The organism is Planktosalinus lacus (assembly GCF_014640155.1).
Lineage (GTDB): Bacteria > Bacteroidota > Bacteroidia > Flavobacteriales > Flavobacteriaceae > Planktosalinus > Planktosalinus lacus.
Genome location: NZ_BMGK01000003.1, coordinates 1 through 57,671, shown reverse-complemented (window position 1 = coordinate 57,671; position 57,671 = coordinate 1). Strand labels below are relative to the sequence as shown.

Genomic DNA, 57,671 nt, shown 5'->3' with positions numbered 1-57,671 from the left:
GATGTCGCTTCTTATTTTGTCATATTTCTCTCCCTCTAAATCACTGATTGCATCAAGAACACCTTCACGGTAAGCATCAACATTATCTACAAACTGTTGGCCTTCCGGCGTAAGCTTATCACCCACAAAGAATGTTTGATTCAGGTAATCAGGCTTGTCCATGACTTCATAGTTTCTGGTTGACATATCATCGTCTTTCACAGTAGCTTTCAAATCTGTTTTAATAGATTCAATATAAGCATCAAAATCAGCAGAAAGTGCTGTGATTTCATCAGCTTTAGCTTTTAGTGGTACATATTTTTCAGGCTGTTCGGTTGCTTTTTCAGCTAAACCGGCCATATAAGCAGAATTGCGTTGTTCTGCAGACATATTTGCCTCTGTTAATCGTTCATTCATGAGTCCAAAGGCCGATAAGACTTCTTTGGACATATTTAGTGCAAGCATAGCGATAAAAACCAGATACATCAGGTTAATCATCTTCTGTCTTGGGGATAAATTTCCTCCTGCCATTTTCTTTGTTTTATAAGTTAGTTATACAGTTAGAAAAATACTAGTTTCTGTTTGTCATTGCAGAAAGCATACCACCATAGACTCCGTTTAACGAAGAAAGGTTGGTTGCCATAGCTTGCATTTGTTGTTTTAGCTGATCTGCATTTTGAACCACTTCGTCGTTGATTTGAGTTTGACGTGTAGCCGATTCAACCTGCACTTTATAAAGCGAGTTAAGTGACTCCATTTGTGCAGCTGCAAGACTCATTTCCTGACTGTACTTTTTAGTTGCGCCCATTGCTTCAGCTGTTGGCTGCAAATCTTTTGCTGCTCCTTCAAAAGAACGAATGCTTTCACCTAAGCTTGACATTAGGTTTGCATCTAAACGCGCTTCTTTAAGCATTTCATCTAACTTTTTAGACAATAGCCCTTGCGCATCTTCAGCACTTTCTCCTTTTCCTTTTTTACCTGAAGATTGTCCTCCGGCTAATTCAGGATAAACTAAAGACCAGTCTAAATCGTCATCAACCGGCTCAAATGCAGAAATTGCAAAAATGATCGCCTCTGTAATCAGACCGATTGCGAGAAGAATACCTCCGTTTAACGGACCAATTTCCCAGTGAAGAATTTTAAAAAGCGCTCCAATAATTACGATAGAAGCTCCAAGGCCATAGGCCATATTAAATAATTTTTTTGTAGATTTTGATTGTGCCATGATAATTTAAATTTTAAGTTAAGTTTTTAAGTTAGTGTATTTGAAGTTTAAGTTTAATATTATCTACCGTCGCCAAATTGTTGATTTAAAACAACATCGGTTCCCATATAATCCTGAACAGTTCTAAAGCCAATATAGCTTCTTGCTGTGTCAGCATATTCATAGTCTCTGGTACTTACCTGTAAGAAATAAGCAACATCTTTCCATGAACCACCTCTCACAACTTTTCGCATATTATTAGCATCATTCACTGTGGGGTTCATTGTTGACATATATTCATAAGAAGCAGGGTCGTAGGAAGAGTCTACCCATTCTGAAACATTTCCGGCCATATTGTATAAACTGTAATCATTGGGCTCATAAGACTTTGCCTCAACAGTATAAAGTGCCTGGTCTGCTGCATAATCACCTCTTAATGGTTTAAAGTTTGCCATAAAACAGCCTCTGTCGTTTATGGTATATGGTCCACCCCAAGGATAGCTACCTGATGCAATACCACCTCTGGCGGCATATTCCCATTCCCCTTCACTTGGCAAACGGAATTGAGGAACAAAGTTTCTATCGCGTTCTTTTTGGTATGCGTTTTTATAAAGTGTTCTCCAGGCTGCAAATGCTTTTGCCTGCTTCCAACTCACACCCACAACCGGGTAATCACCATATGCCTGATGCCAAAAATAATCATTGTGCATAGGCTCATTATAGGAATAATTAAAGTCCCGAATCCAAACGGTGGTATCAGGATAAATCTCAACATCTTCACGTGTTATATATTCACTCCTTTTATCACCTTGATTTTTGGCAGCAGCCTGAATATCCATCGTGGTATATTGGAATTTAAGGTGCTTAACATCAATCGTTCTTAGACCATTGTATGATTCTTCAATGGGAAGATACATCGTATCCATCACTTCGGTGTAGTATTCATCAGGATAGAGTGCTGTATCCCAAATTAATTCAATCTCTTTGTTAATTTTTCTACCCTCATAAAAATCATCACCAAAGCCCCAGTAGTTATCATACATATACTGTTCATATGGTGTCATTTCTTCTGTGTTTTGATCCATAAAGGCAAAGTCACCAATTCCTCCATCTCCCGGAGCCGCACCTACTTCATCTGCAAGTACTGCAAGTTTTAATCTAACAATGGAATCTCTAACCCAATTTACAAACTGTCTGTATTCTGAATTGGTAATTTCAGTTTCATCCATGTAAAATGAACGCACGGTCACAGTCTTGGTTGGAGCATCTCTAACACCCACGAAGTCGTCATCCGGTTTACCCATTATAAAAGAACCTCCGGGCACTAAAGTCATACCGTAAGGTTTTTCAGGGTGCCACTTTTTTCCTTTGACACCAACCAACTCACCTCTGTCTCCAGAGTTACAGCTAATCAAAAAGGATACAATCGCAGTAAATGCAATAAGCTTCTTCATAAGTATTAGGTTAAATTTTCAGATTTTAAGGGCGTAAACCTATTTATAAATTCTCTAAAAAACAACATTTTTTTTTAAATCCCTTAATTTCTATTTAATATTCATTTTAAATTTCATTTTTACGTCTGGCTTTTAGCCATCTTTCAGGTATTTCCTGATTGCAAGCACTCACATAATCTTGGTAAGCGCAAGGTAATAACGTGTGTCTTTTTAATTTATTATTTCCTTCTGAAATAAATGGTAATTCAATCCACCATCTTTGTGTATTTAGACTCTTTTTAAATACCAAGACGTCATCTTCTATTGGAACCTTATAGGTTTTAAAATCTTCATCTGAAATAAAATCACCATCATCAATTCTGTAATTAACCCCTTCTATAAAATACCAAAGTATTTGAGCAATTAGCATAGATGCTGATGGTGTGTTTTCAAAATCATTGATTTCAAAGATTCCGTAAAAACTCACCTTATTACTAATCCCGGCATATCTTGAAATAGCACAAACTTCTCTTCCATCCAGTCCGTTGGGTGAGTTGTTATTTATATAACTGAGTTCTGCGGTTTTTATTGCAGAAATATCTAAACTTATCATATCTGCATCTCTGGTAAGCGGCTCCACAAGCTGAATGTTATTTACAATTTCACCCAACCTGTAGGCATCAAAATAAAGCTTATCAAGCAGAGCGATTTCATCTGCAGAATTGAAATAGGATTGATAACCAATTGCACTGTAATTAAAAAGGTTGTAGGGTTTATCAACTACCATTTTACCAACATAGGAGCCATTGTTTATAGCTGCTTCAGCATCACCAATATCAAATTTACTGTCAATATTTACGTAGTTGATCATTTTTCCAAAATCGTCATAGGCCCTATATGCCGCATACATTAAATCCTGAGATCCGCCCAGCATTAATGGGATGATTTGCTGTTTAAGTAATTCTTTTACAACCGCTGTTACTGCAAAATAAGTATCTGTTACTGTCTCACCGGGGTATATGTCTCCTAAATCGGCTATCTTGTAGTTCCAATTTCCGGGAAATAGAGCATACAATGATTTTCTAATGGAATCAAAAACAGGATAGGTTCCGTTAAAATCGATGCTGTTTCTGTTTTCTTTAACGCCAAACAGAGCAAACTTACAGCCCTCAAGCTCAGGAAATCCATTTCTACCCGAATGTATCAGTAAATGTTTTCCCAAAACATTTTCAGGCAAAAACTCGCGATGGCCCATAACGGATTTGCCAACCGGGCTGAAAAACTCTTGCATAATCTTTACTTCTTAGAAGTTTTTTTTCGGGTTGATTTTTTAGCAGGTGCTTTTTTATCTACCATAGCTTTTACTTCTTCCAGCGTTAATTTATCAACATCTGTTGTTTTTGGAAGTTCAACTTTGGTTTTTCCCTTAATCACATTAAAACGTCCCCAACGGGCTTTTTCAACTCGTATTCCCTCTGAAGGCCAGTCTCTTAATAACTTTTCTCGTTCCTTTTTAAGTTTATCTTCAATGAGTGTTTCTATATCGTTTTGAGAAAGGTCGTCAAAATTATATTTTTTACTGACATTGATAAACATATTATCCCATTTGATAAAGGGACCAAACCTACCCACCCCCTTTTGCACCGGTTTCTCCTCATAAAAAGCAATAGGTGCATCGGCCTTTTTCTTTTCTTCAATGAGTTCTTTGGCAGTTTCCATGGTAACTTCCAATGGGTCCATTCCTTTTGGAAGTGAAATAAAGGTTTTTCCATAACGCACATAAGGCCCAAACCTTCCGTTATTGACCTCCACTTCCTGTTGATCAAATTCACCCAGCTTTCGCGGAAGCTTAAACAAGTCTAAAGCCTCTTCAAGTGTTATGGTGTTTAGTTGTTGGTCTGGTCTTAGGCTGGCGAATTGTTTTTCTTCATCATCGGGGGCTCCAATTTGTGCCATAGCTCCAAACTTACCTAGGCGCACCAAAATAGTCCTACCTGTATCAGGATGTTCACCTAAAATGCGCTCACCACTTTCACGTTCTGCATTTTTTTCAACATCTTTTACTTTTGGGTGAAAGTCTTTGTAAAAATCCCGAAGGATTTCTGTCCACTTTTCATTTCCTTCAGCGATATCATCAAAATCCTGCTCTACCTTGGCAGTAAAATTATAATCGAGTATGGTTTTAAAATTCTCGACTAAAAAGTCATTTACAATCATACCTATATCTGTGGGCACCAACTTGCCTTTATCTGACCCCACTACTTCGCTCAGTGTCTTTTCAGAAAGTGCTTCTTTTTTTAGTGAAAGCATTTTGTATTTTCTTTCAACACCTTCAATTGTGCCCTTTTCAACATAATTGCGTTGTTGAATCGTTGAAATTGTTGGTGCATAGGTCGAAGGACGACCAATACCCAACTCCTCCAGCTTTTTTACCAAGGATGCTTCTGTATATCGTGCCGGAGCTCTTGTGAATCGCTCTGTGGCTGTGATAAAATTATTTTTAAGGTTTTCTCCTTTCCTCAAATTTGGCAACATTCCTTCTTGTTCTTCATCTTCATTGTCTGTCCCTTCCAAATACACTTTTAAAAATCCGTCGAACTTAATCATTTCGCCATTTGCTGTAAACTCCTGGTCGTGGGTTGAAGCTTCAATTCGCACATTGGTGCGTTCCAGCTCAGCATCACTCATTTGTGAAGCGATGGTGCGTTTCCAGATCAATTCATACAATCTGGATTGGTCTCTGTCAATATCAATGCTGTGTCTTGAAATATCAGTAGGCCTGATTGCTTCGTGAGCTTCCTGAGCACCTTTTGACTTTCCTTTAAAATTTCTAGGTTTGCTGTATTTCTCACCAAAAGAGGCTTTAATTTCTTTTTGAGCAGCACTTTTAGCTTCGTCAGAAAGATTTACACTGTCTGTACGCATATAAGTTATAAGCCCGGCCTCATAGAGTCTTTGGGCAACATTCATAGTTTTAGCAACCGGAAAATAAAGCTTTCGGGAGGCTTCCTGCTGCAATGTGGAAGTTGTAAAAGGTGCAGCGGGTTGTTTTTTTGCGGGCTTTTTGGTTAAATCACTTATTTTAAACCCTGCGCCAATATTTTTCTCGAGAAAAGATTTTGCCTCATCAAGTGTTTCAATATTTTTGGGCAATTTTGCTTTAAATGCTTTTCCTTCATCCCCCACAAACTCTGCATCAACACGAAACGAGGGGGCCGACTTAAAGCCTTGAATTTCTCGCTCGCGCTCCACAATCAACCTAACAGAGACAGATTGCACTCGCCCGGCAGAAAGGCCACCTTTTACTTTTTTCCATAGTACAGGAGAAAGCTCATAGCCCACCAACCTATCTAAAACCCTGCGCGCTTGCTGTGCGTTTACCAGGTTATAATTAATTTTACGTGGATTCTCAATGGCCTTGAGAATGGCAGATTTGGTAATTTCGTGAAAAACGATTCGCTTAATTTTTGATTCGTCAAGTTTTAGCTCTTCGGCGAGATGCCAAGCAATGGCCTCTCCTTCACGGTCTTCATCACTTGCCAGCCAGACAGTATCTGCTTTATCAGCCAGTGCTTTTAAACTTTTTACCAGCGCTTTTTTATCTCTTGGCACAATGTATTTAGGTTTAAAATCGCCTTCTACATCAACTGCAAGTTCTTTGGATGGCAAATCTGCGATATGACCAAAACTGGATTCTACTTTAAAATCCTTTCCGAGAAACTTCTCGATGGTTTTTGCTTTTGCCGGTGACTCTACGATTACAAGATTTTTTGCCATATTTCATACTCCTACGAAGGTTGGAGTCTCGTGATTTTTGATTACAATTAAATTTTAAGCATTCAAAACTAGTACAATTAGCCTTGCCTAAACATTCATTTTTCAGGTATTCTGGAAAATGCAAAAGTATATGATTTTTTTTATAATGAAAGAATATAGGTAGAAACACCTATTTAATAAAGACAAAATACCGATAAATCTTTCTGCCAATTTGTCACAAATCTATTAAAAATTGTATCTTTGCACACTTGTAGATTAGAAGAAAATATGGAGAAAGTAATAGACGAAAAAAAACAAGGCACAAAACTGGTAATGGATACCGTTGCAGGCAACACTAAAAAACTTTTTATTGAAAGTTATGGGTGCCAGATGAATTTTAGCGACAGCGAAATAGTGGCTTCCATTTTATCTGAAAATGGTTACAATACCACCAATCAGCTTGAAGAAGCTGATTTGGTTTTGGTCAACACCTGTTCCATTCGCGACAAAGCAGAACAAACCGTTAGAAAGCGCCTTGAAAAATACAACGCCGTAAAAAAAACCATCAACCCTTCAATGAAAGTAGGTGTGTTGGGCTGTATGGCCGAACGTCTTAAAAATAAATTTCTTGAAGAAGAAAAAATTGTTGACCTCGTTGTGGGTCCCGATGCCTATAAAGATTTACCCAATTTGTTGAGTGAGGTAGAAGAAGGCAGAAATGCCATCAATGTGATCCTTTCAAAAGAAGAAACCTATGGCGACATTTCACCTGTTCGACTGCAAAGCAACGGAGTGACCGCCTTTGTTTCAATCACCAGAGGCTGCGACAATATGTGTACATTTTGTGTAGTGCCTTTCACGAGAGGAAGAGAACGCAGCCGCGATCCACAAAGCATTTTGGAAGAAGTCAACGACCTTGCGGCCAAAGGTTTTAAAGAAATCACTTTACTGGGTCAAAATGTGGACAGCTATTTATGGTATGGCGGCGGACTCAAAAAAGATTTTGATAAAGCCAGTGAAATGCAAAAAGCAACGGCCACCAATTTTGCCGGTTTACTTTCACTGGTTGCTGAAGCCCAGCCAAAAATGCGCATTCGGTTTTCTACTTCAAATCCTCAGGACATGACTATGGATGTGATAGAAACCATGGCCAGGTATCAAAATATTTGCAACTACATTCACCTTCCGGTGCAAAGTGGAAGTACACGTGTTTTAAAAGAGATGAACCGCCAACACACCCGGGAAGAATATATTCAACTTATCGACAACATTAAGAGTATCATACCTGATTGCGGGATTTCTCAAGATATCATTGCCGGTTTCCCTACTGAAACCGAAGAAGACCATCAGGACACTTTAAGCTTAATGGACTATGTGAAGTATGACTTCGGTTTTATGTTTATGTATTCTGAACGTCCCGGAACTTTGGCTGCAAGAAAGCTGGAAGACGATATTCCAGAAGCCATAAAAAAGAGACGTCTGCAGGAAATTGTTGAAATTCAACAAAAGCACAGTGCATACAGAACTCAACAGTTTGTTGGTAAAACCATGGAAGTCTTGATAGAAAAAACATCTAAAAGAGACGACAACCAATGGAGCGGAAGAATTCCACAAAATACTGTAGTGGTATTTCCAAAAGAAAACTACAAAGTAGGCGATTTTGTGATGGTTAAAATTACAGATTGTACTTCTGCCACTTTGATGGGGGAGGCTGTGGGGTACTCGAAGGAATAGTTTGGATTTGTTTCAGGTTTCAGGTTTCAGGTTTCAAGTTTTAGGTTATGGCTACGATAAAAAGGTTTGAAGATTTAGAAATATGGATGGAAGCTAGAAGGTTAGCTGTCATTATTCATAAAATATCTATTGAAACCGATTTGAAAACTGATTTTAAATTTAAAGAACAAATAAAATCATCTTCAGGGTCTGTTATGGACAATATAGCTGAAGGTTTTGAAAGGGACGGAAACTTAGAATTCAGACAGTTTCTTTCGATAGCCAAAGGTTCTGCCGGGGAGGTCAGGTCGCAAGTGTACAGAGTTTTTGACTATGGCCATATTGACGAACAACTGTTCCTTCAATTAAAAAATGATTATGAAAAGCTAAGTGGAAAAATAAAAAACTTTATCTCTTATTTAAATAAAAAGGAATTTAAAGGAATTAAGTTTCAATAAATGATAAAAAGGTGTAAGAGTCAGCTTCAAAAACCTGAAACTTGAAACCTGAAACAAAAAAATGGAAAGTGTACAAGCAATAAAACAACGTTTCGGAATCATTGGCAATAATGAAAAGCTCAACCGTGCCATTGAAAAGGCCATTCAGGTAGCTCCCACAGACATTTCAGTTCTGGTTACAGGTGAGAGTGGTGTGGGAAAAGAAAGTATTCCAAAGATTATACATTCGCTTTCTCACAGAAAGCACGGAAAATACATAGCAGTAAACTGTGGTGCGATACCAGAAGGCACCATTGACAGTGAGCTTTTTGGTCATGAAAAAGGTGCATTTACCGGAGCGACTCAAACACGCAGCGGTTATTTTGAAGTAGCCGATGGCGGCACCATCTTTCTTGATGAGGTGGGCGAACTTCCTCTTCCAACACAAGTGCGGCTTTTGAGGGTCCTTGAAAATGGTGAATTCCTCAAAGTGGGCTCTTCCAAAACACAAAAAACCAATGTGCGCATTGTTGCGGCTACAAACGTCCCGATGGCACAGGCAATCAATGATGGAAAATTCAGAGAAGATTTGTTTTACCGATTGAGTACCGTTGATATTCATTTACCACCATTAAGAGAGCGCGAGGAAGATATTCATCTCTTATTTCGAAAGTTTGCTGCTGATTTCGCTCAAAAATATAAAATGCCCACTATAAGGTTGACAGATGATGCCACCCAGCTTCTTTTAAAATATCGCTGGAGCGGAAACATCAGGCAATTGCGCAACGTGGCTGAACAAATTTCTGTTTTAGAACAAAATCGTGAAATAAACGCCTACTCACTGAAAAATTATCTGCCTGATATGGGCAGGCAGCTTCCTGCAGTGATTGGGAATAAAAAATCTGAAAGCGATTTTGGATCAGAGCGTGAAATACTTTACAAAGTGCTTTTTGATATGCAAAGAGACGTGAACGACCTTAAAAAATTAACGCTTGAACTTTTGAAAAGCGGCAGTACAGAAAATGTTCAAAAAGAACATTCAGGTTTGATTAAAAAAATCTATACTCAACAGGAAGAAGACTCCTTTGAAGAATTAACTGATATAATTGAAGAAAACGATGCTCAAAATGATGTAGAAATCCTTGAGCTCAACGACGCTCCCGCACAGGAACAATCCAAAGACAAATATCATTTTGCTGAAGAAATTCAAGAAGAAGAAACACTTTCTATCAAAGATAAAGAACTGGAGCTTATCAAAAAAGCCTTGGAAAAAAACCAAGGCAAACGAAAAGCTGCTGCCGATGAATTGGGTGTTTCTGAAAGAACACTTTACAGAAAAATCAAGCAATTTGGACTTTAGCGACAAACTCTTTTAAATGAAAAAGATACTATTTACACTCACCCTCATAACTACTTTTTGCAGCATTCAAAGTTGTGGGGTATATTCATTTACGGGCGCTTCTGTAGCTTCAAATATCAGTACATTTCAAGTTAATTTTTTCAGAAATAATGCCCCAATTGTAGAGCCGGGAATAGACAGACAATTCACGCAAAGTCTTCAGGATATCATACTAAACCAAACAAGCCTTGATTTAACCAATCAAAATGGAGATTTGATTTATGAAGGTGAAATTGTTGAATACTATATTGCACCTATTACCGCAACTGCTCAAAACACAGCGGCCCAAAACAGGTTGACGGTTTCAGTAAATGTGCGCTTTTATGACACCAAAAATGAAGGCAACGATTTAGAGCAACGGTTTTCATTTTATTATGACTATGGCGGTTCAGCTCAGCTCACTGGCTCACAAAGAGATGAAGCCATCAATGTAATTTTTGAACGCATCACTCAAGATGTTTTTAATGCCACACTGGCTAAATGGTAAGATTATTTTGAACAAGGAAAAAATCACATACTTACTTCAACACCCTGAAACCATCACTTCAGAAAGTAAAGTTGCTTTAGAGAGCATCCTTGTAGACTTTCCTTTTTTTCAACCCGCCAGGGCTTTGTATTTAAAAGTTTTGAAAGACGAAAACAATTACCAATACAATCCAGAATTAAAAAAAACTGCAGCTTATACTACTGACAGGAGCGTTTTATTTGACTTTATCACCTCTGAAGTTTTCAATGAGTCATCACTCTTTGAACCCGAAGAAAATGAACAACACGAATTAGTGAAAGCTGAAGCCATTCTCAATCCCAACTTGTTTGAAAGAAAACCTGAAAAAACAGCACAGGAGAAAGCTGTTGAGGAGTTACTCGAAATTAATAAACCACTTCCTTTTACAAAAAACGATACACATTCATTCAGTGAGTGGTTGAAACTCACCCAAGCCAAACCCATTGACCGAACGGAGAAAGTTAAAACGGGGGTTAGCACTTCAAAAGCAGATAGCCGTAAGGAAGAAAAATTTAAACTCATTGATAAATTCATTCAGGAAAATCCCAAAATAAAACCCAAAGAAAGTGTTTCTTCAGAGGATTTTTCAAAACCTTATGCTCAGCCAAAAGAGCACTTAATGACAGAAACTTTGGCAAAAGTATACTTGCAACAAAACAATTATAAAAAAGCAATTCAGGCATATAAAATTTTAATTTTGAAAAATCCCGAAAAAAGTGGTTTCTTTGCAGACCAAATTCGGGCAATAGAAAAATTACAACAAAAAAATAAATAACTATTTCAATGAGCACGTTCACAGTTTTTTTAATATTAATCGTTCTTGTAGCGTTTTTATTAGTCGTTGTTATCATGGTTCAAAACCCTAAGGGTGGCGGGCTTTCTTCTTCTTTTGGAGGTGGTGGCACACAACAATTGGGTGGAGTTCAAAAAACCACCGACTTTTTGGATAAAAGCACCTGGACACTAGCAGTGCTGCTTTTAGGTTTGATTTTATTGTCAAATGTATCTATTATGAGCGGAGGTGGATCTCAAGATTCAAGAGCTCTCGATGCAACTGAAAGAACCAGTCCAATTCCTTCAACACCCGTTGAGCAAACTCCAAACGAGTAGAAATAAAACAAAACTTTAGATTCCCGCCTTCCTCCTCCACAGCTATCGCTTGTTTCGGGGGACAGTGTCGCGGGATTTTTTTTGCCGGCTTATGACAAGCTGGCATTTTTTGTTTCAAACTGTCAGTAGTTTAAGCAGTGGCATAATTTCTGCCAATTAGCAGTTGTAAAAACTAATTTAAAATTCAAATTATATGGCATTAAAAATTCAACCTTTATCAGACCGTGTTTTGGTAGAAGCACAAGAAGCTGAAACCAAAACTGCCTCAGGTATTTACATTCCTGATTCTGCAAAAGAAAAACCTCAAAAAGGCAAAGTAGTTGCCGTGGGTTCCGGAAAAAAAGACCACAAAATGACCGTTAAAGTAGGCGACACCGTCCTATACGGAAAATATGCCGGTACCGAATTAAAACTAGACGGTAATGATTACCTTATTATGCGTGAGGATGATATCCTTGCAATTGTTTAAAAAGCTATAAGCTTTAAGCAATAAGCGAAATGAGGGATTTTAAAAAATATGATATTTGGCATTTGAGTCACGAATTTACTTTAGAGGTGTATAAGATTACTAATCTTTTTCCCAAAGAAGAACTATACGGGCTCACAAGTCAAATAAGAAGAGCATCATTATCGATTCCAACCAATATTAGTGAAGGATGTGGAAGAAACAGTGATGCGGAATTCAATCAATTCCTCAACATTGCATTAGGGTCAGCTTTAGAAACAGAGTATCTCCTTATGCTTTCCAAAGATTTAGCATACCTCAAAAATGATGTATTTGTAAAAATGGAAAGTAAAATCAATGAAATTAAAAGTAAAATTTACAACTTAAAACAAAAATTAACCCGCAGTAAGCTTAAAGCATAAAGCCTACTGCATAAAGCAAAATAACTATGGCAAAAGACATAAAATATGATATTGAAGCACGCGATGGCCTAAAGCGTGGTGTAGATGCATTGGCAAATGCAGTAAAAGTAACCCTGGGCCCAAAAGGTAGAAATGTAATCATCAACAAATCATTTGGAGCGCCACAAGTCACCAAAGATGGGGTGACCGTAGCTAAAGAAATTGAACTGGAAGACGCTCTTGAAAACATGGGTGCACAGATGGTTAAAGAAGTGGCCTCAAAAACCAATGACCTTGCCGGTGACGGTACTACCACCGCAACTGTTTTGGCACAAGCCATTGTTAAGGAAGGTTTGAAAAACGTAGCTGCAGGTGCCAACCCGATGGACTTAAAGCGTGGTATTGATAAAGCTGTAGAAGCCATTGTAAAAGATCTTGAGAAGCAAACTACCAAAGTGGGTAACTCTTCAGATATGATCAAACAAGTAGCTTCTATCTCTGCCAACAATGATGATGTCATTGGTGAATTAATAGCAAAAGCATTTGGAAAAGTAGGCAAAGAAGGTGTGATTACTGTGGAAGAAGCCAAAGGAACCGACACCTATGTAGATGTTGTAGAAGGTATGCAATTTGACAGAGGGTACCTGTCACCTTATTTTGTGACTAATTCTGAAAAAATGAACGCAGAATTAGAAAACCCGATGATCCTTATTTGCGACAAGAAAATTTCTTCAATGAAAGACTTGTTACCTGTTTTGGAGCCTGTAGCACAACAAGGAAAATCGTTGCTTATTATCGCTGAAGATGTCGACGGAGAAGCGTTGGCTACCCTGGTAGTAAACAAGTTAAGAGGTTCTCTAAAAATCGCAGCCGTGAAGGCTCCGGGATTTGGGGACAGAAGAAAAGCCATGCTTGAAGATATCGCAGTCTTGACCGGTGGAACTGTTATTTCTGAAGAAAGAGGATTCACTTTGGAAAACGCAACCATCGATATGCTGGGTACTGCTGAGACCATCACCATGGACAAAGACAACACTACGATTGTGAACGGTGCCGGAGATAAAAACGCCATCAAAGCACGTGTGAATGAAATAAAAGCGCAAATAGAATCCACAACCAGTGATTATGACAGAGAGAAACTTCAGGAGCGTTTGGCCAAATTGGCCGGAGGTGTGGCCGTACTTTATGTGGGTGCTGCCAGCGAAGTGGAGATGAAAGAGAAAAAAGACCGTGTGGATGATGCCCTCAACGCAACCAGAGCTGCAGTAGAAGAAGGCATTGTTGCCGGTGGAGGTGTTGCATTGGTAAGAGCCATTTCAGTATTGCAAAAACTAACCACTGAAAACCTTGACGAAACCACAGGTGTGCAGATTGTAGCAAAAGCCATTGAATCGCCCTTACGCACCATCGTTGAAAATGCAGGTGGTGAAGGTTCGGTTGTCATTGCAAAAGTGTTGGAAGGCAAGAAAAACTTCGGTTTTGATGCCAAGACTGACACGTATGTAGATATGCTGAAAGCCGGAATTATCGATCCTAAAAAAGTAACACGCATTGCGTTGGAAAATGCTGCCTCTGTTGCAGGAATGATCTTGACCACTGAATGTTCTTTAACCGATATTAAAGAAGAAAACAGCGGTGGTGGCGGTATGCCTCCCGGAATGGGCGGCGGTATGCCGGGGATGATGTAATCCTGTCCTCCCCCCAGCCCCCTCCAATAGAGGGGGAGTTTAAAATTATAAAGTAAAAACGCCTTTTCAAATGAAAAGGCGTTTTTATTATACAAAATTTGATGAACTTGTTAATGCTCATCAACCACAGCTTCATCACGATATCTGCAACAGTTATGCACACTATTATAGGCTTTTTCAGTGGCCGTTATTTTTTCAGTGTCGTGTCCTACGTCTGCTATCCGTTGGTGAATCGTATCCAGATGGGTTTTTCGCTCGTCATAAATAAGAGCAAGCATATGCGTTTGCACATCCCATACCGCTGATTTCACACCTTTGGTTTTGATGGCGGCTTTTTCGATGCGTTCTTTACACATCATGCATACCCCGTCTACTTCAATAATGGCTTTGGCATTTTTATCTTGTGCCTGAATGCTAAAAGCAAACAAAAAGAACACAGTAGCTACTAATACATTTTTCATTTTTAAATTGTTTTAAGGTTATAAATTTATAATTTCCATCGCAATCCGGCATAATACATACTCCCAAAAATGGGGCCATACACAAAAGTCGTATCAAAATATTCCCCAAAAGGATCATCGGCCGCAACAATGGGATTGGATTGTCGCACATTGGTGATGTTTTCACCGCCTGCATAGATTTCAAATTTTGGGCTAAACACACGGGTGATTTGTACATTCAAGGTGTTTAAATCTGATGTCATTTCATTCAATCGATATGCTTCAGGGTTTGATAGCGTATTTGGAAAACGCTGTTCACTCAGCCAATTGTATGTGGCATCAAATTTCCACTGTGCCCCTTTTTCTGTCAACCCTGTCTCATAAGCAATATTTGCAAAAAAACGATGTTTTGGTGTGAGTGGTTTTTGGAGTTTTCCTTCCAAATAATCGGTTTGTACATCAAAGAGACGGTATGATAGCCTGACATCGAGCCTTTCTGCAGGGCTAACATTCACTTCGGTCTGAAAACTGTTGGCATAACTGCTGCCTTCCAGGTTGTAAAAACGCACTTGCCGGGGGTCTTCCCAATCCACGACTACCTGATTGCGGAAATCGGTTCGGTAAAAGTCAAAGACTATATCAGCATCCCTGTTAAAAAGACGGAATCCCTGCATAAAGGAAACACCGTAATTCCAGGCGTCTTCGGCGTCCAATCCATAAAAATCACCGCCGCTATTCAAAATGGAAATCGACCTCGACGAACCAAAAAGCTGTTGGTTTTCAGCAAAAATACTGGGTGCCCTCACGCCACGACCAAAAGAAGCCTTTAGAGAAGATTTTTCCCAGGGTGTATAGCGCATATGAAAGCGTGGTGTTACAAATGTCCCTATTAAATTATGATGGTCCACGCGAACGCCCGCGGTGAGCAATACATCACTGAGGTTGTCATAGGCATACTCAAAAAAGGCTCCTACTGAATTTTCTGTACGCAAATAGGTATCCGTCAGGACGCTTTCATCATAGCGATCATAAGTAAAACTCAGGCCTGTTTTAAAATTATGCCGGGAATCGCCAATAATCGAGTTGAAATTCAAATTGGAATAGAAACTTTCGTGCTGAATATCATACACATTCATGCCAAAGTAGGAATCTTGCTCATGATGACTGTATGCCCCCTGAAACCCGAAAGACTGATAGGGTATTTCCGGGAATACATAGCCCAGTTTCAACACAGCCTCGGCCCGGGTGGTTTCTATTTCGGCACCCCAGGCATTGGTGGTTAGCTTATCGTTTTCAGGGTTAAACCCCACTTCCCCGGTTTGCTTGCTGTCTGTCAAAAAACGAAGGTTCAAAAAACCCACCCACCCCTTTTCTTCATCGGTATATTGCCAGCGGTTCATCACATTTAATTGTTCTTGCAAGGGGTTGTCCAGAAAGCCGTCGTCATTCATATCGTTTTTGGTGTCCCGCAGGTTACCGTGCAGGTACAAACCTGTAGACCAGTTTTTATTGAGTTTAAAGTTTAAGTGGTTGTTGAGTTCCAGACGCCCATCAGCACCGGCATAGGCATTCAGGAAGAAACGTTCATCGGTTAATGGCTTTTGCAATTCGGCATTGATTTGCCCGGCAATGCTTTCATAACCGTTAATCACACTGCCCGCTCCTTTTGATATCTGTATGCTTTCCACCCAGGTACCGGGAATAAAGCTTAGGCCATACGCCTGTGACGCCCCACGAATGGAGGGAATATTTTCTATGGCAATCAGCGTGTAGGGACTGGTTAACCCCAGCATTTTAATCTGCCGGTTTCCTGTAAGGGCATCGGGAAAATTCACATCGATGGACGGATTGGTTTCAAAACTTTCTGCCAGGTTACAACAGGCTGCTTTGAGTAATTCTGCACTACTTACATTGGTGACGTTCTGCGCCTGTAAATAAGAACGAAAGCTGGTTTGTTTCCGGTTTTGGATGACCACTTCGTCCAGCGTGCCTTCCGGCACTAGCCAATGCTTAATAAAACCCGGTCCTGTCACAGATAAGGTATCTGTTTTATAGCCCACATAGCTCACAATCAGTTTGCTGTATTCTTTTTTGTAAGGCAGTTCAAACGCTCCGTTAAAGTCGGTGATGGTTCCGGTTTCTGTCCCCTCCCAATAGATATTGGCTCCCGAGAGCGGAACGTTTTTATCCGGTTCGGAACCTTCAAATAGGATTCCGGACAGTTTTTCTTGTGCTTGTAAGGTTTGCAGGCCCAGACAGAGTGCTAATAGCCAAAGGTGTTTATAGTACATATTCTAAAAAATTACATGAAAATAAAGTCGCCCGGGGCGAACATGTTTCGATTTTTTTTAGAATCGTCTAAATCAAATAGGTTTGAAAAAGTGCGTGCAGGTCAAAAGGCCTTTCAGGGGGTGTATAATATGCAAACAAACGTTGTTCTTTTGAAAAGATATCAACTTCTACTAAAAAGTTCGCATCAGAAGTAACAAATGAAGGGATCTCCAAAGAAGCATAGGAGCTCTTTCCGGAAAACTCTTTATCGGTTTGGATCTGAAAGTAGGTATCAGCGCAGCAATCGTCTTCCGCCGGGTTGTTTTCACACGAATCATCCGCCTCCACTTCATCGCAGCTCATGATTTCAAAGCCAATGGCAAATGATTTGTCGACCAATACCCCTTCACAAAAGTGCTGCCCATAGGTCAGGCCTGTGGTGCTTAGCAGGAGCAAGAGTGACAGTGCTATGGAGATGGTTTTTTGCATAGATATGTCAAATTTACGAAAATTTGATTAAAGAAGGTTTTTTAAAATGTTTTCAGCCAAAAAAAGCAAGAAAACAAGGTTATACTACTCAAACATAGGGAATTCATTTAGTATTTCCATAAACAATGCTACTTTTATTGCAGTCATAGCAAGGGATGAAGCTATGCTAAGACGTCCATCCTTCGAGTTTCTTTGGAGTTTAGCCCGTATACAGGGACTTTTCTTGAAAGAAACTCGAAGGAAGGACGAAATATGGACGCTTTAACCATACAGCATCCTCCCTTCATCTATGCTGTATCCATACTGTTGGTATTTAGATGAGAGGCTTGAACGGATATCGACCGCTTTACCCCCGCTCTTGTGTCAAGCTCGGGGCACCCTCTGAAGCCCACAACAAAACCCTTAATCCCTGAACTACAAAGCCGCTGCCACCTTAACAAAATTGAGAAAGCCTGTCAAAGCGCTCCGCCATGAACTATAAACTTTTACACCGGCATCACGATCTGTTTCAGGCGGATCGGGATGATAAAAAAAAGGGGGTTCGCTTTGGTTTGACGAGATTAGCTACGTTGAATCTTCGATTTTCCACCTTCCCCCTCCACTGCTGCTATCGCTTGTTTCGGAGGACAATGTCGCGGGGATATGGGTTAACCGATGCGGGCCCGCTTCAGCCTCAGGGCATTGGCAATGACCGAAACCGAGCTAAAACTCATGGCCAGGGCTGCGATCATTGGGGAAAGCAGGATGCCAAAGAAGGGGAATAAGACCCCTGCAGCGATGGGAACACCCAACGTGTTGTAAATTAATGCAAAAAACAAATTTTGCTTGATGTTGCGCATTACTTTTTTGCTTAGCATTTTGGCTTTAACAACGCCCTGAAGGTCTCCCTTTACCAAAGTAATTTTTGCACTTTCTATAGCCACATCGGTTCCCGTGCCCATGGCAATCCCAATATCTGCTTGTGCCAATGCGGGTGCATCATTGATGCCGTCACCGGCCATAGCTACTTTTTTGCCTTCACTTTGAAGGCGTTTTACTTCGTTCAACTTGTCTTCGGGCAGCATCCCGGCTTTAAAGCCTGAAAGGTGTAACTCGCCTGCAACGGCGGCTGCGGTGTTTTCATTGTCACCCGTTAGCATAAATACTTCGACCCCTGCATCCATCAATTCCTGAATGGCTTGGCGGCTGGTTTTTTTGATGGGGTCGGTAATGGTGATATAGCCCGCTACCTGATTTTCCACCGCCAGATAGGAGACCGTTTTTCCTTGTTGCTGCTCGGCTTCTACTTGTTTTTTTACTTCGGGGGTTATGTTGGCTTTTACTTGGTCCATCAGTTTGTCATTCCCCACAGCAATTTGCTTTCCGTTGACTTCGCCGGTGACTCCTTTTCCTGTGACGGAATCAAAATCGCTTGACTTGGTGACTTCCAGCTTCTTTTCTTTCGCGAAAGCTACCGTTGCTTCAGCCAAAGGATGCTCACTGTTAGCATTCACCGAAGCTATGAATTGCAGCACCTCATCCTCTGAAAAAGAGTCTGATACCGAAACCGATTTTTCCACCGAGGGCTTTCCTTCAGTAATCGTCCCGGTTTTATCAATAATCAAGGCATCAATCTTGTCCATTTGTTCCAGTGCCTGCGCATTTTTAATGAGCACTCCGTTTTGTGCCCCTTTCCCTACGCCTACCATCACGGACATGGGTGTTGCCAGTCCCAATGCACAAGGGCAGGCAATGATGAGAACGGCGATGGCATTGATCAACGCATAGGCATAGCTGGGTTCCGGGCCGTAGATGGCCCAAACGATAAAAGTGAGTATAGAAATGAGCACTACAATGGGCACAAAAACCCCGGATATTTTATCAGCCAGTTTTTGAATGGGTGCTTGCGAACGACTGGCTTCATTGACCATTTTGATGATTTGAGCCAGCAAGGTTTCGTTGCCCACTTTTTCAGCGGTCATGGTGAAACTGCGGTTGCCGTTGATGGTTCCCGAGCTCACAGGATCGCCTTCTTTTTTATCCACAGGAATAGGCTCTCCGGTAATCATGGATTCGTCCAGACTGCTGTAACCGCTTTTGATGGTTCCGTCCACCGGCACCTTATCGCCCGGTTTTACGCGTAGCTCATCTCCTTTTTGGATCTTATCTGTGGGAATTTCTTCTTCCTCACCATCCACAATGCGAATGGCTTTATTGGGTGCCAATTTCAACAGTTCCTTGATGGCCGAATTGGTTTTGCTGTGCGCCCTTGCTTCCAGTAACTGCCCCAGCAATACTAGTGTGAGAATAACAGTGGCGGCTTCAAAATACACATGCACGGTTCCCATATGGGTTTTAAATTGATCGGGAAATATATCGGGTAACAGCAAGCCCACCACACTGAACAACCAGGCCACCCCTGCACCAATGGCAATGAGGGTAAACATATTGAGGTTCCAGGTAACGATGGAACGCCAGCCACGTTCAAAAAACATCCAGGTGGCGTAAAATACCACGGGAATGGAAAGTGCCAGTTGCACCCAGTTCCAGTATTTCATCTCCATCCAGTCATACAAAGGATTGCCCGGTAGCATTTCAGACATGGCAATGATAAAAATGGGCAGGGTAAAAACCACCGCTATTTTAAACTTTTTGAGCAGTTTGTTATAGGTCTTTTTTTCTGCGGAGAGGTCGGCTTCTTTGGGCACCAACTCCATCCCGCAAATGGGACAATTTCCGGGTTCGTCTTTCACCACTTCGGGGTGCATGGGGCAGGTATATTGCGTTCCGCCGGATGGCATTTGCATTTCCTCAACAAGGTCCATCCCGCATACGGGGCAATCGCCGGGTTCGTTATAGGTTTTGTCCCCTTCGCAATGCATGGGGCAGTAAAAGGTGCCCGTACCTTTTCCCTTTGGGGTTTCTTTTTCTTGCTTTTGGTTATCTTGTTGATGCTTATCGGCCCCGGGTTTGTGGATTTGGTAATTCCCGCCTCCATCCTTGAGGGCTTTTTGAAACGTTTCAATGGGGATGTGTGAGTCCATTTCAATGGTGGCCTCGGCCTTTTCCAAGTCAACAGTAGCGTGGTTAACGCCGTCTACTTCAGAAAGTGTTTTTTCCACATGAGAACGGCAGCCGTTGCAGGTCATTCCGGTGATGGGATAGGTGTGTTTCATAACGTTGCCTTTTGTTGTTGTTTGGGTTCCCGGCATATGTATGGTGTAGTTTCCTCCGGCTTCTTTCAGGGCATTTTGAAAGGTATCCAGCTCTATATGGGATTCCATTTCAATGACTGCTTCTGCAGTTTCAAGGTTCACAGAGGCTTGGGTCACTCCATCCAGTTCGTTCAGTGTTTTTTCTACGTGGGAACGACAGCCGTTGCAGGTCATTCCATTGATTGTATAGGTATGTTTCATTACATGCTACTTTTAGTTTAACAAAAGTACGGCCAATTTAACAGAAGGGATTCTATTTTTATGGCAAAGACTTTTGATTTTTTGTGGATGGGGATGGGACAGCACGTATCTGCCTAGACCTCCAGAAAAGAGATTTTTAAACAGTATTAAGTATAAAGACATAGGACTGCAAGACTTAGGACGTAAGACGTGATTTGGAAAACAGAAAAGAGATCACTGATAAATCAGCGTTTATTCGTCAAATCAGTGTTATCAGCGTGCTGTTTTTATTTATAAGTATAGGATAGCACGCAGATGACACGGATTGAGCGGTTTTTCACGGACAAATACTTCGAACTCACATTAAAATTAGTTGACTGATATTAAGCCAGGTATTCTTCACAGGCTTGTGCACAATTTCTACAAGCTTTTGCGCATTCCTGGCAGTGTGGATGATCGTGTTGTTCACATTCATCTGCACAGGCGTTGCATACTTTGATACAGTATTGCACAAGGCCGTCCACATCTTTAAATCCTGTAGCGAGAATCTGGTTGAGTGCTGCACAGACTTCTGCACAAACACGGTCTGTTCGAATACAGTTTACCATCATTTTTACATTGTCATCATCGAGGCAGGCATCTGCGCAATAATTACAGTGATTGATGCAATTTCCCAACGCATGTATTAACTTTTCATTTTGCATAATTTTGATTTTTAAAGATTTACATCAAAGTTACGGACTATGAAATGAAAAGACTTATAAAAAAATGGTAAGAAGTTATGATTTTAAGGAATTTTTAAGCAGAATCAATGGCTTTCCGGTTTTTGAGGTGCAACCTGCGGTATTGAGATGGGGTAATACCGGTGTGTTTTTTAAATGCTGTGGAAAGGTACCCTGCGTTACCAAACCCCAGATCATATGCTATTTGGGTGATGCTTAATTCATCATATTCGAGCAGTTCTTTAATACGTTCTATCTTGATGTTCTGCTGAAACGTATTGATACTTTTGCCTTCTATAGCTGTGAACAGATTACTCAGGTGACTGTAATCAATATGCAATTGCTTGCTGAGGATCACAGAAAGATTTTGATTACCAGACCCTTCTCCTTCATAAATATCAGCAATAATGATGGATTTTATACGGTTAACAAGCCGTTCATTTTTATCTTCCAAAAGTTCAAAGCCTACTTTTTTGATTTCGGACTGAAAGGCATTTTGCTGATTTTTTGTTAAAGGCTTTTCCAAGACAACTTCTCCCAGGGAAACTTTGTCGTAAGGGATTTCGAGCCGTTGCAAAATGTTTTGGAGTGTCATAATGCAGCGTGCACAAACAAGGTTTTTTATGTGAAGGGTAGTTTGCAAAATCAATAAAATTAAACCACCTGCAAAGTTTGCAGGTGGTTATTAAAGATATTATTCCATTTCGTGGTGATTCCCTTCTTCACCTTCAGCAGGTTCTGCGAGGTTCATTTCCATTTCGTGGTCATACTTACAACATTCAGGAAGTGTTTTGTAGGCCTCTTCATCACCGGCAACCTGTTCGGTATCATAGCCCGAAGCGGCAATGGCCTTGTGGATTTTCATCTCATCAACAACTTCCTTGTCATAAGAGACGTGGATTTGTTTTCTGTCAACATCCCAGCTTGCCGTAGCGACACCTTCCAGACTGTTTGCTGCTTCTTCTATTGTTCTTTTACACATACTGCAGTTACCGCGGACACCGAAAGTGGTTTCAGACATTGCTATTTCTTTGACTTCTTCAGTCATTTCTGTTGTCTCTTCTTTTTCTTCTGTCTGGTTTTTACAGGATGTCATTCCTATTGCTGCCAAAACAGCGATACTTAATAGTACTTTTTTCATGGTTTTAAAAATTAAAGGGTTATTAATTGTATTCAAATTTAGTTATTATTCTCTTTTATTCGCTTTAAATATTCTTTCATCAAGGCGATTTCTTCTTTTTGCAGTTTAATGATGTCTTCTGCCAGTTTTTTGGTTTCGGGATCTTGTAAATGGGCATTTTCACTTGTCAAAATAGCCGAAGAATGGTGTGGAATCATCGCTTTCATATACTGTACATCCGAAATCCCGGTTTGGTTCCGCATCATATAATATATAGCGCCAAAGCCCACAATCGATACCGCTAAAATTAGTGCGTTCAACTTTTTATTTTTATACATGCCCCACATATACAACAGCATTACCACTGCCATGGGTGCAATCATCAGTAGTGTCATATAGGTGCGCATGGTGCTGAGCATCACGTGGTCTATACTGGCTGCATTTAAGAACATTACGGCATACATAATCACAAAGGAGGTCGCCATCATCAGTGTAAATTTTAAATAACTTTTCATATTTTCTGATTTTTAATTATTGGTTTCATTTACAACAAAAGGAAAACTTATTTTAACTTTTTCCCACTCCAGAGAAAATATACCTTTTGAATTGTCTGTTTTCTGAATTTTGTACTCCAATTCTTCTTTAATTTCATCAGAAAACTCAGGAGCTACTTTAAATCTGACGACATCTTCACTTTCGTTATAATCATCTTTGCCGTGTTGATTCCAGTTTTTATTAAAGATTACTGTCCATTCACCCTGACTTGGAATAATAAAAAACCCATATTTCCCTTTGGATAAAACCTGGCCTGAAATGGTCAAATCTTTTGAAGTTTCAACCCAGGTAGCCATGTGTGCTCCTGCTTGCCAAACTTCATCATATGCCAATAGTCCTCCAAAAATAATTCTATTTCTAACTCTTGGAGACGAGTAATCAATATGTATGTGCGCTCCTCCTATTGTTTCCATTGTTGAGGTTTGCGGACTTTTGGACGCACCAACTTCTGTTTTTACATCGCTGTGGTTGTGTTCTTCAACAGGCTCGTCTTTTTCTTTATTTGACTGACAAGAAATGATGAAAACTGTGAGTACTAAAGCTATTATCTTTTTCATATTTTTTATTTAATTACTTCTATAACTTCTCCACACTTCAACATCATACTTCCAAAATACGGATTTTTAATCTCTTTTGAAAGGCTGAGCCAGTCGGCTCCTTTGTCATTGTCTGCCATGGGGCAATGCTGCACATAAATTACCTCATCATAAGGCCCAGTTTTTTCAATAAACTGAATGAGCCCATCTGAAATCGTTTGAAAATGGGAACGCAATCCTTCAATATTTGTCTCCTTTTTCAACGGTTCCAGCGCTGTTTTCATTTGCTTTTCAAAAGTCATCCAAACATCATGGGCTTTCCCCTCAAACTGTTTCATGTCAATGTTCCCTAAAGTTTCTTCAAGCTCTTTTCCTGATTCCCGGGCATTTTCAAAATCATCTTCGGCCAAATGTTCTTTCAGGGAAAAATAGTTTTTAAATAAGGGTTGCAGTGCTTTTTTGGCTTCGTCAGTAAGGGATACTTTTTCAATTTGTTCCAGGGCATTTTCTGAAATTGTTTCCCCGTGATTGTGCCCGGTATTTGTACTTCCTCCCTGGGGGCTCATCATACTGGGCCTTCCTGAAAGTTGCACGGCCGCATCAATGGTAAACGCACCGTTGACCACTACCTCTTCACCTTCAGACAAACCACTTTTTACGATGTAATTTTCGCCCAAGGCAGATCCCAAATTAACTTCCCTCAAGGCAAATCCTTTACCTTCTTTTACATACACGATGGCACGTTTTCCGGTCCATAAAATTGCCGACTTGGGAAGGACTATTTCGTTTTCAACCGTTTGTCCGGGTGCTGCCTGTACCGTTCCTGAAGCAAACATTTCAGGTTTTAACTTGCCCTCTTTGTTATTGACCTCAACGCGTGCCGTTGCTACCCGGGTTTGTGCATTCAACAAAGGATCTACAAAAGAAATAGTTCCTTCAAAGGTTTCCCCGGGAAGTGAATTGACTGTAAACGTAATCTCACTTCCTTCTTTCACCCAGGCCATTTGGCTTTCATACACATCAAAAAGCACCCATAATTTACTTAAATCGGCTATTTCATACAGGGACATCCCACGCTCCACATAATCGCCCAACTCCACATTCTTCTTGGTAACCACCCCACTTACATCGGCCTGAATGTAGAAGCGATCCAGTGGTTTTTGATTGGCAATAATTTGATCGATCTGTGCATTGCTGATTTTCCAGTTGCGCAACTTCGTTTTTGCCGCTTCAAAAAGTTCGGGTTGTGACGTCCTGATGGCATAGGCCTGCAACAATTCTTGTTGAGCCGTGACCATTTCCGGCGAATAGATTTGTGCCAGGGTTTGTCCGCGGGAAACCTTTTCACCCGTAAAATTGATGCGCAGTTGTTCAATCCTCCCGGGAATGTGTGTGCTTTGAGAGTAAGAATTGCGTTCATCTACCTGCACTTTTCCATTCAATCGGATGGCGCGTACTGCATCACTTTTCCCGACAATCATGGTACTCACATTGGCCAGGCGCATCGCATTTTCACTCATGACAAATACAGCAGGGTCTCCCCCTTCATCCTCTTCCAACGGAATAAGGTCCATCCCGCAAAGCGGACAATCACCGGGTTCCGGTTGCTGGATTTGCGGGTGCATGGAGCAGGTCCAAATGGTATCTTCTGACACATCTTCATGCGCATGCTCATTTTCGGTTTGACCGCTTCCGCCAAAAATCAACCAACCCAGGAGTAATCCCAGTACCAGTATCGCAATCGCTTTTATTCTATTTTTATTTCTTGTTTCCATAATTACTCTGTTTTAGAACGTACGTATTCCAGTTGTGCCTGAGCGATAAAGCCATTTTTTAGGGCTTCAAACTGTTGGGTTTGTAATAATATTTTTTGTTGGTTCATCCTTAAAACCTCTTCAAAGTCGGCTGTATTGTTAGCAAAACCGGAAACATACAAGCTCGTGGCCTGATCAATGCGCTCCAGTTGTTCTTCATAGAGTTTTAAAAGCTTTTCCGTTTGATTCATTTCATAGAGATTCATTTCATAACTGCTTTGCAAATTGTTCCTTTGAGCCGTTTGCCGTGCTTCTACTTCCACTTGCATAAATTCCACTTCCTTTTTTGCTGCTTTGTATTTCTTTCGAAAAATGGGTAGTGTCACGGAAACCATTGGCATAATGGCATCTTGTCCGTTCATTTCCGGATTGGCATCCGTGCGTTTGGAAATAATGGAATAATCGACTCCGAGCCCAAACTTTGGCAATCCGTCCTTTTCAATTGCGGTAATGCGGCTGTTTAAAGCGGTCTTTTCACTGTCCAAAGCTACCAAGGTGGGATGTTCTTCAAAGGGTATGTCATTTTCCGGTTCCTTCATTGAAGCGAGATTCTGTTCCAACTTTAGTGAGTCAGATATCACTACCGGCAATTCCTTCTCCCGGTTTAAAAGCAGGTTGAATTGAACTTCCAGCGGCTTCTTTCTATCTTTCAACAACTCAATTTCTGTGATTGCCGCTTCGCGTTCCATATCTACTTTTACCACATTCACCATAGGGGCATTCCCACTTCTGAAACCACTTAAGGCGAGTTCGCGGTAGCTGTCGAGTATGTTCAGGTTTTCTTCTTTGAGTGCAATGGTTTTTTCCAGCACATACAATTCGGCATAGCGGGTTTTGACATCGACAAACAACAGGCTGCGCTGATTGATATACTGATGAAAACGGGCCTGTGCAGCAGCTGTAGCAGCATCTTCCTGCGCTTTCAGCGTACCGAACCACGGAAACATCTGCGTCAATGAAAAGCGCGCTTCCTGTGCTCCCAGGCGGGTTTCAATCATACGACCAAAAGCACTTACGGTTAAGGTAGGGTCGGGCAGACTCGCTACCTGAGGGGCTTTTTGCAAAGCTGCTTCAAAGCCGGCATAATCTGCTTTCAGCTCCGGATTGTTTTCTGCAGCTTCTTTTAAGTAATCGTCCAGGGATTGTGAATGCACCCCCTGATTTGCGATACCAAGCACCAACAATCCTAAAATTATATATCTATACATTGTTTTCATGTTATTCAATGGTTTCGTTATTTTTAACAACAGTCTCCCTCCAGTAGGCCTGTAACACCGGCACCACAAAAATGGTCATGATCTGGATAACCATACCTCCCACAATGGGAATGGCCATGGGTACCATAATGTCTGAACCTTTTCCTGTGGATGTCAATACCGGTATGAGTGCAATAATGGTCACGGCTGTGGTCATCATCGCCGGCCGCACCCGTTTCAGGCCGGCTTCCATCACAGAATCGCGCACGGCTTTGACTGTTTGCGGATTGTTTTTTTCAAATACCTGATGGATATAGGTTCCCATCAATACCCCATCATCGGTAGCGATTCCAAAGAGAGCGATAAACCCAACCCATACCGCGACACTCAAATTGATGGTGCCCATTTGGAAGAGGTCTCGCATATTCATACCTGCCAGAGAAAAATCCATAAACCAGCCTTGTCCATACAGCCAAATCATGATAAACCCTCCTGCAAAAGCCACAAATACCCCCGAGAAGTGAATGGATGAGGCAATCACCGTTTTGAACTGGAAGTACAGCAACAGGAAAATGATAATCAAACTGATGGGAATCACAATGGCCAAACGTTCTACTGCCCGCACCTGATTTTCATAATTTCCTGAAAACGTGTAACTCACCCCGGAAGGCACTTTCAGTTCGCCGGAATCAATTTTATCAGCGATGTGTTTTTGTGCATCTTCAACCACATTCACTTCAGCAAAATCTTCTTTTTTGTCAAACAACACATAGCCCACAAGGAACGTGTCTTCACTCTTGATCATTTGGGGTCCGCGCACATAGGTGATTTCTGCCAGTTCGCCCAGCGGGATTTGCGCGCCGTTTTTTGTGGGCACTAAAATGCGTTCGACGCTTGCAGGGTCATCGCGCAATTCCCTCGGATACCGCACCCGCACGGGGAATCGCTCCCTTCCTTCCACCGTTGTGGTGATTTCCATACCGCCTACAGCCGTTTCAATAGTGGTTTGTACTTCTTCAATACTCAGGCCATAACGGGCAATTGCCGGACGGTTGATGTCTATCTCCAGATAGGGCTTGCCCACAATCCTGTCAGCAAAAACAGCTTCTGTTTTCACCGAAGGGACTTCTTTCAACAGCGTTTCCAGTTGGGTTCCAAAATCCTGAATGGTTTGCAGGTCGGGCCCGAACACTTTGATTCCCATGGGTGCCCGCATTCCGGTTTGTAGCATCACCAAACGGGTTTCTATAGGTTGCAGTTTAGGTGCTGAGGTCACCCCGGGCAGGCGGGTTGCATTGACAATTTCGTCCCAAATATCATCGGGGCTGTTGATATGTTCCCGCCAGTTTCTGAAATAAGCCCCGTCCTCATCTTCGATTAAATCAGAAGTGGAAAATCCGTTGTTCAAGGCTTCTTCATTGGAAAGGGTGTCACCCGATTTCAAAACAAACCGCTTCTCGTTATCTGTTTTAAAGGTCTGTGGTTTTCCGTTTACATCTAAAGCATATTCCGGTTTGTAATTGATGACATTTTCAAACATCGAAATGGGTGCCGGGTCAAGGGCACTTTCTATGCGTCCCAGTTTACCCACAGCGATTTCCACTTCGGGTATGGCAGTAACAGCCATATCAAGTTTTTGAAGAATCTCTTTGGTAGCTTCCATACCGGCGTGGGGCATGGCCGTGGGCATCAGTAAAAAGCTTCCTTCATCCAGTGAAGGCATAAACTCTTTACCCACTCCCGGGAACGTATGCGTCATACTTGACCAGACAGTAGTTGTGCGGATGTTAACTCCCACTTTATCAAAACCTGAAGCAGCGAAGCCAAACAGTTTCGGGAACCCAAACCAGATCATTGCGCCAAACAAGATTGTGATGAGCGGCAACAATAAAAACTTGCCTTTGTTTTCCAGGCACCAGGTGAGTATATGGCGGTAAAACTTAACCACACTGAAAAGAATCACCAATATCAGCGCCAGTAACACCAATACAAAAATGTAATTGGTCACCAGTGTATTACGGTATCCCAAGGGCAGCCATTCTTCGGTTAAAAATAAAACAGAGACCGCCAGGATCAATCCCAATATAATGCGGGAAGTATATTTTCCTAAAAGCTCCGGTTTTTTGGTTTCGAGAATTTTCAGGATTCCAATAGCTGTCAATGCCAAAGGCAACCAAAAGCTAAAATACAACCACAAGACAATACCCATTACAATCAAAAAGATGTTGGAGAATTGTTTCCACTTTTCCTTTTTTATCTTAAAATTGAACGCATAATAAGAAAGCATTGGTAAAATGACAATCCCCACAATAAAGGATGCCACCAGTGCAAAAGTTTTGGTAAATGCCAGTGGTTTGAAAAGCTTTCCTTCTGCATTTTCCATAAAGAACACGGGCAGAAAACTCACGACAGTTGTTGCCAGGGCGGTTGTTACCGCCGGTGCTACTTCGATCGTGGCTTTATAAATCACGTTGAGTAACTTTTTACCCCGTGCACCCATATTTTCCGGAAACTCGAGATGCCGGACCGTATTTTCAACAAAAACAATCCCCACATCGACCATCACCCCAATGGCAATGGCTATACCGGAAAGCGCCACCACATTGGCATCCACCCCAAAATAGCGCATCACGATAAAGGTCATTAAAACCGCTATGGGCAGCAAACTTGAAATCAGTAACGAGGCCCGCAGGTTGAGCACCAGCACGATGATTACAATAATACTGATGAGAATTTCGTGAGAAAGGGCGTGTTCCAGTGTGGCAATGGTTTCATTGATCAACTGGGTGCGGTCATAGAATGGAACAACGGTCAATTTACTGACCGTGCCGTCAGCCAGGACTTTTTCAGGCATGCCTGAAGCCATGGCCGCTATTTTCTGCTTGGTATTTTCAATCACCTGCAACGGATTGGACCCGTAACGCGCTACAACCACGCCACCCACAACCTCAGCACCTCCTTTATCGAGCACACCACGACGTTCTGCCGGGCCCAGGGCAACGGTTCCTATGTCTTTAATTAAAACCGGTTTGTTATCGGTTTCGGTAACCACGGTATTTTCTATATCTTCAATCGATTTGATATATCCCAAGCCCCGCACCAGGTATTCCACCTTGTTGACTTCAAGTGTTTTGGCACCTGCATCACGGTTTGAGTTATTTACCGCCATCATCACTTTATCGATACCAATGTTGTAGGCCTTGAGGGCATCAGGGTTGACGTCTATTTGATACTCCTGTACAAAACCCCCAATGGAAGCCACTTCCGAAACACCTTCGGCAGCGCTTAAACCGAGTTTCACATAGTAATCCTGCACTTTACGCACTTCGTGAAGGTCCCAGCCACCGGTAACATTGCCGTCCCGGTCGCGGCCTTCGAGGGTGTACCAAAACACCTGACCAAGTGCGGTTGCATCCGGGCCCAACGTGGGTTGAGCGTCATCGGGCAACAAACCGGCAGGCAGCGAACTCAGCTTTTCCAGCACACGGCTGCGCGACCAGTAAAACTCCACCCCTTCTTCAAAGATGATGTAGATACTGGAGAAGCCGAACATAGATGTACTACGAATGGACTTTACTCCTGAGATTCCCAACAAGGAAGACGTAAGCGGATAGGTAATCTGGTCTTCAATATCCTGAGGGGATCTTCCGGGCCATTCTGTAAAAACGATTTGCTGATTTTCGCCAATATCAGGAATGGCATCTACTGCAACGGGGTCGCTGGGAAGAAAGCCTGTATCCCAGTCAAAAGGGGCCGTTACCATCCCCCATCCTATAAAGAACAGCAGCAAGATGACTGTAACCAGCCTGTTGTGTAAAAAGTATTTTATGAGTTTTGAAAACATAAAAAATGATTTTGAATTTTAGTAATTGTTAACCGCAGGGGATTTTAAAAAACCCTACAATATGCTTCGGGAAGAAGTCAAACTAAAATTTAAAATCAGATTAAGAATGTTTCGTTGAGGATATACCGGTCTAAAGTGAGCCGGGGCGGGGAATACTGATCAAAGGGAATGTGCTTTTCTGAAAGCGGTTCAAAAAGGCTTGCGTAAGAATAACTAAACAATAAAGCAAACTGCAGTGTTTGCAGTTCGTGTTTATCAAAAGAAATTTTCAACTCTTCCTGGCCTTCTACGGTCACGGAAATGTCTTCACAGCAACTTGATTTTTTAACATTGTTTTCAGCAGTTTTGGATTCCATTTCCATACTTCGACTCCGCTCAGTAACCATCCCGCATTTTTTGACTTCAGAAAAGATGGCTTTATCGACCAAATGGCCGCCACAGTAATGCATATCCACCGTAAAAGACATGGTGGAAAACAGCACCAAAAGCGCCATAAGCGGACTTACTATTTTCTGAAAAACGGGTTTCATAACACGCAAAGATAAGTAATTTTTCAATACGTCGTATTTTTTAGAAAAAGCTTAACTATTTGATTTTCTGTTTATGATAATAAAAAGCCGGCAGTAACAGCAAGACAAACAGTGGTTGAATCAAAAAGCGTCTCACATAAAAGAGTATGTTGTAATTGCTTTCAGGAGTGGCGTTGGCAACGAGCCAGGCCATCCAGGGAAGTAGGATGATAAAAGCCAACACATACAATATCATTGAAAACTTAATTACATCTCGGTCCCGGAAAGCCACCCAGAGTATCAATAATGAAATGGCAGTGTTGATCAGGAAGCGATAGGATGTATGTAAAAGTAATTTTCCGAATTCCACATCGGGTACTTTTTGGTTTAGGTAATCCTGTTTAAAAAAGGATAGCAAGGGGTCATAAAACAAGTCCGCTTCAAACAGGCGGACCAGCACGAGGAGTCCGAATAAGACCAGTAGTAATGCTATTTTAAACGGTTTTTTCATCCTCAACTATTTTTGCAGGAATTCTTCTCACCCAAAGCACCCATAGCAGGAACACCATTCCATAAATAATGGCGGGAAAAACTACACCGTGTAAAATTTTCTCATACTGCGGATATTCATACAAGGCAATGGCCAAGAGCACAATGCGAAAGAGGTTGGCACAATAAATTAATACCGCTCCCACAAAAATATAAAGCAGGGTGGGTTTCCACTTTTGATGGAAAGCCACGATAAATGCAGCAAACAGCGCCATGACACTCAAGGCATTGCAGCCTTCCACAATGCGGGCCAGGTAACGATCATTAATTAATAACTTCATTGATGCCTCGTTTTCATGCGGAATAATTTCAGCTTTATACCCCACACTTGTGGTTATGATAGAGGTTTGTTTGGCTACTAAATGGGTAACCGGGTCTGGATACCAGGTTTCAGATTTTCCGAAATGTAAATAGGCGTTGTAGAGGAGGCTTAATACCACATAAGTCCCCAAAAAGAGAACGAGAAAGCGGATTACGGATTTGTATTTTAGGAATAATTCTTTCAATAAACCGGATTTAGTGATTACCAAAATAAGCAATTTCACGTCAAAACATGATGCTCAACAACTCCTCTGCGGTGATGTCTTTAAAATACTGTTTCATTTTAAATTGGCTCAATGCTTTTTTAATTGCCTGTTCATCATGTGGCAAGTTCACGAGTGCTTCTTCTATGGGAGTAATGTCTTTTATATGAAAGAAATCGCCGGTGATTTGTGCTTTTTTGATGATTCCTTTTTCCACGTCGAGATGCACTTCAATTACCCCGCCTTCGGTGCGCATTCCCTGTTGGAAATTATATTCGGGTGAGCGGCCAAAATTCCATTCCCAGGTGGCGTATTTTTCATCTCTGATTTTTTGAATTGCTTTCAGGTCTTCTTGAGTGAATTCATATGATTTTGCCCCCGGAAAAGTCTCAAGTATGTGATTCATAATCCTGTCTGTAAAAGCTTCCAGCGAAAGCGGTTCTTTGAGGTGTTCACTTATATTTGTCACCCGCTTGGGAATTGATTTTGTTCCACGCCCTTTGTATTTTAACGGATTGACCTTTAAAGCTCCCGAGACATCTTTCATCTCTGAAGAAAACAATAAAGTGCCGTGGTGCATCACCTTGTTTTTAAACACATGCTCTGCATTGCCTGAAAACTTTTTCCCTTCAATCATCAGGTCGTTGCGGCCTTCAAATTTTGCATCTATTTCCAAGCCTTGAAGCACTTCTAAAATAGGCTTGGTATATCTTCTAAAATCCACCATATCTTCATTGTCACTGGTGCGGGTAAATGTAAAGTTTAAATTCCCTAAATCGTGATAAACGGCACCCCCTCCGGATAAACGACGCACCACCCTGATTTCTTTTTCCCTCACATAATCGAGGTTGATTTCGGCCAAGGTGTTTTGGTGTTTTCCCACAATAATGGCATTGTCATTGCGCCACAACATAAAGCAATCTTCCTCGATGTGTTTAAAAATATACTCATCGGTTGCAATGTTGAAATAAGGATCTGTACCGATATGTTTTATACAAAGCATGGTCTGTTATTTTTTGATGTTAAATGTAGCCTTTTCTGAATTTAGTCAAAAGAAAAATATATGAAACTCTTTAACTTTTATAATCGGCTTGTTTTTTACAAATTAATCTTCTGGATTTCATATCCCTGCAAATAATTTCACTCACAACCTTTTCAGGTGTTGACGTTTTATTTAACAAAAATATAGAAGTGAGGTTGTATTTTCGTTAACTGAAAATAAATACTTTTGCCAAAACATTTTTTATTATGACATTTAACCAATTAAAGCCCGAAGTTTCAAAAATACTAAGTTTTGATAACGCCTCTCCTGATGAAAAACTCACTAACGTTTGTGAGCTTTTGCAGAAAAATATTTCCTATTATGACTGGGTGGGCTTTTATTTTGCCAATGAAGCTGAGAAAACCCTTCATTTAAAAGCTTTTGCCGGGGAGCCTACAGACCACACCGTGATTCCGTTTGGAAAAGGCATTTGCGGTCAGGTCGCTGTTTCCAACAACAACTTTGTGGTGCCTGATGTACAAGCACAGGACAACTACATTGCCTGCAGTATCACTGTCAAATCAGAAATCGTGATACCGTTATTTAAAGATGGCAAAAACATCGGGCAGATAGATATTGACTCCAATACCGCGGATCCTTTTACTGAAGAAGACGAACGCTTTTTGGAATGGGTGAATGAGCAGGTAGCGAAGGTTTTATAGTAATCAGTTGGCAGTTGCAATGGTCAGTTTAAAAAAAAGGGGGTTTCTAAAACCTTACTGATCTCTGCTACTGAGAACTGAACACTAAATTTACATTCCCGTTCTGATGGCATCTACGGGGTTGAGTCTTGATGCTGAAATTGCCGGGATAATTCCTGAAATCAACCCAATAATCCCGGAAACAATAGTACCGATTGCCAGATTTTTGAAAGAAACTACAAATTGAAAATCACCCGTAAACATCGAAGCGAGCACTGAGGCGATCCAAACAAATAACAAGCCTATGAGTCCGCCAATAACAGCCAGTATCACTGCTTCAAATAAAAATTGATACAGTATAAACTTGTTTTTGGCTCCCAGAGATTTTTGGATTCCTATAAGGTTGGTGCGCTCTTTCACAGAGACAAACATGATGTTGGCAATTCCAAACCCACCCACAAGCAGAGAAAACCCACTAATGAGTAATCCCATAAAATTGAGTTGTCCGGTTAAATTGTCAATCATATCTGAAAACCCTTTGAGTTCGTTGATGAAAAAATTCTCGATATCATCAGGTTTTAACCCTCGGGCTGCCCTGATGCGTTGTTTAACCTGAGCGATAAACTCCGCCTGGTCAACATCGCCTTTGGGTTTAATTACAATTTGAGGAAAAGACCCTCTGTTGTTATCACCATAAATGCGTCGCACCACGTTTACCGGAAGATATGCAGCGCCATCTTTTGAATTACCAAACAAACCGGCTCCTTCTTTTTCAATCACGCCAATCACATTGAATTTTCGACCGTACATTCTCACGGTTTTGCCGATGGGTTCAGCTTCACCAAAAAGGCTGTTGGCTATTTCATCGCCCAGCACTAAAACCGGAGCACCGCTTGCAGATTCTGCTTCATTAAAAAAACGTCCTTTTGCTAACTTCAGCGCTTCAATGTCATAATATTCGTGCGTAATCGCGCCAATTTGGACTTTAGAAACTGTTTTGTCTTCATAGCGAATGGCTTCCTGAGGCACATTCATTCCATAGGTGATCGCTTCAGCATCATTGAGGTTTCTGGACAGGTATTGATATTCATCATAACTCACATCCGGAAATTGCTCACGGCGCCAACGCGGAATTGATGTGGGACCAAATGAATAACGCGCCACTACCAGTGTGCTGTTGTCAAGACCGCTAATGGAATCTTCAATTTCCATTTTAAGCGAATCGACTGCCGCTAAGATTGCAATAATTGAAAATATACCAATGGTCACCCCCAGCAACGACAAAAAAGTGCGCAACTTGTTATTTACCAATGCACTGATTGCAAAATTAAAACTTTCTTTTAACAGCCTGAGGTAGATTAGCATAAGGTGCTATTTAAATGATGTTTTTGATTCAACAAGTAGGACGTATTTCGGTTGGAAAAGTTACACTCTTTTTTTAAATAATTAAAAAGTGAGCTTATTCAATCAAATATTGAAAGTTCAGAGGGTAAAGTTTGAACTTTTTCTTTGTAAATACCTACTTTTGCACTTTTAGGGTTTGATATAAAATAATATGAACAGAATTGGCGCAGTTATTTTGTTCTTTATCAAGGCAAAATTTTCAAGCATAGCCATCGCTATGGTTTAAAATTTTAACGCAGGGAAAGGGCAAAAGAACAAGTCAAAATGTATAGGTTATTTCATATCAAACCCATACTAAACACAACACAATGAGCGATTTAAAAAAGGCCCAATCAGCATTAATTTCTGTATTTAGCAAAGAAGGTTTAGCGCCTATAGTTCAAAAGCTACACGAGCTGGGCATCACCTTATATTCTACAGGCGGCACTGAAACATACATCAAAAACCTGGGCATACCCGTTGTGCCCATCGAAGACATCACTTCCTACCCCTCAATTTTGGGTGGCAGAGTAAAAACCTTACATCCCAAAGTATTTGGAGGCATTCTCAACCGGCAACACGTTGCCACGGATGTTTCAGAAATGGAAGCGTATAAAATCCCCCAACTTGACATTGTGCTTGTTGATTTGTACCCGTTTGAAAAAACGGTTGCATCAGGAGCTTCTGAAAGTGATATTATTGAAAAAATTGATATTGGAGGTATTTCACTCATTCGTGCAGCTGCTAAAAATTTCAAAGACACGCTCTGTGTTTCTTCCGTTGATGATTATGAGGCTTTTTTGAGTTTACTCAACGAAAAGCAAGGCGCCACTTCTGTGACTGACCGTAAACATTATGCTGCCAAGGCTTTTCAGGTTTCTTCACATTATGACAGTGCTATTTTCAACTATTTCAACACCACTGAAAACATTCCGGCTCTTAAGTTGAGTTATGGAAATGGGCAGGCATTGCGCTATGGTGAAAATCCGCATCAAAAAGGTTTTTTCTTTGGGGATTTTGATGCTGTTTTTGACAAACTTCACGGCAAGGAATTATCATACAACAACTTGCTGGATGTTGATGCTGCAGTCCAATTGATGGGAGAGTTCAAAGGTGAAAAACCCACCTTTGCCATTTTAAAACACAACAATGCCTGTGGTGTGGCACAGCGGGATAGCATAGCAGAAGCTTATAAAGATGCTTTGGCCGGTGACCCGGTATCAGCCTTCGGAGGAATATTAATCAGCAACACAGCCCTGGACGAAGAAACTGCTGCTGAGATTAACAACTTATTTTGTGAAGTGGTTATTGCCCCTTCATTTTCGCGTGAAGCGGAAGCTGTTTTAAAAGAAAAAAAGAACCGAATTTTACTAGTGCAAAAGGGATTTGAGTTTGGAAATGAGCTGGTGCGAACTTGTTTAAACGGGGTGTTGTTGCAAGAGAAAGATTCCATTACAGATTCGCCTGAATCATTTTCACAGGCTACAGACAATAAACCCACCAACCGAGAGTTAGATGATTTGGTCTTTGCATCTAAAATTTGCAAGCACACCAAATCAAACACCATAGTTCTTGCCAAAAACAAGCAATTGTGTGCATCAGGAACGGGTCAAACCTCACGCGTGGATGCGTTGCGCCAGGCCATTGAAAAAGCAAGGAACTTTGAGTTTGACTTAAAGGGAGCTGTAATGGCGAGCGATGCCTTTTTTCCGTTTCCAGATTGTGTTGAAATTGCAGATCAAGCAGGAATCACTTCAGTAATCCAGCCGGGAGGATCTATTAAAGACACTTTGAGTATTGATTATTGTAATTTGCATAAAATGTCGATGGTATTTACAGGAACCCGACATTTTAAACATTAATTTTTTTACATTTGTTTCATGCATCACAAACAGCGCCACTAATTTATAATTCTTATACTCACGCACTATGGGATTTTTTGACTTCTTAACCGAGGAAATTGCCATTGACCTTGGAACAGCAAACACACTGATTATTCACAATGACAAAGTTGTGGTAGACAGTCCGTCGATCGTTGCCCGAGACCGCATTACCGGAAAAATCATCGCTGTGGGAAAGGAAGCCGCAATGATGCAGGGAAAAACCCATGAAAACATTAAAACAATTCGCCCTCTTAAAGACGGTGTAATTGCCGATTTTGATGCCAGTGAAAAGATGATTAATATGTTTATCAAGGACATTCCGGCATTAAAGAAAAAATGGTTTACCCCTTCGTTGCGCATGGTGATTTGTATTCCCAGTGGAATTACCGAAGTTGAAATGCGTGCTGTTAAGGAAAGTGCAGAGCGTGTAAATGGCAAAGAAGTTTACTTAATTCACGAACCTATGGCCGCCGCAATTGGTATTGGGATTGACATTATGCAACCCAAAGGAAATATGGTGGTTGACATAGGTGGGGGAACTACTGAAATTGCTGTTATTGCACTTGGCGGAATTGTCTGTGACAAATCAGTAAAAATAGCCGGTGATGTCTTTACCAATGATATCGTTTATTTTATGCGCACACAGCACAACCTTTATGTGGGTGAGCGCACAGCTGAAAAAATCAAAATACAGATTGGTGCAGCCACTGAAGACCTTGAGAATCCGCCGGAAGAAATGTCAGTTCAAGGGCGCGACTTATTAACTGGGAAACCCAAACAGGTTCAAACTTCTTATCGTGAAATTGCTAAAGCTCTGGATAAATCAATTTTGAGGATAGAAGATGCTGTTATGGAAACGCTGTCACAAACACCTCCTGAACTGGCTGCAGATATTTACAACACCGGTATCTACCTGGCCGGTGGCGGTTCTATGCTAAGAGGCCTTGACAAACGTTTATCACAAAAAACCGATTTGCCCGTTTATATTGCTGAGGATCCCTTGCGTGCGGTAGTAAGAGGCACCGGTATCTGTTTAAAAAACTTAAACCGTTACAGAAGCATTTTGATTAAATAAAGCACACCAAGTGCCCTTTACAGCTTGTTTTAGAATTTTACCGTTGGTTTTTGTTTCCACATAAATCATAACCTACAGGACTTTTTGATATGCAGCAGATTATTAATTTTTTTATAAGGAATAAAAATTTTCTTTTGTTCATGCTGCTCTTTGTCTTGTCTCTAGCTTTGACTATACAATCGCATTCTTATCACCAAAGTAAATTTGTGCATTCGGCTAACTTTATAACCGGAGGCATTTATACCTTAAAAAGCGACGTGACCGGGTATTTTGGTTTACGAGCTGAAAACAGACTGCTTCTGGAAGAAAACAGTCAGTTGAAAAATCAACTGCAGCTTTATGAAGCGAATCAACTTCAACTTACAGAAACGGATAGTTCTATGGCTGGTTTTGAATTTGTGTATCGTCCTGCAGAAGTAATCAATAACAGTTTTTCAAAAGCCAACAACTACCTCACCTTAAAAGGGGGAAGCAACCAAGGCATCAACCCTTCGATGGGGGTAATCACAGCCAATGGAATTGTGGGCATCACAGACCAGGTGAGCCCTAATTATACCACAGTATTATCACTTCTCAATTCAAAATCGAGCATTAGTGTAGCACTGAAAGAAAGTGGTCATTTTGGCTCACTTATCTGGGATGGTGGCAACCCTTCCACAATGCAACTCATTGATATTTCTCGTCAGGCACCAGTTAAGGTAGGCGATACTATTATCACTGACGGCAGGTCGACGATTTTCCCAAAAGACTTATTGGTGGGCACTGTAAGTGATTTTAAATTTGACAACAGCGGTAATTTTTATATCATAGATGTCAACCTCTTCAATGACATGACCCGCACACGGCAGGTGTATGTTATAGAAAATAGAGAAGCACAAGAAATTCAGGAATTAGAATCAAAAAGCCACGATGAATAACCCCATTATTTTACATACTGTGCGCTTTGTTTTACTGGTATTGGCCCAGGTGTTTGTGTTTAACAACATCAATTTGTTTGGCTATATCAACCCTTCGGTCTATTTATTATTTTTGATTTTATTTCCCGTAAAGGTCAATCGTTCTTTATTTTTATTCTTAGGGTTTTTACTGGGTTTGACAATGGATTTTTTTAACAATACAGGAGGTATTCACGCTGCAGCATGTTTATTGGCTGCCTATGCCCGACCGTTACTTTTAAAATATTCTTTTGGTGTAAGTTATGAATACAATACTATTAAAATTGACCAAACCCCCATGGGTGGTCGCTTAAGTTATATTACCTCAATTGTGGTTATTCATCATTTATTGCTTTATTTCCTGGAGGTTTTTAATTTAAGGCACACGCTTTTTATTTTAAAGTCCACATTCCTTTCCAGTATTTTTACAATACTGATGGTTCTGGTCATTATGATACTATTCAGTAAAAAACAACGATGAGAAAGCTACTAATATACATATTGGTAATTGTGACGGGTGTTGTATTTTCTGCCCGTTTATTGTATTTACAAGTGTTTGACAGCAGTTTAAAGATCAGGTCTGAGCTGAATGCAGTTTCTAAAGTATACAATTTCCCGCAACGGGGGTTTATTTATGACCGCAACGGTGATCTTCTGGTTTCAAATCAACCTTCTTATGATGTCATGGTAATTCCAAATGATGTCAAACAACTTGACACATTGGCTTTTTGTAATCTATTAAGCATCAGTAAAGAAGAACTGGACAACCGACTTCAACGTGCACGGGTTTATTCACCTCGTCTACCATCTGTTGTCTTGCCTCAGTTAACAAAAGAGGAATATGCTCATTTACAAGAAAGCATGTACCGTTTTCCGGGGTTTTACATCCAAAAACGATCGCTGCGTGATTATCAGGTATCACATTCTGCTAATGTACTGGGATTTATTGCAGAGGCCAATCAACGCATTATAGCTCAAAACCCTTATTATCAAATGGGTGATTTGATTGGGATTCAAGGTGTTGAAAAGCAATATGAAGAAGTATTGAGAGGACAAAAAGGGGTGAGTTATATACAAAAAGACCGATTTAACCGGGCATTGGGGCCCTATAAAGATGGGATGTATGACACACTTCCGGTGCATGGAAAAGACATTTGGCTTACTATTGACACAGAATTACAGGCTTATGGTGAATTGTTAATGGAAAATAAACGCGGTGGAATTGTTGCCATCGAACCTAAAACAGGTGAAATTCTGGCTTTGATTACTGCACCAAGTTATGACCCGGCTTTACTGGTGGGTAGACAACGCTCTAAAAACTATACTGAACTTTATTATGACAGTATTGCCAAACCCCTTTATGACCGTGGCCTGCTGGCTGAGTATCCGCCGGGATCCACCTTTAAAATGCTGACCGGGCTTATTGCATTGCAGGAAGGTATTGTGGATGAAGAAGACTCTTTTTACTGTAATCGAGGTTTTAGTTATGGCCGAGGTGCATTTATGGGTTGTCACGTTCATGACAATCCGGTGAATTTACATCTGGCTGTTTATGAATCCTGTAATACTTATTTTGGAAGTGTTTACCGTAGAATTATTGACAAATATGATACACCTCAAGAAGGTGTTGCTATGTGGGGAAAACATGTACGCAGTTTCGGACTTGGTAATTTTTTAGGAAATGATTTGCCTATTGGACGACCCGGTAAAGTACCCACAGCTGACTATTACAATAAAATATACAACTATCCTCAACGAAAATGGTTTAGCTCTGCTGTAATATCTAATGCCATAGGACAGGGTGAAGTAATAACAACACCCATACAACTTGCAACAATGACAGCAGCCATTGCCAACAGGGGATATTATTACACACCCCATGTATTAAAAGCGGTTGAAGGCAATTTTTCAAAAGACAGTATTTATACCACACCCAACATCACCAGTATTGACCCAAAATATTTTGAACCAGTCATAGAGGGTATGTTTGATGTTTACAATAAAGGAACTGCAAAATACCTTCAAGTTCCCGGTATTGAAATCTGTGGTAAAACCGGAACAGCAGAAAACTTTACACGAATTGAGGGCAAACGGGTGCAATTGACAGACCATTCAATTTTTGTTGCATTTGCGCCAAAGGATGATCCAAAAATTGCCATTGCTGTTTTTGTTGAAAATGGTTATTGGGGCGGAAGATATGCCGGAAGAATTGTCGGACTGATGATAGAAAAATATTTACGTGGAGAAATCACCCGAAAAGATATGGAAAACTGGATTCTATCAAACAGTCTTGAAGAAGAATATGCCAAACCCCTGAGCGGAGAACCTTTTAAAATCAATCAATAAATGCAAGGAACAACAGGTATAGGAAAATTTGATTGGACAACCATCTTGCTGTATTTTGCTTTGGTGGTTATTGGTTGGTTTAATATCTATTCGGCTTCACTTCCAGAAACAGCCACTGTGTTTTTTGATTTTCAAAACATTCACAGCAAACAACTGGTATGGATTGGCTTAAGTGTGGTGTTGATCTTATTTATATTGGGAGTAGATTCAAAGTTTTATGAACGCTTTTCAAGTGTTATTTATATACTTGCAATAGTATCATTAGTGGGACTGTTTGTTTTTGGCAGCACCATTGCCGGTCAAAGGGCTTGGTATGCTTTTGGTGGGATGAGCTTACAACCGGCTGAGTTTGTAAAAGCTGCCACTGCATTGGCAATGGCTAAATATCTAAGCGATATGCAGACCAACATCAAAGAGTTTAAAGACCAATTAAAGGCTTTTTTGATACTGTTGATACCCATTGTTTTAATTTTAATGCAACCCGACCCCGGAAGTGCATTGATTTATTTTGCTTTTATTTTTCCGATGTATAGAGAGGGAATGCACGGGGCCTATTTACTGCTTGGGTTTTTTGCAGCATTTTTGTTTGTACTCACCCTGGCATTTGATCCACCACTGGTGATTGCTGCTGTGATTTTAATTGTTTTTACCCTTTTTCTAAAAAACCGTAAAAGGCGCCCTTCAGTATTGAAATATGTGTTAATTAGTTTGGCTTGTATTGGTTTTTCGCTGTCTGTGGATTTTGTTTTTGATAAAGTGTTTAAACAACATCACCGCGATCGTTTTAATATTGTTTTAGGAAAAGAAATAGATATTAAAGGTGTGGGTTACAATACCAATCAGAGTGAAATTGCAATTGGAAGCGGAGGCTGGTTTGGAAAGGGCTGGACACAGGGCACACAAACCAAAGGTAATTTTGTGCCCGAGCAACACACAGATTATATATTTAGTACCGTTGGAGAAGAATGGGGTTTTGCGGGCAGTTTTTTAGTGGTTTTGCTGTTTGTCTTTTTAATCATCAGACTGCTTTACCTTGCAGAAAAACAACATTCTACATTTAACAGGGTGTATGGCTATAGTGTAGCAGCCATCTTGTTTGTTCATTTTTTTGTAAACATTAGTATGGTGATTGGTTTGTTCCCCACTGTGGGAATTCCTTTGCCATTTTTGAGTTATGGTGGATCTGCTCTTTGGGGATTTACCGTGTTGATTTTTATTTTCTTGAGACTTGACAGCCAAAAGCATATTCACGGTTAAATTTATTAAAGAAGGTTAAATAAATTTTAGTTTTCTTTCTTATTGGCTCTTACCTTCTGTTCCCACTGCCAGGCTGAGCGCAAGGCTTCTTCCAAATCGCGTTGAGCTTCCCATCCCAAATCAGAATTGGCTTTGGAAGTATCAGCATAAACGGCTATGACATCTCCGGGACGACGGTCAACCACTTTATAGTTAAGGGGCTTTTTACTTACTTTTTCAAATGCCTGTATTACTTCCAACACTGAGGAACCTTTACCCGTTCCCACGTTGAATACTTCAAAGGCCACCTGGTTTTTCTTTTCCAACAGGCGTTGCAGGGCAACTACATGGGCTTCGGCCAAATCCATCACATGAATGTAATCGCGTATACAAGTGCCATCAGGTGTGGAATAGTCATTACCAAAAACAGAAAGTTGATCTCTTAATCCAATAGCTGTTTGTGTAATAAACGGTACTAAATTTTGAGGAACACCCAGGGGCAACTCTCCTATTTCAGCAGATTCATGTGCTCCAATGGGGTTAAAATATCGCAAGGCAATAGCTTTTATATCTGATACCTGTGTTGTATCAAATATAATTTCCTCACTGATTTGCTTGGTGTTACCATAAGGGGAAGTGGCTTTCTTCACCGGGGCATCTTCGGTTATTGGCAAGCTGTCTGGCTCACCATAAACGGTACAGGACGAACTAAAAATAAAATTGTGAATGTCATACTTGGTACACTCCTGCAGCAAATAAACTAGTGTACTTAGATTGTTTTCATAATATAACAAGGGCTTTTCCACACTTTCACCTACTGCTTTGGAGGCTGCAAAATGAATGATTCCATCTATGTCCCTATGGGTTTTAAAATAGTGGTGTACTTCTTCTTTATCCCGTAAGTCAAGATATTTGAATTGAGGAGTAACCCCTGTAATCGTTGCAATACCCTCCAACACATCAATCGATGAATTGGACATGTTATCAACAATCAACACTTCAAAACCTGCTTGTTGCAAAGCAACGGCCGTGTGTGACCCAATATATCCCAAACCTCCAGTAACTAATATTTTCATATTTATAACCTCGAGTATGCCGAAGTGTCGTTCTTTAATTGTTTAAACTTTATTATAGCTAAAATTTATGAGACTAATATTCACGAAACTTAAGTTTTTCTATTACCTTAAAAATTCTAAAATCTTATTTGTAATAAACTCAATCTGATCATCTTCCAGTTCTGTGTGCATTGGCAGAGCTATAACCTCCTTTACCAACTGATTGGTCACCGGGAAATCGGCTTCGTTATAGCGGCTGTCCTTATAGGCCTTTTGACTGTGCAGTGGTATAGGATAATAGATGCCGTGTGGAACTCCCATTTCTTGTAAATGCTTTGCAAGTGCATCCCGTTTTCCATTGGTGATTTTCAAGGTATATTGGTGAAACACATGACAGTCACACGTATCACAAATACCATTGGTTTTGTTACAGTCTACGTTTGTTACCGTAACCGGGGTTACAATGGCCGGATGGTCTTTCAAAGCTGCAGTATATTTTCTTGCGGCTTCCTGACGGGCTTTGTTGTAAGCATTCAGTTTGGGTAATTTAGCTCTCAACACTGCTGCCTGAATAGAATCCAGACGAGAATTTACACCCACTACATCGTGGTAGTAACGCTCATACATACCGTGGTTAACTATTCCGCGAAGGGTATGTGCCATGTCATCATCATTGGTGAAAATTGCGCCCCCATCTCCATAACAACCTAAATTTTTAGAAGGGAAAAATGAAGTAGCACCCACGTGACCAATTGTTCCGGCTTTCTTTTTACTGCCATTTGCAAAAGTATAATTTGCTCCAATGGCTTGTGCATTGTCTTCAATCACATAAAGATTGTGTTTTTCGGCCACTGCCATGATTGCGTCCATATTAGCACATTGTCCAAATAAATGTACAGGAACAATGGCCTTAGTTTTAGGTGTAATGGCCTTTTCAATAGCTTCGATATCGATGTTGAACGTGTCGGGGTACACATCCACCAGTACCGGTGTTAATTGCAATAAGGCAATCACCTCTACAGTTGCTGCAAATGTAAAATCGGCAGTAATCACTTCATCACCGGGTTGTAACCCTAACCCCATCATTGCTATTTGCAAGGCATCTGTTCCGTTGGCACATGGAATCACATGCTTCACTCCCAGATAGTCTTCCAATTCTTTCTGAAAGTTATGTACCTCAGGACCATTGACAAATGCAGTATTTTCAAGTACTTCAGATATGGATTGATTCACCTGTTCTTTGATGTCTTGATATTGACCTTTGAGGTCAACCATTTGAATTTTCTTCATAAATTGTAAATAAAGGTAGGACAACAAAAATAGGAAATTTCACAGCGAGAAACAATGTAATTCTATAAAGTAGCGTATTTTAGCATTTGAATTTAACTTATGCAGTTTTTGTATTCCACATTGACGACATTTTTTGAAGCCATTTTGCCAGTAAGCACTTTGTTTTCAGGTAAAATGAAACACTTTGTAGAAGGAAGAAAAAACGTATTTCAAACTCTGGAAGCAACACTTTCAGAGACTGATAAAACCATTTGGTTTCACTGTGCTTCTTTAGGAGAATATGAACAAGGGCTTCCTGTAATGGAAGCAGTAAAAAAAGACTATCCCAATCATACATTGCTGGTGACTTTTTTTTCGCCCTCAGGCTACGAGAATAAAAAGAGTACCTCCATTGGTGATGTAACTGTGTATCTACCTTTAGATACAAAAGCCAATGTTATAAAGTTCCTCAACCTGGTTAAACCTGAAATGGTCCTGTTTGTAAAATATGAATTCTGGCCCAACTATTTAATGGAGTTACAAAACCGAAATATACCTACTTATCTAATTTCTGCTCTATTCCGTAAAAAACAAGTCTTTTTTAAACCCTATGGCTTCTGGATGCGAAAAGTGTTAGGTACTTTTACTCATATATTTGTTCAAGATCAAAAATCAAAACAACTTCTAGAATCTATTTCCATTTCACAAGTTACTGTAAGTGGTGACACACGATATGACCGTGTTTCCAAACAAATTGAAGAAAATAATACTCTTGATTTTTTAGAGCAATTTAAAAACAATGCACTTTGTGTTGTTGCAGGAAGTACCTGGCCTGAAGACGAAGCAGTTTTGGAAGATGCCATCAACACTTTTGAGCATGTCAAATTTGTAATTGCCCCACATAACCTGAAAGAAGAACAAATTGAAGCGTTTGAAAAAAAATTGCAACAAAAAAGCCTTAGGTTTTCAAACATGGAAGGTAAAAACCTTTCAGAATATAAAGTTTTTATCCTTGACACTATTGGCCATTTAAAAAAAGCTTACAGCTATGCCGATATCGCTTATGTGGGTGGTGGTATGGGAACTACCGGACTGCATAATATCCTGGAAGCTGCCACCTTTGGTGTGCCTGTGATTATTGGAAAAAATCATGACAACTTCCCTGAAGCCAGAGCTATGCAAAGCCGTGCAGGACTCTTCTCTGTAGCAAACAAAGAGGAGCTACAAGCAATTTTAAATAAACTCATATTCAACAAAGGCTTTCGCGAAAAAACAGGTATGATTTGCGGGCATTTTGTTCAAAATAATACCGGGGCAACAAAAATTATTGTTCAAAACATTAGTTTATAAGAAAGCCAATTGATACTGAAAACTTTCTTTATCGGTATTTTAGTAATACCTTGCACACATAAACACTTAATCTAAAAATGATGAAAAAATTAATTTTAATGATTGCTGTACTGTTTTCAGCAAGTATCGTTTTTGTTTCATGTCGTGAAACAAAAACCGAAACCAAAGAAGTAACAAAAGAAGTTAGGGTTGAAACAAACGAATCAAAAGGTGCTATTGAACGCGCCGGCGAAAAAGTTGATAGCGAAGTGAATGAAGAAATCGATAAAGCTATTGATAAAATAGGTGACGATAATTAATTAAACATGGATAAACTAATGCATTAAAACATGCATTAGTTTATTTTTTTTAACTGACTTTTCAATTCACTCATAGATTCTCTCAATTCTTTTAACAAACTACTTTCTTCGGGTTCATCTACTCCAAATGTGAGTTTGCTATTTACCAGCCACAATTCCTGAACATCTCTATAATCAATTTCGACAGGCAAATAGCCATCGTTGAATGAAATTAGCTTCACTTTTCTTTTGTAGGGTTGATATTGTAATTTCTTTACCAAAACAGAGTCATGTAATACAATTACATAAACGCGCTCATTAATGATTTCTTCGAAAGAAGCTATGGCTTTCCCAATTACCCAGTCACCCGGTTTGATTGAGGGTAACATACTGTCTCCTTCCACTTGAAAACCCCTGTAAGTCGCATTTCTAAACTGTGGCAAAGGCAAGTCAAAAGCAGGTAGCCGTTCATACCATTGTGGATCTTGTAAATTGTGAGGATAGCCTGCCGCAGCCTTTTCATTCACCATAAGTATATTATCAGTATCTTGAGAATTGAGTGTAATCACTTTTGGATGAATGGATGGATTTCTGTTTTCTAGATACTTTTCTTTAGTTTCACCATACAACCACAACGGATTAATTTGAAAATGCTTCATTAAGCCCAATACCACTTGTCCTGAAATTTTTGTTTTTCCTCTTTCAATGTCTGCTGTGGTTGAAGGAATATGAAGTAACTTGGCAAATTTTTGCTGGGTATAGCGAAACTCCTCTCTGATTTGCTTAAAGCGAATGGCTTCAATAGATAATTTAGTGTCCATAGTTTATATAAAAAGAGCTTAAACATACAAAATAATTTGGAATATATCCATATATAAATGGAGATTTATTATTTAAAAATTCTAAGTCCATTTGTTAAAATTTTCAAAATTTATAATAACTTTGTGTATTAATAACCATTAAAACTTTTAAAAAATGAAAAAAATATTTCTAAGTATTTTTGTACTTCTTTTCACTTTAGCAATTACTTCCTGCAGAGACACTGAAAAGAAAACTGAAGACTCCATGGAAGATGCGGTTGAATCTGTGGAAGAAGCTGCAGAAGACACTGAAGAAGCCCTTGAAGATGCTGCTGAAGAAGCAGGAGAAGCAATGGATGATGCTGCAGATTCTGTAGAAGATGCTATTGACGATTCAAGTGAAGAAGTAGAAAAAGCTGCTCAAAGCGCTAAAGAATCAATGAAGGAAGCCGCTCAATAACCAAAGGCTACCTTTTTAGAATGAAACTCCCTAAATGGGAGTTTTTTTATGCCTAATTTTAACATTGTTGATAACATGTTGACATTTTTTGACATATAATATCGTTCAAATGCGTTTTTTATCGTTTATTGGCGTTTAATTCTAACTTAAAAATTACTCTCATGAAAAAATTAATGTTTATTTTAGGCATTCTTGCTATAGCTGCAAGTTGCACCCCCGAATCTATTGGAACAGATGAACAAAACCTTGACAAAGCGAAATATGAAATACCGCCAAACGGATAGGAATAAAGAATTACTAAAAGGTGGCGTAATTTCAATTATTTTGATTTCTACGCCCTTTTTATTTTATATCTATAAGTATGCTCCTGCCGATCAAACAAGTTGGGATACATTTATTGGTACATTAGAAGCAGGCGCTTTTAGCAATGTGCAAAATTATATGCACGCATTATTTACAAAAATCACTTTTGTGATTTTAACCGGCTTATGGTTTTTAACCTCCAACAAATGGTGGCGTTATGCCATTTTAGTTCCTTTTACAATGTTTCTTTTTCAACTTTCCGGTGTGATTAGCTATAAGGTAATGTATATGGACGAATATGATTTTTGGGATGCACTACCTTTTATTTTGCCAATTATTTTCTTTTTAGCTTTTATTTCACATAGATTAAGCAGAAGAAAAACAAGCTCTACTTTAGATGAAGAGGCCAATGAAGAAATTAAAAAAATGTTTAGCGACGAGATATAAACTCCAGCTTTTTATTGCTATGTTTTTTTGGCTTTAGGAATTGACCTTTTTTTATTCTTCTCTTTAAAAAACGGAAGTAAGAGTACCTTTGAACGAACTAATTCCAACTACCATTTTTATCTAATAGTTTCTGCTACCCTAGATACCTCTAATAAAGACAACGGTTAAACATAAGATAAAGTTTTGAAATATAATTATATAAGGCTTATATTATCAAACATCCGTAGAATTTCCAACGGATTAATCTATAAACCTCCTCATTTATGACCCTTTTAAATCGCATAATAATCGCTCTTATCTCTATTGGTCTGTTGGCAGTAGGCTTTTTTGCCTTTGGGGAAAACGGCATTTTGAAGAGTTCCCAGACTAAGATAACCAAAACTTCTCACAAAAAAGTTAAAGGTTTGAATAAAAATGCGACCTCAGCACTGGAAGATTCCACTTTTACTATCAGCCAGAAGAACAGTGAACTGATCGTACGTCTTTATAAGGACGGGATTGCCTCTGCATTTGCCCACGACCATGTGGTGCGTGCCGGTGATGTTTCCGGTAAGGTGGTCTTTAAAAAAGAACGTCCGGAGCTTTTTGAAATGCTGATTAAAGTTCCTTCAGAGTCGCTTGTCGCAGACAGCGAAAAAGACCGGGAAAAATATAACCTCAGCAGCCTTCAGGAAGATGAACGTAAGGAAATTAATAAAACGATGAAAGGCAGCGAACAATTGCACGTGGAAAAGTATCCGATGATCCGGTTCAGCAGTAACAAACTGGAAAAAAAAGGTACTGATAATTATACCCTCACCGGAGATTTCACGCTTCACGGAATCACCAACAAAATTGCATTACCCGTTACTATTACCACTGAAAAAAATGCAGTGAATATTAATGGTGAATTCAGGTTCCTGCAAAGTGATTATGGCATTGAGCCTTATAGTACCGGCTGGGGAGCTGTAAAAAATAAAGATGAGGTGTTACTGTTGTTTGATCTTTATGCTACTAAAAATAAATAGATTTTATTTCTAAATTTAATAAGTATCGGTAAAATGTTTGAAAATAGTTTCAAACTCTTATGATTAAAACCAAAAAAACCTGTTGATCAGAAGGTCAACAGGTTTTAAAGTACTCGAGGCGGGACTTGAACCCAAATAATTAAGAACGTTTCTCAAAAGCCTTAAAAACACCCTCAAACACCTTTATTTATAATGCTTAACAAAGAAACAATGTTTTGCTTATAATTAGAATAAGTTATAATTTATTAGCATAAATAATAAAAATGTGGGGACTATGTGGGGACAACTTTTTTTTTTGCTTATATTTGATTGTTCAAAATTAGTAATATGGCAACGATCAGGTTTTTCACAAAAAGAAATAACAACCCCAGTACAATTTATCTAAGATTTAAGGCTGGGCGTAAATACGACTTCACAAAATCGACTTCACTATTAATTGACCCTAAGTATTGGAATAATAACAAAGGATCAGTTAAACAAATTGCAGAATTTAACGACAAGCAAAAACTGCAGAATGATTTAAATAGCCTTAAAACTAAAATTTTAAATGGCTTTAATGGAGTGTATGAGGCCGGGGGAATAATTAACCCGGAATGGCTTCAAAGTATAATCCAGGGCCATTTTAACCAAAATGACAATAAAGACTTTAATTTATTTGTGGACTATGCAGAATATTTTAAAGACAACCTCAACAATAAAGTATTAAGAAATGGCCGTACCGGAGTTAAGGAAAACACCCTTAAACGATACGTTACCATTATTAATAAAATTAAAGAGTTTGAAGCTCAAACAAAAAAGAGATTAAGACTTATTGATATCGATTTAAAGTTTTACAAAGACTTCAAAGACTTTTTAGTAAATAACCAAAAATTAAACCTCAACACCACCGGCCGGTATATTGTTTATATTAAAACAATTTGTTTAGATGCAAAGGAATACGGCCTTAAAATCAGTCAGGATATAGAAAAAAAGGAGTTTAGAGAAACCAAAGAAGAAACCACGTTTGTAACGTTTACAGAAAACGAAATAAACAAAATATTTGAACACGATTTTTCCAATACACCATATTTAGAAAATGCAAGGGACTGGCTAATTATTGGCATTTGGACTGGTGCACGTGTGAGTGATCTACTAAGCTTCACAAATGAAAATATTGAAAATGGTTTTATAGAATACACCTCAGTAAAAACTGATCAGAAAATAATTATTCCCTTACATCACCAGGTACAAGAAACTTTGGAAAAAAATAACGGCCAATTCCCCCGGAAAATCACCTCACAAAAGTTTAATGATTATATAAAAGCTGTTTGTAGTGAGGTAAAAATAAATACACCGGTAAAAGGGAGTTTGAAAGTAAATGTTACACCAGACAGCAAAACAAAGGTATTTAGGAAACGGCAAGGGGTTTATAAAAAAAGTGAATTAGTGAGTTCGCATATTTGCCGTAGAACATTTGCAACCTTCCATTACGGAAAATTACCTACACCGGTATTAATGGCCATCACTGGACACACTACAGAAAAAATGTTTTTAAAGTATATAGGGAAAACTGCAAAAGACAATGCAGAAACCTTAAACGAATTTTGGAAAGTTCAACAATCCAAAAAAGAGAGAAAACCTCAACTGGACATTATTAAGACCGGCACCAACAACAAATAAAACAAACAACTATGAATGATTTAAAAGCGCCGCTAGGATTTACAAATGCTTACTTTCAATTATTGCCTTACTTCAATACGGAAAATGAAACCTTTGAGTATTTAAACAATTATTGTCTAGTGGCTTTTAGAAGTGTTTTATATAAAAGCTATTATGATTTTAAGGAAAAAAATTTCAATGCCGGGAAATATGAACACCTCTCAGGCGGTGTGCAAAAGCTAGCACGCATTTTAGAAAAAAACAAACCCGTTGAGTCATTAACTCATTTAAATAGCGTTGAGCGGCTTAAAATCATTTTAGGGGAATCTGATGAGGTGTGTTTTATAATCACCGAAAATAATATTTTATCAACTACAGAAATTTATAAACTATTCATTGATAAAATATTTCTCACTTCATTTTCTAAGAATTAACTGGCTTAAATTAGTTCAAAATGAGAAAGGATCACAATTTACCAACAAACCCGGAAATATTAAACCACCTAGAAACAATAAGTGAACACCCGGAAAGGGTAAGGTACTTTGACCGCTTTATTTTAAAAGAAACATTAATTTTTATTGACAAACTAATTGAAAAAAAACTACTTCAAATTAATAACCAACTTTTGGTTTGCAGTGATGAGCATTACCCTAAAGAATATTTAAACGGCAAAGAGTTTGATTTCTGGGCTGAAAATATATATCAATACGGATTTAATTATATTGGTCTTAAAAAGCTAAGAGAGCTAATCTTAAAGGAACTAACCAACCCTTTTGAGGTGAACTCAAAAAACTTTAACGATAAGATTTTTGAAAATTTTGAAAGTGAAACCTTTTTTAAATTTATTGTACAAAAGTGGATGTCAGATAAAAAAAACTCACCTACTAAAATATCATATCTGTTCGCTTTTATGTGGACTAAGAGTGGATTTAAGCCATTCGAAGAAAATTTATTTAAAATTGTCTGCAGTACAAAAAGGGAGTTTGCAGTATATTGGAATAAAAAATATTCTGAAATTATAAATCTAAAGATAAAGGTGGATACTCCAAACCTTAAACACGCCTATAGTATAACAAGTAAACGTTACGAAAGGGAGTTTAAGGGTTTATTAGATGACTTCTTAAAAGAAAATAAAATAGTAGATTAAATAATACTGTTTTACTACTAAAACTATTCTATTCTTATTTACGGTCGGTAATACATTTGTTTAAAATTAAATTTTAGGCAAATGGAACAAGCAACTATTGTAAACGGAACAACGCCCGAAAAATTAACAAGTATGATTTTGGCTGAGGTGAGAAAAGAGTTAAAAGAACTCAAAGAACACTACCAGCCAAAAGAACCGGACGATTTGTTGACCAGGAATGAAACGGCTGAACTGCTTAAAATTAGCCTTGTTTGTTTATGGGATTGGACACGTAAAGGAGTGCTACACCCTTTGAAAATAGGGAACCGCACATACTACAGCCGCAATGAAATTTTAGGGCGGTTACACCAAACAGATAAAGATCAGTAAATAAAAAAGGGAGCCTGGCAGCTCCCTAATTTTGTTCAAAATAGTATAAACGATCAACGTTAAATACGTTGACAAAGATAGTGATAAAATGGCTGAAAATAAAAAATCATACTTTGCTATTATCCCAGCAGACGTTAGATATAATGAAGCTCTTTGTGCAAATGCAAAATTACTGTATGGTGAGATAACAGCATTATGTAATGAAAAAGGTTATTGCTGGGCTAATAATTACTATTTCAGTGAGCTATACAATGTTTCAAAAAGAAGTATTACAGCTTGGATAAGCGAGCTTGAAGCCGCTGAATTTATTAAAATTGAGCTAGACCAGTCATCTGGTAATCAAAGAAAGATTTTTATAAAAGATTATTCTTTAAACTATAGAAAAAAAACTAACAAGGTCAAGAAGAAAACTTCTACACCCTCAAGAAGAAAACTTCTACACCCTCAAGAAGAAAACTTCCAACATAATAATACAGTTAATAATACAATGAATAGAGAGAGTAACGCGCTCGATTTTTTGAAAGTTAATTTTCCTTCACAGTATGAAGCTTTTTTAATGCAAAACCAAAAGGCAATAAAAGACTTTGATAAATTCAAACTTGACTTTAACGATACCGTTGACCAGGAAGAAATTAAATATACCGGTCCCGTGCTTTTTGCACGCTTGCGAAAGTATGCACGCAACTGGCAACAGAACCAGCATAAATACAACAAGCCTGAAGAAAAGGAAGCTATCCCGTTGTATAGAAGAAAAATAAGTTAATAGTAACCTTAATAAAAATAATTATGCCACGGAAACCTGAAAAGATAAAAAGAAGCTGGATACCTGAGAAGAAACCCTTTGATAGACCGGTGAGTTATCAATGGTTTTATAATCAAACAAAATGGCGGAAATTCTCTAAACAATACCGGGAAAAGAATCCTATTTGTGTTCATTGTGAGGATAAAGGAATAGTAACAGCTGTTGACGTTTGTGATCACATTAGAGGACTTGGATTTTTATTAAAGAATAATCTTGATCCTTACTCTGAAGATGAGGTACAAAGCTTGTGTTCAAGGTGTCACAACATAAAAACAGGTGGTGAAAGCGGGAAAACCACACACTTTATAAGAAGGGGGTAAGGGGTAAAATCACTAGCGTTTGCTGATGTCCGTACATCTCTCCTCCTTTTAATTTTTACTCACTGAAAGTTTTTAAGGGGGGGTATAGTTTTAAGTTATTATTTATTGTTTTGTTATAAATTATTTTGATATGCCGAAAGAGGATCAAATACTATTTGAATGCGCCATTAAAAAAAATATTGGTGAATATGTGGAATGTGAAGAAACGCGTGTAAAGTACTTTGAATTTAGCGTTACCGATATACTTACACTAATGAAAGACGATCTTATTATTGATGGTTCTGAAGGCGGTTTAATCACAACCGATTTAAAAACTCAAAATTGTGTATTTGTATTTGAGCCAGTTGAAAACAACCGATACAGATATACCGGCTTTCAGATACCAGGTGCATATATAACAAGCTATCTGTCTTTTAAGGATTTTAAAAGTGAGTATGAGGCCTTTGAAAATGATATTGACAATTTTATAGATTTTAACCCGGAATCATTTACAGTGCCTGAAGACTGTAAAATAATTGAAATACAAAAGCCGCTTTCTATTATTCTTTTAAGCGGATATAGGCAATTTATTTTTTCAAAATCAACGGTGTATAATCATATAAATAGAATTGTAGAAATAGAAAAGCAATTTTATAAATAACTAACCTCTAAAATAAAATGTTATGGCTTCATTTGCAGATATTAGTATAAGATTCAGGGCCGATCTAAAGCAGTTTAGAACGGAAATGGAACACGCCCAATTTCAGGTTAAGAAGTTTGGCAAGAAAATGACTTCAGTGGGTAAGGGGCTTTCTGTTGGTATTACGCTTCCGGTGGTGGCTTTGGGTGCTGCAGCGGTCAAATCTGCTAGTGATGCTGAGGAAACCTCATCAAAATTCAACACTGTTTTTAAGGATATAAGCGCGGCCGCTCAAAACAGCGCGAGTGTTTTACGTGAAAGCTTTGGTTTAAGTAGCCAGGCATCAAAACAATTGCTGGGCGATACCGGTGACCTTTTAACCGGTTTTGGCTTTTCACAAAAAGCCGCCTTGGAGCTTTCTACAGAAGTAAACAAACTAGCCGTTGACCTGGCATCCTTCACAAACTTTAGTGGGGGCGCTGCCGGTGCCAGCGCTGCATTAACAAAAGCATTGCTGGGAGAACGTGAAAGTGTGAAAAGCTTAGGAATTTCTATCCTTGAAGCAGATGTAAAAGCAAAAGTACTGCAAAACACACAAGAAGGCTTAACCTTTGAAACTGAGCGCCAGGCAAAAGCCTTTGCAACGTTACAGCTCGCCCAGGAGCAATCAAAAAATGCTATTGGTGATTATGAACGCACCAGTAAAAGTTTTGCAAACCAGGCGCGGTTATTACGTGCCCGCATTCAAGATGTGAGTGCCCAATTTGGTGAAGTGCTGCTTCCATATTTTTCTGAAGGCATCACTAAAGTTACAGATCTTGTAAAGCGTTTTGGAAACCTTGATCAAAGCACTAAAAAAATAATTGTGGTGGTGGCTGCCTTTGCAGCGGCTTTGGGGCCTGTGTTGATATCAATAGGTTTTCTCGCTACCAATGTCATACCGGGATTGATTTCTGCCTTGACGGCGTTAAAGGTGGCAATGGCCACAAACCCTATTGGGTTGCTTGCTGTGGCGCTGGGCGCTGTAGCCGGGGCAATGATCTTGTTTAGAGAAAATACAGAGAAGGCCGCTAAAGCACAAACCAGCTTAAGGAGTTTAACGGCGCAGGCTTCAAAAAGTATTGCTGAAGAAAAGGCACAACTTGAAAGGTTGTTGTTTGTGGCGCGTGATGAAAAAGTGAGTAAAGAAGAGCGTGTTAAAGCAATTAAAGAGCTTAATAGAATTTCGCCTAAATATTTAGGGTTTCTAAACACTGAAAATATCAATACAGATAAAGCCCGCAAAGCTGTAGAAAAATATACAGCCGCTTTATTAGAGAATGCACGTGCAAAAGCTGCTGAAGAAAAGCTTATTGAAGTGCAACGCAAAATGATTGAAAATGAGTTGGCGCTTTCTTCACGCCGTCAAAAGATAGCAGAAGAAGAACAAAAAAGCACTCAAATAGCTGCGGATAATGCTTCTTCTGCTGCTTTGGCACAAACACAACTGGGTCAGGCAAAACAATTATTGACAGCAGACACTGAAAATCTTAATAAAAAACTTAAAGAAGAAGAACAATTATTGCTGGGCATTATTGCCGGAACTCAAAAGCTGGCAGAAACCACAGTAACACCCACAAATAATGGAGAAGGTGAACGTGGTAATTCACAGCCGGTTTCACAACTAGAACCCTTTGACACCAACGGCATCGCTGCTACAACACAACAACTGCAGGAACAGATAGCAGTTTTTGAAAATATGCGCTCACAGTTTGCTGAAGGCGGCGCTGAGTATGATTATCTCACCCAGCGTATTAATTTTTTAAATGAATCACTAGGAGAATTACAAAATAATGATGCTGGACCATTATTACCTGATACACTTTCAGATACTGAGGCGCTTGAAAGCTTCAATAGAAAGATGGAAGAGACACGCCAGCTGGGTATATCTGTTGGGGAAAGTGTGGCCGGTGCTTTTGAAAACTTTACCGGAAGGTTTGTAGATAGTTTAGGGTTGGCTAAAGATGGTTTTGAAGGTTTTATGGGAAGTTTGATACAAACCGTTTCTAAAATAATATCTGCTCTTTTAGCACAAGCAATTGCACAAGCAATTTCTGGGGCTAATACTTCAGCTGGTTCTACTGGTCCTGGTTATATGTTTACAGCACCCACGTTTATAGCCACGGCAATAGGTGGTATTTTATCCGCTTTTGCAAGCATTCCTAAATTTGCAGACGGCGGAATCGTGAGCGCTCCCACGCTGGGGTTGATAGGTGAATATAGTGGTGCCAGCACAAACCCTGAAGTGATCGCCCCTCTTTCAAAATTAAAATCGATGCTGGGTGATGTTGGTGGTCAAGTATTTATACCTAATACAGTATTACGAGGTGAAGACATTGTAATTAGTTATGAGCGTACAACGACACGTAACAACCGTTTGAGATAATTAATGTATAGCTATTATTAAAGAAAACAACTAAAGTTATGAACGCCCAAAAAAGCTATTTTACTATATTACCGGCGCCAGTTCGGTACAGTGAAAAAATTAAAGCCAGTGAAAAAATCTTTTATAGCGAAATTGCTAGTTTATGCAATGAAAAAGGATATTGCACAACTTCAAATAGTTATTTTGCAGAATTGTACAATGTAAACAAGGCCACAATAAGCCAGTACCTTCACTCCCTTCAAAAAGCGGGTTTTATTATCTGTAAAATTGATAAAGCCAATGGCAATAACCGGAAAATATACCTTTGTGATCTTATAGGACTTAAATAAAAATGACATTGTATTGCTGGCAAGGTTACCGGAAATGATACCCGGAGCCTCAACAATTATTTATAACTCTCTAATCTCTTTTTTAAAAAGTGGTTTAGAGAGTTTCTTTTTTGTCAAATTTTTTTTCCAAAAGCTGAGGTTTTTTAATAATGTGGGGACTATGTGGGGACAACCTTAAATACAAAAACCGCAATCACATACAAATTAAGTGATTACGGTTTATTAAAGTACTCGAGGCGGGACTTGAACCCGCACGGGCAAATGCCCACAGGATTTTAAGTCCGGCGTGTCTACCAATTCCACCACTCGAGCGTGGAAAGAATTCCGCTTGGCAAGCGGAATTCAGGTCGAGCGAAAAACGGGATTCGAACCCGCGACCTCCACCTTGGCAAGGTGGCGCTCTACCAACTGAGCTATTTTCGCATTCATCAATTCCCACGACTTTGTATTTCGAAGCTTTAGCAAAGAAGTAAAGCGGGAATCTCGTCAATCTGTTTTT

56 protein-coding genes and 2 tRNA genes (1 of these 58 running past the window's edge) are annotated in these 57,671 nt (G+C 39.6%); 31 read left to right on the top strand and 27 right to left on the bottom strand.

Annotation, left to right across the window (positions count from 1 at the left end; genetic code table 11):
- The 5 genes from porM to topA form a co-directional block, all read right to left on the bottom strand.
- Nucleotides 1-510 carry the 5' end (the start) of a type IX secretion system motor protein PorM/GldM gene (porM, locus tag IEV69_RS04015; protein ID WP_188439718.1) on the bottom strand. It extends 1,053 nt beyond the left edge of the window, so only the first 510 of its 1,563 coding nucleotides appear in the window; the start codon lies at nucleotides 508-510; its stop codon lies beyond the left edge, outside the window.
- Between the two features lie 40 nt (nucleotides 511-550).
- Entirely contained in the window at nucleotides 551-1,204 is a 654-nt protein-coding gene (gene porL, locus IEV69_RS04010) for a type IX secretion system motor protein PorL/GldL (RefSeq protein WP_188439717.1), read from the bottom strand.
- A gap of 59 nt (nucleotides 1,205-1,263) precedes the next feature.
- On the bottom strand, nucleotides 1,264-2,637 hold the full coding sequence (porK, locus tag IEV69_RS04005) for a T9SS ring complex lipoprotein PorK/GldK (protein WP_188439714.1): 1,374 nt from the start codon (nucleotides 2,635-2,637) through the stop codon (nucleotides 1,264-1,266).
- 106 nt (nucleotides 2,638-2,743) lie between these two features.
- Nucleotides 2,744-3,907, bottom strand: a complete 1,164-nt coding sequence (locus IEV69_RS04000; RefSeq protein WP_229741316.1) for a formimidoylglutamase — start codon at nucleotides 3,905-3,907, stop codon at nucleotides 2,744-2,746.
- 5 nt (nucleotides 3,908-3,912) lie between these two features.
- On the bottom strand, nucleotides 3,913-6,393 hold the full coding sequence (gene topA, locus IEV69_RS03995) for a type I DNA topoisomerase (RefSeq protein WP_188439711.1): 2,481 nt from the start codon (nucleotides 6,391-6,393) through the stop codon (nucleotides 3,913-3,915).
- A 267-nt stretch (nucleotides 6,394-6,660) separates the two neighbouring features.
- On the opposite strand from topA, the gene miaB reads away from it, so the two are divergent.
- From miaB to groL, 9 genes are all read left to right on the top strand, one after another.
- Nucleotides 6,661-8,106 (top strand): tRNA (N6-isopentenyl adenosine(37)-C2)-methylthiotransferase MiaB, encoded by a 1,446-nt coding sequence (gene miaB / locus IEV69_RS03990; protein ID WP_188439709.1) that lies wholly within the window; start codon nucleotides 6,661-6,663, stop codon nucleotides 8,104-8,106.
- Between the two features lie 47 nt (nucleotides 8,107-8,153).
- Nucleotides 8,154-8,543, top strand: coding sequence for a four helix bundle protein (locus IEV69_RS03985; protein ID WP_188439708.1), 390 nt, complete (start codon nucleotides 8,154-8,156; stop codon nucleotides 8,541-8,543).
- Nucleotides 8,544-8,604: 61 nt separating this feature from the next.
- Complete coding sequence (locus IEV69_RS03980; protein ID WP_188439706.1) at nucleotides 8,605-9,882, top strand: sigma-54 interaction domain-containing protein; 1,278 nt, start codon at nucleotides 8,605-8,607, stop codon at nucleotides 9,880-9,882.
- A gap of 16 nt (nucleotides 9,883-9,898) precedes the next feature.
- Nucleotides 9,899-10,408, top strand: coding sequence for an LptE family protein (locus IEV69_RS03975; RefSeq protein ID WP_188439704.1), 510 nt, complete (start codon nucleotides 9,899-9,901; stop codon nucleotides 10,406-10,408).
- Complete coding sequence (locus IEV69_RS03970; RefSeq protein ID WP_229741314.1) at nucleotides 10,386-11,201, top strand: DUF8458 domain-containing protein; 816 nt, start codon at nucleotides 10,386-10,388, stop codon at nucleotides 11,199-11,201. The genes IEV69_RS03975 and IEV69_RS03970 overlap by 23 nt, the downstream gene beginning before the upstream one ends.
- Nucleotides 11,202-11,209: 8 nt before the next feature.
- Nucleotides 11,210-11,536, top strand: coding sequence for a preprotein translocase subunit SecG (gene secG / locus IEV69_RS03965; protein WP_188439702.1), 327 nt, complete (start codon nucleotides 11,210-11,212; stop codon nucleotides 11,534-11,536).
- Between the two features lie 193 nt (nucleotides 11,537-11,729).
- Nucleotides 11,730-12,005, top strand: coding sequence for a co-chaperone GroES (locus IEV69_RS03960; protein WP_188439700.1), 276 nt, complete (start codon nucleotides 11,730-11,732; stop codon nucleotides 12,003-12,005).
- A gap of 29 nt (nucleotides 12,006-12,034) precedes the next feature.
- Nucleotides 12,035-12,403 carry a four helix bundle protein gene (locus IEV69_RS03955; RefSeq protein ID WP_188439698.1) on the top strand — a complete coding sequence of 123 codons (369 nt, stop codon included), beginning with the start codon at nucleotides 12,035-12,037 and terminating at the stop codon, nucleotides 12,401-12,403.
- 26 nt (nucleotides 12,404-12,429) lie between these two features.
- On the top strand, nucleotides 12,430-14,070 hold the full coding sequence (groL, locus tag IEV69_RS03950; protein WP_188439697.1) for a chaperonin GroEL: 1,641 nt from the start codon (nucleotides 12,430-12,432) through the stop codon (nucleotides 14,068-14,070).
- A gap of 110 nt (nucleotides 14,071-14,180) precedes the next feature.
- Here the strand turns inward: groL and IEV69_RS03945 are convergent, their stop codons facing one another.
- From IEV69_RS03945 to lplA, 16 genes are all read right to left on the bottom strand, one after another.
- The gene (locus IEV69_RS03945; protein ID WP_188439695.1) at nucleotides 14,181-14,531 is read right to left on the bottom strand and encodes a heavy-metal-associated domain-containing protein; all 351 of its coding nucleotides are present in this window, start codon (nucleotides 14,529-14,531) and stop codon (nucleotides 14,181-14,183) included.
- A 26-nt stretch (nucleotides 14,532-14,557) separates the two neighbouring features.
- Nucleotides 14,558-16,801, bottom strand: a complete 2,244-nt coding sequence (locus IEV69_RS03940) for a TonB-dependent receptor (RefSeq protein ID WP_188439693.1) — start codon at nucleotides 16,799-16,801, stop codon at nucleotides 14,558-14,560.
- Nucleotides 16,802-16,868: 67 nt separating this feature from the next.
- Nucleotides 16,869-17,270 carry an HYC_CC_PP family protein gene (locus IEV69_RS03935; protein WP_188439691.1) on the bottom strand — a complete coding sequence of 134 codons (402 nt, stop codon included), beginning with the start codon at nucleotides 17,268-17,270 and terminating at the stop codon, nucleotides 16,869-16,871.
- A gap of 647 nt (nucleotides 17,271-17,917) precedes the next feature.
- The gene (locus IEV69_RS03930; RefSeq protein WP_188439689.1) at nucleotides 17,918-20,665 is read right to left on the bottom strand and encodes a heavy metal translocating P-type ATPase; all 2,748 of its coding nucleotides are present in this window, start codon (nucleotides 20,663-20,665) and stop codon (nucleotides 17,918-17,920) included.
- A gap of 362 nt (nucleotides 20,666-21,027) precedes the next feature.
- Entirely contained in the window at nucleotides 21,028-21,348 is a 321-nt protein-coding gene (locus IEV69_RS03925) for a four-helix bundle copper-binding protein (protein WP_188439687.1), read from the bottom strand.
- Between the two features lie 94 nt (nucleotides 21,349-21,442).
- A complete protein-coding gene (locus IEV69_RS03920; protein WP_188439685.1) occupies nucleotides 21,443-21,961 on the bottom strand; it encodes a helix-turn-helix domain-containing protein in 519 nt (172 codons plus the stop codon).
- 99 nt (nucleotides 21,962-22,060) lie between these two features.
- Complete coding sequence (locus tag IEV69_RS03915; RefSeq protein ID WP_188439683.1) at nucleotides 22,061-22,507, bottom strand: heavy-metal-associated domain-containing protein; 447 nt, start codon at nucleotides 22,505-22,507, stop codon at nucleotides 22,061-22,063.
- 38 nt (nucleotides 22,508-22,545) lie between these two features.
- Nucleotides 22,546-23,001 carry a DUF305 domain-containing protein gene (locus IEV69_RS03910; protein WP_188439680.1) on the bottom strand — a complete coding sequence of 152 codons (456 nt, stop codon included), beginning with the start codon at nucleotides 22,999-23,001 and terminating at the stop codon, nucleotides 22,546-22,548.
- 12 nt (nucleotides 23,002-23,013) lie between these two features.
- Entirely contained in the window at nucleotides 23,014-23,598 is a 585-nt protein-coding gene (locus IEV69_RS03905; protein WP_188439678.1) for a DUF2911 domain-containing protein, read from the bottom strand.
- Nucleotides 23,599-23,603: 5 nt separating this feature from the next.
- Nucleotides 23,604-25,352, bottom strand: a complete 1,749-nt coding sequence (locus IEV69_RS03900; protein ID WP_188439676.1) for an efflux RND transporter periplasmic adaptor subunit — start codon at nucleotides 25,350-25,352, stop codon at nucleotides 23,604-23,606.
- Between the two features lie 2 nt (nucleotides 25,353-25,354).
- Nucleotides 25,355-26,608, bottom strand: coding sequence for a TolC family protein (locus IEV69_RS03895; RefSeq protein ID WP_188439673.1), 1,254 nt, complete (start codon nucleotides 26,606-26,608; stop codon nucleotides 25,355-25,357).
- 1 nt (nucleotide 26,609) lies between these two features.
- A complete protein-coding gene (locus IEV69_RS03890) occupies nucleotides 26,610-30,431 on the bottom strand; it encodes an efflux RND transporter permease subunit (protein WP_188439671.1) in 3,822 nt (1,273 codons plus the stop codon).
- A 95-nt stretch (nucleotides 30,432-30,526) separates the two neighbouring features.
- The gene (locus tag IEV69_RS03885) at nucleotides 30,527-30,988 is read right to left on the bottom strand and encodes an HYC_CC_PP family protein (RefSeq protein ID WP_229741312.1); all 462 of its coding nucleotides are present in this window, start codon (nucleotides 30,986-30,988) and stop codon (nucleotides 30,527-30,529) included.
- A 28-nt stretch (nucleotides 30,989-31,016) separates the two neighbouring features.
- Complete coding sequence (locus IEV69_RS03880; protein WP_188439669.1) at nucleotides 31,017-31,451, bottom strand: exosortase F system-associated membrane protein; 435 nt, start codon at nucleotides 31,449-31,451, stop codon at nucleotides 31,017-31,019.
- Complete coding sequence (gene xrtF / locus IEV69_RS03875) at nucleotides 31,435-31,995, bottom strand: exosortase family protein XrtF (protein ID WP_188439667.1); 561 nt, start codon at nucleotides 31,993-31,995, stop codon at nucleotides 31,435-31,437. The genes IEV69_RS03880 and xrtF overlap by 17 nt, the downstream gene beginning before the upstream one ends.
- Before the next feature lie 40 nt (nucleotides 31,996-32,035).
- A complete protein-coding gene (gene lplA, locus IEV69_RS03870; RefSeq protein WP_188439665.1) occupies nucleotides 32,036-33,016 on the bottom strand; it encodes a lipoate--protein ligase in 981 nt (326 codons plus the stop codon).
- 245 nt (nucleotides 33,017-33,261) lie between these two features.
- On the opposite strand from lplA, the gene IEV69_RS03865 reads away from it, so the two are divergent.
- Nucleotides 33,262-33,717 carry an XrtF-associated fRMsr-like GAF protein gene (locus IEV69_RS03865; RefSeq protein ID WP_188439663.1) on the top strand — a complete coding sequence of 152 codons (456 nt, stop codon included), beginning with the start codon at nucleotides 33,262-33,264 and terminating at the stop codon, nucleotides 33,715-33,717.
- 90 nt (nucleotides 33,718-33,807) lie between these two features.
- Here the strand turns inward: IEV69_RS03865 and IEV69_RS03860 are convergent, their stop codons facing one another.
- Nucleotides 33,808-35,061 carry an ABC transporter permease gene (locus IEV69_RS03860; protein WP_188439662.1) on the bottom strand — a complete coding sequence of 418 codons (1,254 nt, stop codon included), beginning with the start codon at nucleotides 35,059-35,061 and terminating at the stop codon, nucleotides 33,808-33,810.
- Between the two features lie 347 nt (nucleotides 35,062-35,408).
- On the opposite strand from IEV69_RS03860, the gene purH reads away from it, so the two are divergent.
- From purH to rodA, 6 genes are all read left to right on the top strand, one after another.
- Complete coding sequence (gene purH, locus IEV69_RS03855) at nucleotides 35,409-36,941, top strand: bifunctional phosphoribosylaminoimidazolecarboxamide formyltransferase/IMP cyclohydrolase (protein WP_188439660.1); 1,533 nt, start codon at nucleotides 35,409-35,411, stop codon at nucleotides 36,939-36,941.
- Nucleotides 36,942-37,008: 67 nt separating this feature from the next.
- Nucleotides 37,009-38,037, top strand: a complete 1,029-nt coding sequence (locus IEV69_RS03850) for a rod shape-determining protein (RefSeq protein WP_188439658.1) — start codon at nucleotides 37,009-37,011, stop codon at nucleotides 38,035-38,037.
- 140 nt (nucleotides 38,038-38,177) lie between these two features.
- Nucleotides 38,178-38,954, top strand: coding sequence for a rod shape-determining protein MreC (gene mreC, locus IEV69_RS03845; RefSeq protein ID WP_229741310.1), 777 nt, complete (start codon nucleotides 38,178-38,180; stop codon nucleotides 38,952-38,954).
- Nucleotides 38,947-39,453, top strand: coding sequence for a rod shape-determining protein MreD (locus IEV69_RS03840; protein ID WP_188439655.1), 507 nt, complete (start codon nucleotides 38,947-38,949; stop codon nucleotides 39,451-39,453). The genes mreC and IEV69_RS03840 overlap by 8 nt, the downstream gene beginning before the upstream one ends.
- A complete protein-coding gene (mrdA, locus tag IEV69_RS03835) occupies nucleotides 39,450-41,318 on the top strand; it encodes a penicillin-binding protein 2 (RefSeq protein ID WP_188439653.1) in 1,869 nt (622 codons plus the stop codon). Before IEV69_RS03840 ends, mrdA begins: the two co-directional genes overlap by 4 nt.
- Complete coding sequence (gene rodA, locus IEV69_RS03830) at nucleotides 41,319-42,575, top strand: rod shape-determining protein RodA (protein WP_188439651.1); 1,257 nt, start codon at nucleotides 41,319-41,321, stop codon at nucleotides 42,573-42,575.
- 26 nt (nucleotides 42,576-42,601) lie between these two features.
- Here the strand turns inward: rodA and galE are convergent, their stop codons facing one another.
- Nucleotides 42,602-43,630 (bottom strand): UDP-glucose 4-epimerase GalE, encoded by a 1,029-nt coding sequence (gene galE / locus IEV69_RS03825; RefSeq protein ID WP_188439649.1) that lies wholly within the window; start codon nucleotides 43,628-43,630, stop codon nucleotides 42,602-42,604.
- Between the two features lie 102 nt (nucleotides 43,631-43,732).
- On the bottom strand, nucleotides 43,733-44,899 hold the full coding sequence (locus IEV69_RS03820) for a DegT/DnrJ/EryC1/StrS family aminotransferase (protein ID WP_188439647.1): 1,167 nt from the start codon (nucleotides 44,897-44,899) through the stop codon (nucleotides 43,733-43,735).
- Between the two features lie 99 nt (nucleotides 44,900-44,998).
- On the opposite strand from IEV69_RS03820, the gene IEV69_RS03815 reads away from it, so the two are divergent.
- Both IEV69_RS03815 and IEV69_RS03810 read left to right on the top strand, forming a co-directional pair.
- Complete coding sequence (locus IEV69_RS03815) at nucleotides 44,999-46,228, top strand: 3-deoxy-D-manno-octulosonic acid transferase (RefSeq protein ID WP_188439645.1); 1,230 nt, start codon at nucleotides 44,999-45,001, stop codon at nucleotides 46,226-46,228.
- 77 nt (nucleotides 46,229-46,305) lie between these two features.
- Nucleotides 46,306-46,527: a hypothetical protein gene (locus tag IEV69_RS03810; RefSeq protein ID WP_308420129.1), complete on the top strand. Its 222-nt coding sequence runs from the start codon at nucleotides 46,306-46,308 to the stop codon at nucleotides 46,525-46,527.
- A gap of 35 nt (nucleotides 46,528-46,562) precedes the next feature.
- Here IEV69_RS03810 and IEV69_RS03805 read toward each other — a convergent pair whose 3' ends face one another.
- The gene (locus tag IEV69_RS03805; RefSeq protein WP_188439643.1) at nucleotides 46,563-47,327 is read right to left on the bottom strand and encodes a LexA family transcriptional regulator; all 765 of its coding nucleotides are present in this window, start codon (nucleotides 47,325-47,327) and stop codon (nucleotides 46,563-46,565) included.
- Between the two features lie 154 nt (nucleotides 47,328-47,481).
- Between IEV69_RS03805 and IEV69_RS03800 the strand changes: the two genes are divergently transcribed.
- The 13 genes from IEV69_RS03800 (at nucleotide 47,482) to IEV69_RS13995 (ending at nucleotide 57,172) form a co-directional block, all read left to right on the top strand.
- Nucleotides 47,482-47,766 carry a hypothetical protein gene (locus IEV69_RS03800; RefSeq protein ID WP_188439641.1) on the top strand — a complete coding sequence of 95 codons (285 nt, stop codon included), beginning with the start codon at nucleotides 47,482-47,484 and terminating at the stop codon, nucleotides 47,764-47,766.
- A 161-nt stretch (nucleotides 47,767-47,927) separates the two neighbouring features.
- Nucleotides 47,928-48,050, top strand: coding sequence for a hypothetical protein (locus IEV69_RS13945; RefSeq protein ID WP_262891961.1), 123 nt, complete (start codon nucleotides 47,928-47,930; stop codon nucleotides 48,048-48,050).
- Nucleotides 48,028-48,516 (top strand): hypothetical protein, encoded by a 489-nt coding sequence (locus IEV69_RS03795; RefSeq protein ID WP_188439639.1) that lies wholly within the window; start codon nucleotides 48,028-48,030, stop codon nucleotides 48,514-48,516. Before IEV69_RS13945 ends, IEV69_RS03795 begins: the two co-directional genes overlap by 23 nt.
- 263 nt (nucleotides 48,517-48,779) lie before the next feature.
- Nucleotides 48,780-49,523, top strand: coding sequence for a YceI family protein (locus IEV69_RS03790; RefSeq protein ID WP_188439637.1), 744 nt, complete (start codon nucleotides 48,780-48,782; stop codon nucleotides 49,521-49,523).
- Between the two features lie 327 nt (nucleotides 49,524-49,850).
- Complete coding sequence (locus IEV69_RS03785) at nucleotides 49,851-51,182, top strand: phage integrase SAM-like domain-containing protein (protein ID WP_188439635.1); 1,332 nt, start codon at nucleotides 49,851-49,853, stop codon at nucleotides 51,180-51,182.
- A gap of 11 nt (nucleotides 51,183-51,193) precedes the next feature.
- On the top strand, nucleotides 51,194-51,595 hold the full coding sequence (locus IEV69_RS03780) for a hypothetical protein (RefSeq protein ID WP_188439633.1): 402 nt from the start codon (nucleotides 51,194-51,196) through the stop codon (nucleotides 51,593-51,595).
- A 20-nt stretch (nucleotides 51,596-51,615) separates the two neighbouring features.
- Nucleotides 51,616-52,308: a hypothetical protein gene (locus IEV69_RS03775; RefSeq protein WP_188439631.1), complete on the top strand. Its 693-nt coding sequence runs from the start codon at nucleotides 51,616-51,618 to the stop codon at nucleotides 52,306-52,308.
- Nucleotides 52,309-52,389: 81 nt separating this feature from the next.
- Entirely contained in the window at nucleotides 52,390-52,677 is a 288-nt protein-coding gene (locus IEV69_RS03770; RefSeq protein ID WP_188439630.1) for a helix-turn-helix domain-containing protein, read from the top strand.
- Nucleotides 52,678-52,765: 88 nt separating this feature from the next.
- Complete coding sequence (locus IEV69_RS03765; RefSeq protein WP_188439628.1) at nucleotides 52,766-53,440, top strand: helix-turn-helix domain-containing protein; 675 nt, start codon at nucleotides 52,766-52,768, stop codon at nucleotides 53,438-53,440.
- A 23-nt stretch (nucleotides 53,441-53,463) separates the two neighbouring features.
- Nucleotides 53,464-53,799 (top strand): HNH endonuclease signature motif containing protein, encoded by a 336-nt coding sequence (locus IEV69_RS03760; RefSeq protein WP_188439626.1) that lies wholly within the window; start codon nucleotides 53,464-53,466, stop codon nucleotides 53,797-53,799.
- A 130-nt stretch (nucleotides 53,800-53,929) separates the two neighbouring features.
- A complete protein-coding gene (locus tag IEV69_RS03755; protein WP_188439624.1) occupies nucleotides 53,930-54,439 on the top strand; it encodes a hypothetical protein in 510 nt (169 codons plus the stop codon).
- Between the two features lie 22 nt (nucleotides 54,440-54,461).
- The gene (locus IEV69_RS03750) at nucleotides 54,462-56,843 is read left to right on the top strand and encodes a phage tail tape measure protein (protein ID WP_188439622.1); all 2,382 of its coding nucleotides are present in this window, start codon (nucleotides 54,462-54,464) and stop codon (nucleotides 56,841-56,843) included.
- A gap of 38 nt (nucleotides 56,844-56,881) precedes the next feature.
- Nucleotides 56,882-57,172, top strand: coding sequence for a helix-turn-helix domain-containing protein (locus tag IEV69_RS13995; RefSeq protein ID WP_188439620.1), 291 nt, complete (start codon nucleotides 56,882-56,884; stop codon nucleotides 57,170-57,172).
- Between the two features lie 228 nt (nucleotides 57,173-57,400).
- Here the strand turns inward: IEV69_RS13995 and IEV69_RS03740 are convergent.
- Both IEV69_RS03740 and IEV69_RS03735 read right to left on the bottom strand, forming a co-directional pair.
- Nucleotides 57,401-57,484: transfer RNA gene (locus tag IEV69_RS03740), tRNA-Leu, on the bottom strand.
- 38 nt (nucleotides 57,485-57,522) lie between these two features.
- Nucleotides 57,523-57,595: transfer RNA gene (locus IEV69_RS03735), tRNA-Gly, on the bottom strand.
- Between the last annotated feature and the right edge of the window lie 76 nt (nucleotides 57,596-57,671).

Bases quoted from the DNA above. Each gene is read 5' to 3' on its own strand.
- IEV69_RS03820 (WP_188439647.1), bottom strand. From the start codon at position 44,899: ATGAAGAAAATTCAAATGGTTGACCTCAAAGGTCAATATCAAGACATC.
- IEV69_RS03850 (WP_188439658.1), top strand. From the start codon at position 37,009: ATGGGATTTTTTGACTTCTTAACCGAGGAAATTGCCATTGACCTTGGA.
- IEV69_RS03915 (WP_188439683.1), bottom strand. From the start codon at position 22,507: ATGAAAAAAGTACTATTAAGTATCGCTGTTTTGGCAGCAATAGGAATG.
- IEV69_RS03860 (WP_188439662.1), bottom strand. From the start codon at position 35,061: ATGCTAATCTACCTCAGGCTGTTAAAAGAAAGTTTTAATTTTGCAATC.
- IEV69_RS03785 (WP_188439635.1), top strand. From the start codon at position 49,851: ATGGCAACGATCAGGTTTTTCACAAAAAGAAATAACAACCCCAGTACA.
- IEV69_RS03970 (WP_229741314.1), top strand. From the start codon at position 10,386: ATGCCACACTGGCTAAATGGTAAGATTATTTTGAACAAGGAAAAAATC.
- IEV69_RS03805 (WP_188439643.1), bottom strand. From the start codon at position 47,327: ATGGACACTAAATTATCTATTGAAGCCATTCGCTTTAAGCAAATCAGA.
- IEV69_RS03940 (WP_188439693.1), bottom strand. From the start codon at position 16,801: ATGTACTATAAACACCTTTGGCTATTAGCACTCTGTCTGGGCCTGCAA.
- purH (WP_188439660.1), top strand. From the start codon at position 35,409: ATGAGCGATTTAAAAAAGGCCCAATCAGCATTAATTTCTGTATTTAGC.
- IEV69_RS03985 (WP_188439708.1), top strand. From the start codon at position 8,154: ATGGCTACGATAAAAAGGTTTGAAGATTTAGAAATATGGATGGAAGCT.
- IEV69_RS03890 (WP_188439671.1), bottom strand. From the start codon at position 30,431: ATGTTTTCAAAACTCATAAAATACTTTTTACACAACAGGCTGGTTACA.
- IEV69_RS03910 (WP_188439680.1), bottom strand. From the start codon at position 23,001: ATGAAAAGTTATTTAAAATTTACACTGATGATGGCGACCTCCTTTGTG.
- IEV69_RS03770 (WP_188439630.1), top strand. From the start codon at position 52,390: ATGGAACAAGCAACTATTGTAAACGGAACAACGCCCGAAAAATTAACA.
- IEV69_RS03795 (WP_188439639.1), top strand. From the start codon at position 48,028: ATGAAATACCGCCAAACGGATAGGAATAAAGAATTACTAAAAGGTGGC.
- IEV69_RS03765 (WP_188439628.1), top strand. From the start codon at position 52,766: ATGGCTGAAAATAAAAAATCATACTTTGCTATTATCCCAGCAGACGTT.
- groL (WP_188439697.1), top strand. From the start codon at position 12,430: ATGGCAAAAGACATAAAATATGATATTGAAGCACGCGATGGCCTAAAG.
- IEV69_RS03775 (WP_188439631.1), top strand. From the start codon at position 51,616: ATGAGAAAGGATCACAATTTACCAACAAACCCGGAAATATTAAACCAC.
- IEV69_RS03975 (WP_188439704.1), top strand. From the start codon at position 9,899: ATGAAAAAGATACTATTTACACTCACCCTCATAACTACTTTTTGCAGC.
- secG (WP_188439702.1), top strand. From the start codon at position 11,210: ATGAGCACGTTCACAGTTTTTTTAATATTAATCGTTCTTGTAGCGTTT.
- IEV69_RS03840 (WP_188439655.1), top strand. From the start codon at position 38,947: ATGAATAACCCCATTATTTTACATACTGTGCGCTTTGTTTTACTGGTA.
- IEV69_RS03880 (WP_188439669.1), bottom strand. From the start codon at position 31,451: ATGAAAAAACCGTTTAAAATAGCATTACTACTGGTCTTATTCGGACTC.
- IEV69_RS03760 (WP_188439626.1), top strand. From the start codon at position 53,464: ATGCCACGGAAACCTGAAAAGATAAAAAGAAGCTGGATACCTGAGAAG.
- IEV69_RS03935 (WP_188439691.1), bottom strand. From the start codon at position 17,270: ATGCAAAAAACCATCTCCATAGCACTGTCACTCTTGCTCCTGCTAAGC.
- IEV69_RS03945 (WP_188439695.1), bottom strand. From the start codon at position 14,531: ATGAAAAATGTATTAGTAGCTACTGTGTTCTTTTTGTTTGCTTTTAGC.
- IEV69_RS03900 (WP_188439676.1), bottom strand. From the start codon at position 25,352: ATGGAAACAAGAAATAAAAATAGAATAAAAGCGATTGCGATACTGGTA.
- lplA (WP_188439665.1), bottom strand. From the start codon at position 33,016: ATGCTTTGTATAAAACATATCGGTACAGATCCTTATTTCAACATTGCA.
- topA (WP_188439711.1), bottom strand. From the start codon at position 6,393: ATGGCAAAAAATCTTGTAATCGTAGAGTCACCGGCAAAAGCAAAAACC.
- IEV69_RS03815 (WP_188439645.1), top strand. From the start codon at position 44,999: ATGCAGTTTTTGTATTCCACATTGACGACATTTTTTGAAGCCATTTTG.
- IEV69_RS13945 (WP_262891961.1), top strand. From the start codon at position 47,928: ATGAAAAAATTAATGTTTATTTTAGGCATTCTTGCTATAGCTGCAAGT.
- IEV69_RS03905 (WP_188439678.1), bottom strand. From the start codon at position 23,598: ATGAAAAAGATAATAGCTTTAGTACTCACAGTTTTCATCATTTCTTGT.
- IEV69_RS03800 (WP_188439641.1), top strand. From the start codon at position 47,482: ATGAAAAAAATATTTCTAAGTATTTTTGTACTTCTTTTCACTTTAGCA.
- rodA (WP_188439651.1), top strand. From the start codon at position 41,319: ATGCAAGGAACAACAGGTATAGGAAAATTTGATTGGACAACCATCTTG.
- IEV69_RS03920 (WP_188439685.1), bottom strand. From the start codon at position 21,961: ATGACACTCCAAAACATTTTGCAACGGCTCGAAATCCCTTACGACAAA.
- IEV69_RS03755 (WP_188439624.1), top strand. From the start codon at position 53,930: ATGCCGAAAGAGGATCAAATACTATTTGAATGCGCCATTAAAAAAAAT.
- porK (WP_188439714.1), bottom strand. From the start codon at position 2,637: ATGAAGAAGCTTATTGCATTTACTGCGATTGTATCCTTTTTGATTAGC.
- IEV69_RS04000 (WP_229741316.1), bottom strand. From the start codon at position 3,907: ATGCAAGAGTTTTTCAGCCCGGTTGGCAAATCCGTTATGGGCCATCGC.
- IEV69_RS03750 (WP_188439622.1), top strand. From the start codon at position 54,462: ATGGCTTCATTTGCAGATATTAGTATAAGATTCAGGGCCGATCTAAAG.
- IEV69_RS13995 (WP_188439620.1), top strand. From the start codon at position 56,882: ATGAACGCCCAAAAAAGCTATTTTACTATATTACCGGCGCCAGTTCGG.
- IEV69_RS03960 (WP_188439700.1), top strand. From the start codon at position 11,730: ATGGCATTAAAAATTCAACCTTTATCAGACCGTGTTTTGGTAGAAGCA.
- IEV69_RS03790 (WP_188439637.1), top strand. From the start codon at position 48,780: ATGACCCTTTTAAATCGCATAATAATCGCTCTTATCTCTATTGGTCTG.
- IEV69_RS03955 (WP_188439698.1), top strand. From the start codon at position 12,035: ATGAGGGATTTTAAAAAATATGATATTTGGCATTTGAGTCACGAATTT.
- IEV69_RS03780 (WP_188439633.1), top strand. From the start codon at position 51,194: ATGAATGATTTAAAAGCGCCGCTAGGATTTACAAATGCTTACTTTCAA.
- IEV69_RS03895 (WP_188439673.1), bottom strand. From the start codon at position 26,608: ATGAAAACAATGTATAGATATATAATTTTAGGATTGTTGGTGCTTGGT.
- IEV69_RS03980 (WP_188439706.1), top strand. From the start codon at position 8,605: ATGGAAAGTGTACAAGCAATAAAACAACGTTTCGGAATCATTGGCAAT.
- porL (WP_188439717.1), bottom strand. From the start codon at position 1,204: ATGGCACAATCAAAATCTACAAAAAAATTATTTAATATGGCCTATGGC.
- mrdA (WP_188439653.1), top strand. From the start codon at position 39,450: ATGAGAAAGCTACTAATATACATATTGGTAATTGTGACGGGTGTTGTA.
- IEV69_RS03810 (WP_308420129.1), top strand. From the start codon at position 46,306: ATGATGAAAAAATTAATTTTAATGATTGCTGTACTGTTTTCAGCAAGT.
- IEV69_RS03925 (WP_188439687.1), bottom strand. From the start codon at position 21,348: ATGCAAAATGAAAAGTTAATACATGCGTTGGGAAATTGCATCAATCAC.
- IEV69_RS03930 (WP_188439689.1), bottom strand. From the start codon at position 20,665: ATGAAACATACCTATACAATCAATGGAATGACCTGCAACGGCTGTCGT.
- mreC (WP_229741310.1), top strand. From the start codon at position 38,178: ATGCTGCTCTTTGTCTTGTCTCTAGCTTTGACTATACAATCGCATTCT.
- IEV69_RS03865 (WP_188439663.1), top strand. From the start codon at position 33,262: ATGACATTTAACCAATTAAAGCCCGAAGTTTCAAAAATACTAAGTTTT.
- miaB (WP_188439709.1), top strand. From the start codon at position 6,661: ATGGAGAAAGTAATAGACGAAAAAAAACAAGGCACAAAACTGGTAATG.
- galE (WP_188439649.1), bottom strand. From the start codon at position 43,630: ATGAAAATATTAGTTACTGGAGGTTTGGGATATATTGGGTCACACACG.